The organism is Methanoregula sp. (assembly GCF_049686655.1).
Lineage (GTDB): Archaea > Halobacteriota > Methanomicrobia > Methanomicrobiales > Methanospirillaceae > Methanoregula.
In genome coordinates, this window is the sequence record NZ_JBAVIG010000024.1 from 1 (window position 1) to 57,057 (window position 57,057).

General features: G+C 56.8%; 54 protein-coding genes and 3 tRNA genes. 31 read left to right on the top strand and 26 right to left on the bottom strand.

The features are described from left to right. From katG to WBL42_RS03210, 5 genes are all read left to right on the top strand, one after another. The coding region (gene katG, locus WBL42_RS03190; RefSeq protein WP_424719823.1) for a catalase/peroxidase HPI at positions 1–2,013 on the top strand (2,013 nt) is incomplete at its 5' end. Between the two features lie 75 nt (positions 2,014–2,088). Next, entirely contained in the window at positions 2,089–3,162 is a 1,074-nt protein-coding gene (locus tag WBL42_RS03195; RefSeq protein ID WP_424719824.1) for a radical SAM protein, read from the top strand. Positions 3,163–3,182: 20 nt separating this feature from the next. Further along, positions 3,183–3,692, top strand: coding sequence for an AsnC family transcriptional regulator (locus WBL42_RS03200; RefSeq protein WP_424719825.1), 510 nt, complete (start codon positions 3,183–3,185; stop codon positions 3,690–3,692). Further along, complete coding sequence (locus WBL42_RS03205; RefSeq protein ID WP_424719826.1) at positions 3,673–4,167, top strand: Lrp/AsnC family transcriptional regulator; 495 nt, start codon at positions 3,673–3,675, stop codon at positions 4,165–4,167. Before WBL42_RS03200 ends, WBL42_RS03205 begins: the two co-directional genes overlap by 20 nt. Next, on the top strand, positions 4,164–5,366 hold the full coding sequence (locus WBL42_RS03210) for a radical SAM protein (RefSeq protein WP_424719827.1): 1,203 nt from the start codon (positions 4,164–4,166) through the stop codon (positions 5,364–5,366). The genes WBL42_RS03205 and WBL42_RS03210 overlap by 4 nt, the downstream gene beginning before the upstream one ends. Positions 5,367–5,578: 212 nt before the next feature. Here WBL42_RS03210 and glnA read toward each other — a convergent pair whose 3' ends face one another. After that, positions 5,579–7,027, bottom strand: a complete 1,449-nt coding sequence (gene glnA / locus WBL42_RS03215) for a type I glutamate--ammonia ligase (RefSeq protein ID WP_424719891.1) — start codon at positions 7,025–7,027, stop codon at positions 5,579–5,581. 473 nt (positions 7,028–7,500) lie between these two features. On the opposite strand from glnA, the gene WBL42_RS03220 reads away from it, so the two are divergent. Together WBL42_RS03220 and WBL42_RS03225 are read left to right on the top strand one after the other, a co-directional pair. Next, positions 7,501–7,677 (top strand): 4Fe-4S binding protein, encoded by a 177-nt coding sequence (locus WBL42_RS03220; RefSeq protein WP_424719828.1) that lies wholly within the window; start codon positions 7,501–7,503, stop codon positions 7,675–7,677. Then, positions 7,667–8,863 (top strand): NAD(P)/FAD-dependent oxidoreductase, encoded by a 1,197-nt coding sequence (locus WBL42_RS03225; protein ID WP_424719829.1) that lies wholly within the window; start codon positions 7,667–7,669, stop codon positions 8,861–8,863. Before WBL42_RS03220 ends, WBL42_RS03225 begins: the two co-directional genes overlap by 11 nt. Here WBL42_RS03225 and WBL42_RS03230 read toward each other — a convergent pair. After that, a complete protein-coding gene (locus WBL42_RS03230) occupies positions 8,852–9,520 on the bottom strand; it encodes a potassium channel family protein (RefSeq protein ID WP_424719830.1) in 669 nt (222 codons plus the stop codon). The genes WBL42_RS03225 and WBL42_RS03230 overlap by 12 nt on opposite strands. Positions 9,521–9,575: 55 nt before the next feature. Between WBL42_RS03230 and rnhB the strand changes: the two genes are divergently transcribed. Next, a complete protein-coding gene (rnhB, locus tag WBL42_RS03235) occupies positions 9,576–10,214 on the top strand; it encodes a ribonuclease HII (RefSeq protein ID WP_424719831.1) in 639 nt (212 codons plus the stop codon). Positions 10,215–10,287: 73 nt separating this feature from the next. After that, positions 10,288–11,598: a site-2 protease family protein gene (locus WBL42_RS03240; RefSeq protein ID WP_424719832.1), complete on the top strand. Its 1,311-nt coding sequence runs from the start codon at positions 10,288–10,290 to the stop codon at positions 11,596–11,598. A gap of 134 nt (positions 11,599–11,732) precedes the next feature. Here the strand turns inward: WBL42_RS03240 and WBL42_RS03245 are convergent, their stop codons facing one another. From WBL42_RS03245 to WBL42_RS03280, 8 genes are all read right to left on the bottom strand, one after another. Continuing rightward, the gene (locus WBL42_RS03245; RefSeq protein ID WP_424719833.1) at positions 11,733–12,488 is read right to left on the bottom strand and encodes a glucose-6-phosphate isomerase family protein; all 756 of its coding nucleotides are present in this window, start codon (positions 12,486–12,488) and stop codon (positions 11,733–11,735) included. Then, positions 12,485–13,525 carry a 6-phosphofructokinase gene (locus WBL42_RS03250; RefSeq protein ID WP_424719834.1) on the bottom strand — a complete coding sequence of 347 codons (1,041 nt, stop codon included), beginning with the start codon at positions 13,523–13,525 and terminating at the stop codon, positions 12,485–12,487. Before WBL42_RS03250 ends, WBL42_RS03245 begins: the two co-directional genes overlap by 4 nt. 82 nt (positions 13,526–13,607) lie before the next feature. Beyond that, positions 13,608–14,570, bottom strand: coding sequence for a phosphoribulokinase (locus WBL42_RS03255; RefSeq protein WP_424719835.1), 963 nt, complete (start codon positions 14,568–14,570; stop codon positions 13,608–13,610). A gap of 24 nt (positions 14,571–14,594) precedes the next feature. Next, positions 14,595–16,286 (bottom strand): amylo-alpha-1,6-glucosidase, encoded by a 1,692-nt coding sequence (locus tag WBL42_RS03260; RefSeq protein ID WP_424719836.1) that lies wholly within the window; start codon positions 16,284–16,286, stop codon positions 14,595–14,597. Continuing rightward, on the bottom strand, positions 16,283–17,551 hold the full coding sequence (locus tag WBL42_RS03265; RefSeq protein WP_424719837.1) for a glycosyltransferase family 4 protein: 1,269 nt from the start codon (positions 17,549–17,551) through the stop codon (positions 16,283–16,285). Before WBL42_RS03265 ends, WBL42_RS03260 begins: the two co-directional genes overlap by 4 nt. Further along, positions 17,548–18,690, bottom strand: a complete 1,143-nt coding sequence (locus WBL42_RS03270; RefSeq protein WP_424719838.1) for a glycosyltransferase family 4 protein — start codon at positions 18,688–18,690, stop codon at positions 17,548–17,550. Before WBL42_RS03270 ends, WBL42_RS03265 begins: the two co-directional genes overlap by 4 nt. Next, the gene (locus WBL42_RS03275; protein WP_424719839.1) at positions 18,672–20,126 is read right to left on the bottom strand and encodes a glycoside hydrolase family 57 protein; all 1,455 of its coding nucleotides are present in this window, start codon (positions 20,124–20,126) and stop codon (positions 18,672–18,674) included. Before WBL42_RS03275 ends, WBL42_RS03270 begins: the two co-directional genes overlap by 19 nt. Before the next feature lie 334 nt (positions 20,127–20,460). After that, positions 20,461–21,702, bottom strand: a complete 1,242-nt coding sequence (locus tag WBL42_RS03280; protein WP_424719840.1) for an ADP-dependent glucokinase/phosphofructokinase — start codon at positions 21,700–21,702, stop codon at positions 20,461–20,463. 134 nt (positions 21,703–21,836) lie between these two features. On the opposite strand from WBL42_RS03280, the gene glgP reads away from it, so the two are divergent. Continuing rightward, a complete protein-coding gene (glgP, locus tag WBL42_RS03285) occupies positions 21,837–24,008 on the top strand; it encodes an alpha-glucan family phosphorylase (RefSeq protein ID WP_424719841.1) in 2,172 nt (723 codons plus the stop codon). A 117-nt stretch (positions 24,009–24,125) separates the two neighbouring features. Here glgP and WBL42_RS03290 read toward each other — a convergent pair whose 3' ends face one another. The 4 genes from WBL42_RS03290 to minD all read right to left on the bottom strand — a co-directional run bounded on the left by WBL42_RS03290 (position 24,126) and on the right by minD (position 26,365). Continuing rightward, positions 24,126–24,980 (bottom strand): damage-control phosphatase ARMT1 family protein, encoded by an 855-nt coding sequence (locus tag WBL42_RS03290; protein WP_424719842.1) that lies wholly within the window; start codon positions 24,978–24,980, stop codon positions 24,126–24,128. 40 nt (positions 24,981–25,020) lie between these two features. Beyond that, positions 25,021–25,094, bottom strand: a tRNA-Pro gene (locus WBL42_RS03295). Positions 25,095–25,368: 274 nt separating this feature from the next. Further along, positions 25,369–25,566, bottom strand: coding sequence for a hypothetical protein (locus WBL42_RS03300; protein WP_424719843.1), 198 nt, complete (start codon positions 25,564–25,566; stop codon positions 25,369–25,371). Between the two features lie 19 nt (positions 25,567–25,585). Further along, positions 25,586–26,365, bottom strand: a complete 780-nt coding sequence (minD, locus tag WBL42_RS03305; protein ID WP_424719844.1) for a cell division ATPase MinD — start codon at positions 26,363–26,365, stop codon at positions 25,586–25,588. A gap of 418 nt (positions 26,366–26,783) precedes the next feature. Between minD and WBL42_RS03310 the strand changes: the two genes are divergently transcribed. The 11 genes from WBL42_RS03310 (at position 26,784) to WBL42_RS03360 (ending at position 37,078) form a co-directional block, all read left to right on the top strand. Further along, positions 26,784–27,143, top strand: a complete 360-nt coding sequence (locus tag WBL42_RS03310; protein WP_424719845.1) for a roadblock/LC7 domain-containing protein — start codon at positions 26,784–26,786, stop codon at positions 27,141–27,143. Continuing rightward, positions 27,143–27,778, top strand: a complete 636-nt coding sequence (locus WBL42_RS03315) for a response regulator (protein WP_424719846.1) — start codon at positions 27,143–27,145, stop codon at positions 27,776–27,778. The genes WBL42_RS03310 and WBL42_RS03315 overlap by 1 nt, the downstream gene beginning before the upstream one ends. Before the next feature lie 134 nt (positions 27,779–27,912). Then, positions 27,913–28,542 (top strand): response regulator, encoded by a 630-nt coding sequence (locus WBL42_RS03320; RefSeq protein ID WP_424719847.1) that lies wholly within the window; start codon positions 27,913–27,915, stop codon positions 28,540–28,542. A 114-nt stretch (positions 28,543–28,656) separates the two neighbouring features. Further along, positions 28,657–28,730, top strand: a tRNA-Lys gene (locus WBL42_RS03325). A gap of 76 nt (positions 28,731–28,806) precedes the next feature. Continuing rightward, the gene (locus WBL42_RS03330; protein WP_424719848.1) at positions 28,807–29,058 is read left to right on the top strand and encodes a DNA-directed RNA polymerase subunit H; all 252 of its coding nucleotides are present in this window, start codon (positions 28,807–28,809) and stop codon (positions 29,056–29,058) included. A gap of 8 nt (positions 29,059–29,066) precedes the next feature. Then, positions 29,067–30,632 carry a DNA-directed RNA polymerase subunit B'' gene (locus tag WBL42_RS03335; protein WP_424719849.1) on the top strand — a complete coding sequence of 522 codons (1,566 nt, stop codon included), beginning with the start codon at positions 29,067–29,069 and terminating at the stop codon, positions 30,630–30,632. Beyond that, entirely contained in the window at positions 30,629–32,446 is a 1,818-nt protein-coding gene (rpoB, locus tag WBL42_RS03340; RefSeq protein ID WP_424719850.1) for a DNA-directed RNA polymerase subunit B, read from the top strand. Before WBL42_RS03335 ends, rpoB begins: the two co-directional genes overlap by 4 nt. A 1-nt stretch (position 32,447) precedes the next feature. Beyond that, a complete protein-coding gene (locus WBL42_RS03345) occupies positions 32,448–35,087 on the top strand; it encodes a DNA-directed RNA polymerase subunit A' (protein WP_424719851.1) in 2,640 nt (879 codons plus the stop codon). A 1-nt stretch (position 35,088) separates the two neighbouring features. Next, positions 35,089–36,264 carry a DNA-directed RNA polymerase subunit A'' gene (gene rpoA2, locus WBL42_RS03350; protein ID WP_424719852.1) on the top strand — a complete coding sequence of 392 codons (1,176 nt, stop codon included), beginning with the start codon at positions 35,089–35,091 and terminating at the stop codon, positions 36,262–36,264. Between the two features lie 31 nt (positions 36,265–36,295). After that, a complete protein-coding gene (locus WBL42_RS03355) occupies positions 36,296–36,586 on the top strand; it encodes a 50S ribosomal protein L30e (protein WP_424028760.1) in 291 nt (96 codons plus the stop codon). 15 nt (positions 36,587–36,601) lie between these two features. Next, positions 36,602–37,078 (top strand): NusA-like transcription termination signal-binding factor, encoded by a 477-nt coding sequence (locus tag WBL42_RS03360; RefSeq protein WP_424719853.1) that lies wholly within the window; start codon positions 36,602–36,604, stop codon positions 37,076–37,078. 165 nt (positions 37,079–37,243) lie between these two features. Here WBL42_RS03360 and WBL42_RS03365 read toward each other — a convergent pair. Next, a tRNA-Arg gene (locus tag WBL42_RS03365) sits at positions 37,244–37,318 on the bottom strand. 84 nt (positions 37,319–37,402) lie between these two features. Continuing rightward, the gene (locus WBL42_RS03370) at positions 37,403–38,041 is read right to left on the bottom strand and encodes a hypothetical protein (RefSeq protein ID WP_424719854.1); all 639 of its coding nucleotides are present in this window, start codon (positions 38,039–38,041) and stop codon (positions 37,403–37,405) included. Positions 38,042–38,115: 74 nt separating this feature from the next. On the opposite strand from WBL42_RS03370, the gene WBL42_RS03375 reads away from it, so the two are divergent. After that, entirely contained in the window at positions 38,116–39,750 is a 1,635-nt protein-coding gene (locus tag WBL42_RS03375) for a PEGA domain-containing protein (RefSeq protein ID WP_424719855.1), read from the top strand. Positions 39,751–39,778: 28 nt separating this feature from the next. Here the strand turns inward: WBL42_RS03375 and WBL42_RS03380 are convergent, their stop codons facing one another. After that, positions 39,779–40,177 (bottom strand): DUF473 domain-containing protein, encoded by a 399-nt coding sequence (locus WBL42_RS03380; protein ID WP_424719856.1) that lies wholly within the window; start codon positions 40,175–40,177, stop codon positions 39,779–39,781. Between the two features lie 5 nt (positions 40,178–40,182). After that, entirely contained in the window at positions 40,183–40,938 is a 756-nt protein-coding gene (locus WBL42_RS03385; protein WP_424719892.1) for a proteasome assembly chaperone family protein, read from the bottom strand. 85 nt (positions 40,939–41,023) lie between these two features. Here WBL42_RS03385 and WBL42_RS03390 point away from each other — a divergent pair, with 85 nt between their 5' ends. After that, positions 41,024–41,341, top strand: coding sequence for a DUF5611 family protein (locus WBL42_RS03390; RefSeq protein WP_424719857.1), 318 nt, complete (start codon positions 41,024–41,026; stop codon positions 41,339–41,341). A 315-nt stretch (positions 41,342–41,656) separates the two neighbouring features. Here WBL42_RS03390 and WBL42_RS03395 read toward each other — a convergent pair whose 3' ends face one another. The 4 genes from WBL42_RS03395 to WBL42_RS03410 form a co-directional block, all read right to left on the bottom strand. After that, entirely contained in the window at positions 41,657–42,928 is a 1,272-nt protein-coding gene (locus WBL42_RS03395; RefSeq protein WP_424719858.1) for a WD40 repeat domain-containing protein, read from the bottom strand. A 112-nt stretch (positions 42,929–43,040) separates the two neighbouring features. Continuing rightward, entirely contained in the window at positions 43,041–45,821 is a 2,781-nt protein-coding gene (gene leuS / locus WBL42_RS03400; RefSeq protein ID WP_424719859.1) for a leucine--tRNA ligase, read from the bottom strand. Between the two features lie 25 nt (positions 45,822–45,846). After that, on the bottom strand, positions 45,847–47,832 hold the full coding sequence (locus WBL42_RS03405) for a PINc/VapC family ATPase (RefSeq protein WP_424719860.1): 1,986 nt from the start codon (positions 47,830–47,832) through the stop codon (positions 45,847–45,849). Between the two features lie 440 nt (positions 47,833–48,272). After that, positions 48,273–48,875 (bottom strand): hypothetical protein, encoded by a 603-nt coding sequence (locus WBL42_RS03410; RefSeq protein WP_424719861.1) that lies wholly within the window; start codon positions 48,873–48,875, stop codon positions 48,273–48,275. A 529-nt stretch (positions 48,876–49,404) separates the two neighbouring features. Between WBL42_RS03410 and WBL42_RS03415 the strand changes: the two genes are divergently transcribed. Together WBL42_RS03415 and WBL42_RS03420 are read left to right on the top strand one after the other, a co-directional pair. Beyond that, positions 49,405–49,656 (top strand): hypothetical protein, encoded by a 252-nt coding sequence (locus WBL42_RS03415; protein WP_424719862.1) that lies wholly within the window; start codon positions 49,405–49,407, stop codon positions 49,654–49,656. Between the two features lie 99 nt (positions 49,657–49,755). Continuing rightward, positions 49,756–49,950, top strand: coding sequence for a hypothetical protein (locus WBL42_RS03420; RefSeq protein WP_424719863.1), 195 nt, complete (start codon positions 49,756–49,758; stop codon positions 49,948–49,950). A 12-nt stretch (positions 49,951–49,962) separates the two neighbouring features. Here the strand turns inward: WBL42_RS03420 and WBL42_RS03425 are convergent, their stop codons facing one another. Genes WBL42_RS03425 through WBL42_RS03435 form a run of 3 tightly spaced genes read right to left on the bottom strand, consistent with a single transcriptional unit; the run spans position 49,963 to position 50,920 of the window. Further along, the gene (locus WBL42_RS03425; RefSeq protein ID WP_424719864.1) at positions 49,963–50,175 is read right to left on the bottom strand and encodes a type II toxin-antitoxin system HicB family antitoxin; all 213 of its coding nucleotides are present in this window, start codon (positions 50,173–50,175) and stop codon (positions 49,963–49,965) included. Positions 50,176–50,200: 25 nt separating this feature from the next. After that, positions 50,201–50,419 carry a type II toxin-antitoxin system HicA family toxin gene (locus WBL42_RS03430; protein ID WP_424719865.1) on the bottom strand — a complete coding sequence of 73 codons (219 nt, stop codon included), beginning with the start codon at positions 50,417–50,419 and terminating at the stop codon, positions 50,201–50,203. 3 nt (positions 50,420–50,422) lie between these two features. Further along, entirely contained in the window at positions 50,423–50,920 is a 498-nt protein-coding gene (locus WBL42_RS03435; protein ID WP_424719866.1) for a hypothetical protein, read from the bottom strand. 414 nt (positions 50,921–51,334) lie between these two features. Between WBL42_RS03435 and WBL42_RS03440 the strand changes: the two genes are divergently transcribed. Continuing rightward, on the top strand, positions 51,335–51,571 hold the full coding sequence (locus WBL42_RS03440) for a hypothetical protein (protein WP_424719867.1): 237 nt from the start codon (positions 51,335–51,337) through the stop codon (positions 51,569–51,571). A 255-nt stretch (positions 51,572–51,826) separates the two neighbouring features. Here the strand turns inward: WBL42_RS03440 and WBL42_RS03445 are convergent, their stop codons facing one another. Further along, entirely contained in the window at positions 51,827–52,240 is a 414-nt protein-coding gene (locus tag WBL42_RS03445; RefSeq protein ID WP_424719868.1) for a pyridoxamine 5'-phosphate oxidase family protein, read from the bottom strand. A 135-nt stretch (positions 52,241–52,375) separates the two neighbouring features. On the opposite strand from WBL42_RS03445, the gene WBL42_RS03450 reads away from it, so the two are divergent. From WBL42_RS03450 to WBL42_RS03470, 5 genes are all read left to right on the top strand, one after another. After that, positions 52,376–52,663 (top strand): DUF2769 domain-containing protein, encoded by a 288-nt coding sequence (locus WBL42_RS03450; RefSeq protein ID WP_424719869.1) that lies wholly within the window; start codon positions 52,376–52,378, stop codon positions 52,661–52,663. 201 nt (positions 52,664–52,864) lie between these two features. Next, entirely contained in the window at positions 52,865–54,445 is a 1,581-nt protein-coding gene (locus tag WBL42_RS03455; RefSeq protein ID WP_424719870.1) for a PKD domain-containing protein, read from the top strand. Positions 54,446–54,635: 190 nt separating this feature from the next. Further along, positions 54,636–55,295: a DUF4013 domain-containing protein gene (locus tag WBL42_RS03460; protein ID WP_424719871.1), complete on the top strand. Its 660-nt coding sequence runs from the start codon at positions 54,636–54,638 to the stop codon at positions 55,293–55,295. Positions 55,296–55,528: 233 nt separating this feature from the next. Further along, positions 55,529–56,536 carry a hypothetical protein gene (locus WBL42_RS03465; protein ID WP_424719872.1) on the top strand — a complete coding sequence of 336 codons (1,008 nt, stop codon included), beginning with the start codon at positions 55,529–55,531 and terminating at the stop codon, positions 56,534–56,536. 79 nt (positions 56,537–56,615) lie between these two features. Next, positions 56,616–56,888: a hypothetical protein gene (locus WBL42_RS03470; RefSeq protein WP_424719873.1), complete on the top strand. Its 273-nt coding sequence runs from the start codon at positions 56,616–56,618 to the stop codon at positions 56,886–56,888. The last annotated feature ends 169 nt before the right edge of the window (positions 56,889–57,057 follow it).

Here is a 57,057-nt window from a genome sequence, read left to right on the forward strand (position 1 = left end):
AAGAAGGATCTGCAGGCGCTGATGACCGGCTCGCAGGACTGGTGGCCGGCGGATTTCGGCCACTACGGGCCCTTGTTCATCCGCATGGCATGGCACAGCGCCGGCACGTACCGCACCGGTGACGGTCGCGGCGGCGCCGGTGCCGGCCAGCAGCGCTTCCCGCCCCTCAATAGCTGGCCCGACAACGTGAACCTCGACAAGGCGCGCCGGCTGCTCTGGCCGATCAAGCAGAAGTATGGCAGGAAAATTTCATGGGGCGACCTCATGATTCTTGCCGGCAACGTCGCCCTGGAGTCGATGGGATTTAGGACCTTCGGCTTCGCTGGCGGTCGTGAAGATGTCTGGGAGCCCGAAGAAGCGGTCTACTGGGGTTCTGAGAACACGTGGCTGGATGACAAACGCTACACCGGCGACCGGAACCTCGAAAATCCGCTCGCTGCCGTGCAGATGGGGCTGATCTACGTCAATCCGGAAGGCCCGAACGGCAACCCGGATCCGATCGCGGCGGCCAGGGATATCCGCGAGACGTTCGCCCGCATGGCCATGAACGACGAAGAGACGGTTGCGCTCATTGCCGGTGGTCACTCATTCGGCAAGACCCACGGCGCCGGCCCTGCGTCCCACGTGGGGCCTGAACCTGAAGCGGCGGGCATTGAGGAGCAGGGTCTCGGCTGGAAAAGCAGCTTCGGCACCGGCAAAGGCGGTGACACGATCGGCAGCGGCCTGGAGGTGACCTGGACCAACACGCCAACGAAGTGGAGCAGCAACTTCTTCCGGATCCTGTTCGGTTCCGAATGGGAACTGACGAAGAGCCCGGCCGGTGCACACCAGTGGAAGCCGAAGGGCGGCGCAGGCGCAGGAACCGTGCCGGATGCGCACGACCCGTCAAAGCGTCATGCGCCATCCATGCTGACCACGGACCTCTCCCTGCGGTTCGACCCTGCCTATGAAAAGATTTCACGGCGCTTCTACGAGCACCCGGACCAGTTCGCGGACGCGTTCGCCCGGGCGTGGTTCAAACTGACGCACCGCGACATGGGTCCGCGCTCACGCTATCTCGGCCCGGAGGTTCCGGCCGAAGAGCTCATCTGGCAGGACCCCATCCCTGTCGTCAATCACAAACTGATTGATGCGGAGGACATCGCCTCCCTCAAGGGCAGGATCCTGGCTTCCGGCCTGTCTGTGCCAGAGCTGGTCTCGACCGCCTGGGCATCGGCATCCACTTTCCGTGGCTCCGACAAGCGCGGTGGTGCCAACGGTGCCCGCATCCGCCTTGCGCCGCAGAAGGATTGGGAAGTCAACCAGCCTGCCCGACTGGCCAGGATCCTTGAGACGCTGGAGGACATCCGGAACGCCTTCAACAGCGCCACCTCTGGCGGCAGGAATGTATCGCTGGCTGACCTGATTGTCCTGGCCGGCTGCGCGGGCGTAGAGCAGGCTGCGAAGAAGGCTAGTCACGAGGTGACGGTTCCCTTCACGCCGGGACGCATGGACGCCTCGCAGGAGCAGACCGATGTGGCCTCCTTCGCCGTGCTCGAGCCAAAGGCGGACGGCTTCCGCAACTACCAGAAGACCCGCTATGCCGTATCGGCCGAGGAATTGCTCATTGACAAGGCGCAATTGCTGACCCTGACCGCACCCGAAATGACGGTGCTCGTTGGCGGGATGCGGGTGCTGGACACCAACTTCGGCGGATCACAGCACGGCGTCTTCACCGAACGCCCGGGAGCGCTCACGAGCGACTTTTTCACAAACCTGCTCGAAATGGGCACGGAGTGGAAGCCGGTATCGGACGCCAGGGAGATATTCGAAGGGCGCAACCGCAGGACCGGTGAAGCCAGGTGGACCGGCACGCGTGTCGATCTTATCTTCGGTTCGAACTCCCAGCTCCGGGCTCTGGCCGAGGTCTACGGGAGCGCAGACGGGCAGTTGAAGTTTGTCCAGGACTTCGTGGCAGCATGGGCCAGAGTGATGAACCTTGATCGCTTCGATCTCGCCGGATCGCAAGCATAAACGTCTTTGTATGGCGGAGAACCTCATGAAAGCGGACACGGAACCCGGCAAACGCGTATCAAAAGAGCTGAATCTTTGAAGGGTGCACCCGGTGCGCCGCGTATCATCTCGTGGAACATCACGCTCAGGTGTCCCCTGAAGTGTTCCCACTGCTACGTAGACGCAGGAGACCGGGAAGCTGACGGTGTCCTCTCCACGCAGGAGGCATTTTCCGTCATCGACCAGATCCGGGCTACCGGCAGGCCGGTCGTTGTGCTGAGCGGCGGCGAACCGCTCCTCCGGGAGGATATCTATGCCATCGCACGATATGGCACGGAGCAGGGACTCCGGATGGTCATGGGCACCAGCGGGTACCTTATCGACCACGACACTGCGGTAAATCTCCGGGAAGCGGGGATCCGGGCTGTGGCCATCAGCCTGGATTCGGACGACCCTGTTACTCACGACGCATTCCGTGGCCTTGACGGCGTATGGGAGAAGGCCATCCGGGCGATCGGGCACTGCCGCGATGCAGGGATCGCCGTCCAGGTCAACATGTCGGTGATGCGGTCTGATATCCGCGATGTAGAAGAGGTGATCAGGCTGGGGACTTCCCTTGGTGTCCGTGATTACCAGCTCTTCTTCCCGATCCCCACCGGAAGGGCACGGCAGATCGAGCCACGCAGCCCGGAGGAGTACGAGGAGCTGATCCGGCAGGTCCTCATCCGTTACCGGGACGCCGATCTCAACATTCGCCCGACCTGCGCCCCGCAGTTCCGCAGGATTGCGGACGGTCTTGGCATTGCCAATCCCACGTGGGGACGCGGCTGCCTCGCCGGTATTACGTATTGCCGGATCTTTGCGAACGGTGACGTGACCCCCTGCCCGTACCTGCCGGTGAGCGCCGGCAACGTGCGGACTACCCCGTTTGCAGATATCTGGAATACATCCCCGCTGTTTACTGTACTCCGTGATCCTGGCCGTCTCACGGGGAAGTGCGGGCGGTGCAGTTTCAAAACGAGCTGTGGCGGGTGCAGGGCCCGGGCCTACCGGCGGGAGGATGCCGCCTCCCCGCTCTGGTGCGACGGCCTTGCAACACCGGATACGCTCAACGGGGAGTGCTGCGGTGAAGACCCGTGGTGCCCTTATAAACCCGAGGAGGTGGTATAATTCCCGGAAGAATGCCTCCAATGCCTCCTGATGCAAACTATGACAGGACCGACCTGGAACTTCTCAATGTGCTCCAGGATGATATCCCTTTCATTCCCCGTCCGTGGAAAGCGATCGCGGACCGGCTGGGTATTGCCGAGCCCGAAGTACTCCTCCGGATGGAGCGTCTCCAGGCAGCCGGTATCCTGCGGGGCGTGTCCCCGGTACTGGAATCCCGGCGGCTGGGGATCACTGCAGGAACGCTCGTTGCCCTTTGTGTACCTGAACCACAGGTCGCTGAGGTAGTCCGGATCATCAACGGGTATCCGGAAGTCTCGCACAATTACCGGCGGGATCACAAATACGCGATCTGGTTTACGCTTGCTGCGGCAACGGACGAGCGGATTTGCCAGGTACTCGATGAAATCCTCAGGAGGACCGGAATTCCGGAGACGGATATGCTCAACCTGCCCACCCTCCAGCATTATAAGATCGATGTGAGATTCTCCTGTTGCCCGGATGAGGAGGCGGATGCCCACGGATCTGACTGACCGTTCCCTGCTGAAGGAACTGGAAGACGGGCTCCCGCTCGTCAGCGAACCATTTGAGGAACTGGGAGAGCGTCTCCACATCAGCGGTACGGATGTACTGCAGCGTCTCCGGCAGCTCAAAGAGGAAGGGATCATCAGGAAATTCCGGGTACGGATCAACCAGCGGCGGATAGGGATCACGGCAAATGCCGTTGTGGCCTGGGAAGTGCCGGAGGCGGTATGCCCGGACCTTCATTCACGGTTTGCATCCTTCCCCGGTGTCTCCCACTGTTACCTGCGGCAGCCGGTCCCCGGCCGGTGGGACTATACGCTTTACACGGTCCATCATGGGCGCAGCCGCACGGGTGTGCATGAACAGGTCAAAAGGCTTGCAGAGACAACGGGGATCACCAACTATGTCGTGCTCTTCAGTACGGAAGAATTCAAACGCGTGCCGAATGTGCGGATGGGAGAAAATGGGGGCGGCCTGATATGAACCGAATTACCCAGTGCCTGCACGGGCGGGGTACGGTCAGCGGTCTGATGCGCCACCGTCATAAGCCGCAGGCAGATATGCCCAGCACGTATCTTGCATTCTCGGGCATGTACCGGCCGGTGGTCTTCTGGAACATCACGGACCTCTGCAACCTGAGCTGCACCCACTGCTATAACCGGTCAGGACCCGGTCGGGAGACGGCGGGGGAACTCACCACAGAAGAAGCGATGCATGTCATCGACGACCTTGCAGACATGGGTGTCCCGCTCATCCTTTTCTCCGGCGGGGAACCTCTTATGCGTGAGGATATCCGGGAGCTGGCATGCCATGCCAGAAGCCGTGGCCTCAAGATGGCGCTCAGTACCAACGGGACGCTAATCACACTTGACATCGCCAGGATGATCAAAGGATGTGGGATCGAGTACGCCGGGATCTCGCTGGACGGCGCTACTGCTGAGACCCATGACCGGTTCCGGAACTCTCCGGGTGCATTTGAGCAGACCCTCTCAGCATTTGCCGCCTGCAAAGAGGCCGGGCTCCGGTGCGGGGTGAGGGTTACGCTCACAAAGGAAAACTGCCGGGAACTCGGAGCGCTGGTCGACATCTCCCTTGCGCTTGGCGCATCCCGTTTCTGCCTGTACTGGCTCGTGCCCACGGGACGGGGGATCGATTCCTATAGCCGGTTGCAGCTGGACAGAAACGAAGTGACCGAAGCCCTCAGTCTTCTCTACCAAAAAGCGAAGCAAACAGACTCTGCATCCATGGAGTTCCTTACGGTAGATGCCCCGCAGGATTGTATCCACCTGCTTGCATCCATGGAAAAGGACAAGTCAGCGGATCTTGACGATGCCCGCAGGCTGCTTGCATCATTAAAGGGTGGGTGCAGCGCCGGCACCCGGGTGGCAAATATCGATGCCCGGGGAAACGTATATCCCTGCCAGTTCGCCCGCTCACCGGAGTTTCTCGTCGGGAACATCCGTGATATGCCGTTCAGCGGGCTCTGGGGGAATGATGACGACCCCGTACTCGCCCGGTTCCGCGACAAACAGGCCCAGTTCGGGGGCCGGTGCGGTTTGTGCAGCCACCGCGAAATCTGCGGCGGCGGGTGCAGGGTGCGTGCGTATTCCGCATCCGGGGACTTCCTCGCTGAAGATCCGTTCTGCTACGTCCCTGAGCGGGATCCAGACACCCTGAAGTAGTCTATTCTTGTCCAGTACGCCTCTCCCGGGCAGCACATGTTCATCGACTGACCGGGTGCAGGTACGATTAAATTCCTGTTCAACGGAACGACGGGCCTGTTCCATAGCGACGGGAAATAGAGCGCGTTCACGCGCATCCGGATTCGTGCAGGCAGGGATTCATCGGATTCCGCTGGCAGGGTATAACGGTTGTGAAAAAAAGAGGATGTTAGTTACATATCGAAGTACAAGTGGAACTCCCACGGGTGGGGCCGGAGCCTGACACCGTCGATCTCGGAGCGTTTGTACTCGATCCAGACATCGATGACGTCCTGCGTGAAGACGTCCCCCTCGAGTAGGAACTTGTGGTCCGCCTCGAGTGCATCGATCGCCTGTTCCAGCGATGAGGGGACGGTGGGGAGCTTCTTGGCTGCCTTTCCTTCGAGTTCGTAGGTGTTGCCCTCGAACGGCTGGCCGGGGTCGATCTTCTTCTTGATACCGTCGATACCTGCCATCAGCAGCGCCGAGAAGGAGAGATACGGGTTGCACATCGGATCCGGCGGGCGGAACTCGATCCGTTTGGACTTGGGATTCTCGGAGTACATCGGGATCCTGACAGCAGCGGAGCGGTTACGGAGCGAGTACACGAGGTTGACCGGCGCTTCGTATCCCGGCACGAGCCGCTTGTAGGAGTTGGTGGATGGTGCACAGAATGCCATGAGCGCGTTTGCATGCTTCAGGAGACCGCCGATATAATATTTTGCGGTCTGGCTGATCATACCGTATCCTTTCGGGTCGAAGAAGAGGTTCTTCCCGTCCTTCCAGAGTGACTGGTGGGTGTGCATGCCCGATCCATTGTCGCCAAAGAGCGGTTTGGGCATGAAGGTTGCGACCATGCCAAAGTCCCGGGCCATGTTCTTGACAATGTATTTGTACATCATGCAGTAGTCTGCCATCTTGACGAGGGAACTGTACCGCATATCGATCTCGTTCTGTCCTGCTGTCGCCACCTCGTGGTGGTGCACTTCGACGGGGATGCCGGTCTCGATCATCTTGAGGATCATCTGGCTCCGGACATCCTGGAGCGAGTCATGGGGAGGCACCGGAAAGTATCCTTCCTTGTAGCGCGGCTTGTACCCGAGGTTGGGCTGCTCGTCGCGGCCGGAGTTCCAGCTGCCCTCGACAGAGTCCACCGAATAGAATCCCTGGTTGACCGTCTGCGAGTACCTGACATCATCGAACAGGAAGAACTCGTACTCGGGTCCCCAGTAACTCTCATCGGCAATCCCGGTTGACTTGAGGTACTCCTCTGCCTTCTGGGCGATAAAACGCGGGTCGCGTGAATATGCTTTTTTGCTCAGGGGATCGTAGACGTCACAAATGATCGAGAGCGTGGGCACGTCACAGACCGGGTCAACGACCGCGGTGGAGGTGTCCAGGTACAGGAGCATATCGGATTCCTGGATCTTCTGGAACCCCCGGATGGAGGAGCCGTCAAAGCCGATCCCTTCCGACCAGATTCCTGACTTGGGGTCCGTGGAGCCGTTCAGTTCCGAAGCAGGGATTGAGAAATGCTGCCAGAGGCCCGGCAGGTCGTTGAATTTCAAATCAACGATCTGGATATTCTTCTTTTTGATCAGGGAATGAACTCCGCTGATCTGCTCTTTTGTCACTTCAGTCATTTTTTTTGGTTTATTCGCTTGTGCCATTCTAACACCATCCAACCTACGAGCGCACTGAAACGGTGCTCAACGCATGTGCAAAATAAACTGGCATTCTGATCATGCCGGGTCTGCACTAGGAAGTATCTTTCTATGTAACTATATTTAAAAATTGTTGATAAAGATGTGTGCGCAGATCATCCTGCCGCAAAACGAAAAAACTGAACATGTGCAATTTTCATAACGAAGAGCAGCATCTGATTCCGGGGAGTCCAGTGATGAATAATCAGCAGACGCGGGACTCCCAATAGAAGCATCCTTCTGTTGATCATATAAATATGTTCCCCATACCTATTCCGGAACCGGATTCTCACCAGAGACCCGGGAGAACGAATCGCCCCGTCCCGGCAGGATTTTTTGAGTGCGTTATAATCAGAACCGGATGACCGTGTTCCGTAAATATTAATGAAACAAGACGCCAATATGATCTCTCAATGCTCAAAGTACATCGGGATATTTGTGGATATTGCGGATGCTGTGTCTCTGTCTGTTCGGAGGGTGCTCTCGAACTGATCGATGCGTACCTTTCCGTGGAGAAGAACTGCACGAGCTGCGGCATCTGTGCAAAAGTCTGCCCCCTTGGTGCCCTGGAGGTAGTCCATGAAAAATAAGTACGACGTGCTGGTCATCGGCGGTGGCCCTGCGGGAGCGCTTGCAGCAAAGACCGCGGTCGAGAAAGGCCTCTCTGCATGCATAGTGGAGAAGCGCCCGGCGATTGGCGCCCCGGTCCGCTGTGCAGAAGGGATCGGCAAGGAAGCCCTCCTGGAGTTCATCGAGCCCGATCCCCGCTGGATCTCGGCTGAGATGACCGGTGCAGGGATCGTAGCCCCCGACGGCTTTTTCATGAAACTGGAATCAGCCATGGCAGGCAGCAAGGTTGGCTATGTCCTTGACCGGAAGTTCTTTGACCGGGAACTGGTCTGGAAGGCGGCGGAGGCAGGTGCTGATGTTGCGGTGAAGTCGCGGGCTGCCGCCCCCATCATGGAGAACGGTTTTGTGAAAGGCGCGAAGATCAGTGCCGGCGGTAAGGTTACGGATGTCAAAGCCGAAGTGGTCATTGCAGCTGACGGTGTGGAATCGAAATTCTCGAAATGGTGCGGCATCGATACCACCGTCCCGGTCCGTGAGATCATGAGTTCGGTCCAGTACGTGATGACCGATATCGACATCGATCCCCATTCAACAATCTTCTACCTTGGCAACGAAGTGGCGCCGGAAGGGTACCTCTGGATCTTCCCCAAGGGCAACCGGACGGCAAATGTCGGGATCGGCATCTCCGGGAAGAAGAGCGGGGAAGGCCACCGGGCAAAGGATTACCTCGACAGGTTTGTGAAAAAGACATTTCCTGACGGGAAGACGATCGAATATATCCCCGGCGGGGTCTCGGTCTGCCGGCCGCTGGACTGCACAGTTGCAGACGGCTTCCTTATCACAGGCGATGCAGCCCGTGTCGTCGACCCCCTCACCGGTGGCGGCATCTACAACGCGATGTTCACAGGCCGGCTAGCTGCTGAAGTGGCAGCAGACTGTATCGGGAAAGGCGATGTCTCGAAGAAGTGTCTCATGGTCTATGACAAGGCATGGCGGGCATCCAAGATGGGTAAGGCGATCGAGCGCAACTACCACATCAAGGAATACCTGATCAAACAGCCCGATACCAAACTCAACGAAATCATTCACTCGGTCTCGAACCTGAACCTTAAGGAATTCTCCACCATCAACCTGATAAAAGAGATTATCCGGGTAAACCCGAAGCTGGTACTTGAGCTCGGTGCCCTTGCGGCATCAATCCGATGATTTTTTGAGCTGCTTGTTGAGGAGCCGGAGGCAGTCGTCCTCGGCCTCTTTTTTCGTGAAGACCGTGAAGATATCCCCACCCTGGATCCGCACGCTGCCGCTCGGGATGATCAGTTCCCCGTTCTGCCTGCGGAGCGCGATGAAGACGAAGTCCTTCACCTTGAGCTCACGGATCTCGTGGTTCACGATAGGGGCACCGTTCTCGGCTACGATCTCGAAGATCGTACCGCCGGGAATGGAGGCGAGCTGCTGGAGCTGCGGGTTCTGGGTCCAGTAATAGAGCCGGGATGCAACGAGCTCATCCGGGTTCTCGCTGATCCTGACTCCCACCTCCTTGAAAAAGTCTGAATGTGAAGGCTGGTTGACGATTGCGACTACGTTTGGGACCCGGAACTTCTTTGCCAGCCAGCAGGTCATCAGGTTGACCGAGTCATCGCTCGTCGTGGCGATCATCGCGTCGGCCCGGTCTACCCCCGCCTCCTCGAGAATCGTCTTGTCGGTTGCATTGCCGGTTACGGCCAGCACATCGTAGTGCTCGAGGACTTCGCTGCACCGGGCCTCGTCCTGGTCGATTACCACAACGGTATGGGCATGTTCCACTGCCATCTTCGCGAGATTTCTCCCGATACCGCCGAGTCCTACGATGATGATGTACATGCTTACCGGTTACCTTCACCGGCATTTAAAATAATTTGCGCGTCAAGCTCTGGGTGTGATATGCGGGGTCGATGAGGCGGGAAAGGGCTCGGTACTGGGCCCGCTCGTTGTGGCGGCAGTGGCAGTGCCCTCCGAAAACGCGCTCGACGGGCTCAGAGTCAGGGACTCAAAAGCTGTCTCCCCAAAGGAACGCGAACGTCTCTACCCTCTCATACGGAAGCGGTGCAGGGTTGCAACGATCAGGCTCGACGCGCAGGATATCGACGCGATCCGGACCGAGATGACTCTTAATGCAGCGATGGCCCGGACCCATGCCCGGGCAATTGACAAACTCTCACCATCCTGTGCTTACGTGGACGCCTGTGATGTCAACTCCTTCCGGTACGCGGAAATGGTCAAAGGCAATCTCGTGAGAGAGTGCGAGATCATCTCCGAGCACCACGCGGACGTGAAGTTCCCGGTGGTTTCGGCTGCAAGCATCATCGCCAAGGTGACCCGCGACCGGGTGATAGCGACCCTTGCAAAAAAATACGGGGACATCGGCAGCGGTTATCCTGCAGACCCGGTTACGATCCGGTTCCTGGAGACGTGGATCGGGGAGCACGGGTCACCCCCGCCCATAGCCCGGAGAAGCTGGAAGACCATCAGCGCGATGCTGGCAAAAAGGACCCAGCGCTCCCTCATGGATTTCTAATCCTGCCCTGGGATTCGCATCGACAGGCATTTTCTGGATAGGTCTTATCTTTATTAAAATGCCATAATTATTGATGGACTGGCTTCTCTTCGCGCTGGGAATTGTTCTTATCTACGCAGTTCTGGCGTACTATATCCATGCACGGAAACTGTGGGAGAACCATATCACCTTCTATGGTCCGATCATGGCGATCAAGACCGACAGGGTCGGTTTTTTTGACTGGTTTGCCCGCTACCGGACCTTCTTCCGGATCTATGGTACCATCGGTGTCGTCATGGTCGTTGTCGTATCGGTACTGATGACGCTCCTCCTTGTCAGTGCACTCCAGACCACCATCGTCCAGAAGCCGGCCCCTACTGCAGTAAATAACCTGAACAATATCTTTGCTGTCCCCGGCCTGAACGATTTCATCCCCTTAACCATTGCGGTGATTGTGGGCCTGATCATTACGATGGTGGTCCACGAGTTCGGCCACGCGATCCTCTGTCGGGTCGAAGGCATCCGGGTGAAATCGATGGGTATCCTCGTTCCGGTCATCCCCATCGGCGCCTTCGTTGAGCCTGACGAGGAAGACCAGGAGCGGTCAAAGGGATTGCCGAAGATGCGGATGTTTGGGGCCGGCATTACCAATAACATCCTTGTCGGTGTGATCTGTTTTGGCCTGATGCTCTTCCTCCTCGGGTTTGCCGTGCCTCTTTCCGTTCCTTTTGTCAACGGGGTCTACGTTGACTCCCCGGCGTATGTTGCCGGAGTGCCGCCTGATTCCATAATAAAGGAGATAAACGGGGTCAGCGTCCCGACCACGGATGACGTGGCCCGGGTGCTGGACAAGACGAAACCCGGGGATACCCTCATACTTGCCGTCGATAACGGGGGAACCCCTGAGTCGCGTACCCTGACGCTTGCTGCATGGCCTGCCGGGATGAGCAACAAGACGAGCGGGTTCATGGGCGTTTCCTATTATGATACCGGGTATATGAAACAGGTATTCAATAACATGGCAAGCCCGCTCGGATTTCTTATCCTTCTTGCCGTTCCTATCTATGTGATCCTTGACCCCGCCGGATGGGGATCATTCATGATCCTTATAAATGATACAGCAGCTTCCGCGATGTGGAGCGTCCCGTTCCCCCACTTCTGGCTCGTGATCCAGCTCCTCTTCTGGTGTGGCTGGTGGAACCTCGTGGTCGGCACCTTCAATGCCCTGCCTTTGATCCCGCTCGATGGCGGGTATATTATGAAGGAAGGAGTGGACCGGCTCCTTGACCGGAAAGGCCTGATCAAGTACTCGGGCTACGTGGTGGCAGCGGTCAGCTACATCATGGTGGCCGTGATTATTGCAATATTCATCCTGCCAAAGCTCTTCCAGATGGGAATGGTCTAGAAAATTCCTCATCCCGATAAACATTTTACTTTAGGGTTAATGCGGGCTGTCCCGGCAATCTTTCTTTCCGGGTCTTGTGCTGCGACTATTCCCTGTGCCCGGTTCCTGTGGATTTCACCCGGACTTCGGTACACTTACAGATAGATCCTTGAGAAGAGTGCCCGGTATTTCTCAGGATGGTTGAGGAAACCGAGGACCGGAGCCTGCTGTTCGACAAGATCATAGAGGGGATCGTTTACTGTGTCCGTCACACCGGCAATGTGGCCTGCCCTGACGATTCTCAACCGGGGCCGCCCGGGGTAGAGCGGGTTTTTCACAAACGTCCCGGATGTCATCTCGTAAAAGACCGCTCCGCGGAGATTCTCATAGGGCAGGTAGTTGCTCTCGAACGCCGAGGAGACGAGGTTTGCCATCTGGAGAACGGCCGTGCGGGAAGGATTGATCGTGACGTGGCCATATCCCGGGGGAACAACAACAATATCCCCGGTTGTAGCTGCGATCATCACTACGTCAGAACAGTCCCTGGTCTGGATCAGGTAGTGCGCCTCGCCTTCCAGCACCTCGTATATTTCCGGGTAACCGGTACCGGACCGGCTCTCCGGGTGGTAATGCCCTTTGGTCTTCATCCATTCCCCGCAAAGATCCCGTGGGGGAATGATCGTGATATCGAATCGGATATCCTGTTCGTGAAGCCACTGGTGGTCTGCCGGTGATCGCGCCACGTCCCGGTACATGTAATATACCGGGCCGGTGCAGGTACAGTGCGGGTCGGCGAGCACGCCTGCGAGTTCACCGGCCTCCCGTATCGATGGTACAGGCAGGCGGCCTTTCCAGCGGACAGGGCCCGTATACCCTGCCTTTTCCCGGTATGCGTTTTGTCCGGCCATCATTTCCTGCCGCCGATCACCAGCTTAGCCAGCTCGTAAAACCCGGCATCGACGGTCTTCTGGCGCGAGACCGCGTCCCTGAGCGGGACGCTGCGGATGCGGTACCCGTCAAGGGCTACCATTGTCCCGAACTTCCCCTCTTGTATGAGCTGCACTGCTGCCACGCCAAAGCGGGTTGCGAGCACCCGGTCATAGGGAGTGGGTGAACCGCCCCGCTGGACATGCCCGAGGATCGTCACCCGGGTCTCCACCCCCATCCTGCGCTCGATCTCTTTCCCGAGCAGGTTGCCTACGCCCACGAACTTCTCGTGCCCGCACTCGTCCCGGATATGGTCGGGTACCGGTGGCAGCCCGATATCCTCCCGGTGCGCACCTTCGGCAATGACCACGATAGAGAATTTCTTGCCGGCCTCGTACCTGGCCATGAGGTTTTTACAGACCTCCTCCATAGTGAAGTGAACTTCCGGGATAAGGATCTCGTCAGCTCCTCCGGCTATGCCTGCCATGATGGCGATCCAGCCTACGTCTCTCCCCATAACCTCGACAACGATGATCCGGTGGTGCGATTCTGCCGTAGTGTGCAGCCTGTCTATCGCTTCTGTCACGGTCGTCACGGCCGTATCGAAGCCGATGGATGCATCAGTTCCCACGATATCGTTGTCGATCGTCTTTGGGATCCCAATGATCGGGATCCCTTTCTCCGCCACGTCCCGCGCCGCCGCAAGGGTCCCGTCCCCGCCTACGACAACGATGGCATGGAGCCCGAATTTTTTCATGTTCTGCTGGATCTTCTGGAAATCCCTGACCTCTTTTAAGGGATTGGTACGGGACGTCCCGAGGATGGTTCCCCCTTTTGGCAGGATTCCCGAGACGGAAAAATCGGTGAGCGGCTCGACATCCCCGTCGATGAGGCCCTGCCAGCCATTCCTGATTCCCAGTGTCTCACAATCCTTGCGGATACCTGCCCGGACCACTGCACGGATTGCCGCGTTGAGTCCGGGGCAGTCGCCCCCGCCAGTCAGTACCCCAATGGTTTTCATCGAAATCTCCTTACCATCCCTTTCCACTCACAGGTAATACCTTTTCCGGCGCCCTGTCCTGCTTCCCGTTCAAACAGCATATTCACCGGCTCGTCTCCATGAATATTCTCCGGTGGATGATCCGCCAGCAGAGGATCAGCTGGGCAAGGTCGCCAGCAGTTACATACTGCCGGTGCTTGAAGATGGAGATAGGTGAGACCCGGGTCTGGCGTTCGATGTTCTGCTCCAGTTTCCGCACCACATGTTCGCTCAATTCCCCGTCCATGATCATCTTCCCCATCCGCTGTCCGCCTTTCTCACCGGTCTCGAACTCAAGGGCGAAGTTCCTTTCCGAGAGGGAGAGGATGGAGTAGAGGTCGAGGGAGAGATCGATATTCCCGAGGCTCTGCTGCAGCCGTTTCTGGACGAGTGTGACCCGGTATACATTCCATTTCCTGCCAGCGTCCCGGCCGTACCGGGAGTGTCCGATCCCGATCACCGCATCGGCAAACTCCCGCTGGGGCATAATGTACCGTTCATATTCCGGTTCCCTTTCCGTGATCTCCCGCATCACCTGCTCCCGGGTATAGCCACGCTTGTTCATGTCCCGTCGGATCTTCCAGTCGTACTTCACTTCCCGGTCAGGGTCAACGAAGAGGGTAAAGTCGAGGTACTTGCGAAGGGTCTCCGTGTACAGCGTATGGAGCCCTTCGAGGATCAGGATCTTCTTTGGCCGGAAGATTGCCGGGGGATCAAAGGTGCCGGTGGCATGGTTGTAGGATGGCTTCTCGACCGGCACTCCCCGCTTGAGCCGGATCAGGTCCTGTTCGAGCTGTTCAATCCGGTTCGCACGCGGGTCGAGCGGGGTGATACCGGCGGCAAACCTGCCGGCCCGGTCAAGGCCGTGGTAATCATCAAGTGTAATGGTGGAGACGAGGTCGTCCCCGAAGATGTTCCGCACTCCCCGGGTGAACGTGGTCTTGCCTGAACCGCTGTCGCCCGTCACGCCGATTGTGAAAATATACGGCGATGCAGCGATCGTGTCCTTGAAGTTCGGGTGGTGCATGGTTCATATCCCCTCCCGTTTTTTTCAGGGAAAGACCATACGGCAGGCCCGCGAGATCTCTGCTACACTCCAGGCCTGTGCAATGCAGCCCCGGGGCAGGAATGGTGGTTCCCCATCGAAGATCTCGGATATGTACCCCGCGCCGGCCTCCCGGATATGGGAGAGAATGGGGAGGAGCAGGGGGGCGATCGTATCCCGGTCCCGGCCGTTCCTGATGAGTGCTTCTACATACCATCCCGTGAGCCATGGCCAGACGCAGCCGTTGTGGTAACTCGGGTCACCATTGAATTTCCCGCGGTACGCCGGGTCCCGGGGCGAGAGTGTGCGCAGGCCGTACGGTGTCAGGAGTTCCCGGGTTACGGTCTCCAGCGTAGCTGTAGCCTGTTCCGGTTCCATGAGGCCAAGGGCCACCGCGATCACCTGGTTCGGGCGGACTGACGGATCGACCGGGTCGATGCAGTCGTACAGGCAGTGTGCCTCCCCGTTCCAGAACGCTTTGAATGCGTCCGTTGCCGATTCCACTGAGACCGGGGGGATGATTCCCATGGATTCTGCTTCGTCAAGCGCATGGATCCAGAGGGCATTGATCTCTACCGGTTTGCCCTCCCGGGGAGTAAAGGCCGTATCCATCCACGTGCTCCGCGGGACTACGCGGATCAGATCGTGATCGAGAGTCGCCACTCCTGACGAGGGATATTGTTCAAGAATTTCGGCAACCACCGGGCGCATGCCGGCGATGAACCGGTCATCACCCCAGCGGCGGCGGTACCTGCCGAGGGCATGGATGAACCAGAGGGAGGCATCGCTTGAATGGTAGTTGTCCGGGAAACGGTTTGGGATCACCCCGGCATCGATCTTCTGGGCGAGACGCCTGAGCACTGCCTGGGAAGTATCCTTCCTGTCCCTTTCGATAAGGAGACCGGTGATACTGATTGCTGAATCCCTGCCCCAGGACTCCCGGAACCAGTGGTATCCGGCAGATATCTCGTCATGGTGGCAGAAGGTATCAGCAGCATGGTCGAGCCATTCGCGGGGGGATGACGGGGAAGGTTGTGCAGCAGTTTTCCCCGGCACCTGGTTGCTCAGGAAACACCGCAGCGAGACCGATCCGTCCCGGACCGTGCCGGCGAAATATCCCGGAGAGAATAGGTCCTCCACCGGGTCATAGCCCCGTTCCTGCTCCTTTTCGTACCAGACATTCCAGTAGGTGACAGGGTCCTGCCTGAACGGCAGATCCCCTTCGAGCTTGACCTCGTTCCAGCGGATCCCCCCGGCGTCTGCCTCAAAGTCCGGGCGGGGGTCCCGCACTACCATGTCGACCGACCTGTCCGTGATAAGCGGACGGATGGTGAGGAATGCCTCCCCCGTGACCGCGTACGTGATGGTTACACCCTGGTTAAATGAGATCGTCTTCCGGACGAGCACATCCCCGACCATGAAAGTCCAGCAGGGTGGATAGAGTGAGAGGGAAAAGAGGTACGGTAGCCCGGCAGCACCTGTGGTTCCCTGGTATTGCTGCGCCGAAATCCGTACGCCATTGACCTGCTCGTCGAGGGCGGCCAGGTACACCCTGCCCCGGTGGACAAGGAGCCCGTGATACTTCCGGGTATTTCCACCCGCTGAAGAGGAGCAGTATGTATGCTCCCCGGCCATGAGGTACTCAAGACCCCGGGCTGTTTCTCCTGCCTGCATCTCCCGCCCGTAGAGGAGGGTCATTCACCGGACTCCGTATAAGCGGCGTGCTGGTCCACGACCTCCTGGTAAACGCGGAGCGTCTCATCGGCAATATGGTCCCATGTGAAATGATCGAGGACGCGCTGCCGCCCGTTCTTTCCCATCTTTGCTGCAAGCTCAGGATCTTTGAGGATGCTGACGATATATTTGGCAATATCGGACGGGTTGTACGGGTCTATATGATAACCGCAGATATTGTCCCCCGAGGGGATTACCTGTTCGCGAAACCCGCTCGTGCCCCGTGCCCCGACTACTACCGGTTTTGCCATGGACATCGCCTCGGTGCAGACGATACCGAACGGTTCGTATTTCGAGGGGAATACACAGACGTCGCTTGCCGCGTAATAGACGAGGCGTTCCGCTTCCGGCACCATCTTGAAGTGCAGGATCACGTTCTTCCCAAGATGCAGGTCGCGGACCATCTGGCTCAGCAGCTGCTCCTGGTCTCCCACCCCGAGGAGGACGAGTTTCACATCCGGGATTTCCCTGATGATCTCGGGCATGGCGAGGATGAGGGGATCGGCCCCTTTCACCCACGTGAGCCTCCCGATAAAGAAGATCATGGGCGAGGTGCCGACACCGATCCGTTCGCGGAATGCATCTGCCTGGCGTTTTGGGATCTTCGCCGGATCGTACTTCTCTGCATCTACCCCGTTATGGAGCACCCGGATCTTCGCCTCCGGGTACCCGAAACTCACCAGCTCGTCCCGCATCGCATAGGATACCGTCACGATACGGTCAGCCGTCATAGCGGAAAGCCGCTCGATATCCTTGATAGTGAGCGACCCGGTGGGGTTCCTTCCCTGCTCCGTGGAATGGAAATGGAAGATGAGCGGGATATTGAGATTTCGCTTGCAGATGATGCCGGCCAGGGCCGCGATCCAGTCGTGCGCCACGATCAGGTCGTAGCGGCGATGTTCGTTTATCACCAGCTGGTTCACGAGTTTTGAAGCCGAGAGGACATTGTACAGTACGGTCTCGGCAAAAAAATTCTGGCCGTTGTGGTCCCAGTTCTTGACCTCCTCCGGGTTTACGATGGAGAATATGTCAGGAAACGTCATCAGGCGGGGCCGGTGCACTTCGACACCGGCCCAGGTGTCGGAAGTCGGATCGTTTCCGGTGTTCCGGGAAAAAACCGTAATGCTGTGCCCCTTGGCAATGAACTGCCTCGTGATCTCCATAGCATACGTCCCAAGGCCGCCCCGGAAGAACGGGGGGAACTCATCGACGAAGTACGCGATCTTCATGTTACGACCCGGGCATACGTGTCCGTCAGCCGCTGGACGATCGGGCCCCAGAGGAAGAGCCGGTTCACTTTTGCCCGCCCCCTTTTCCCGAGAGCGCCGGCATTCCACGGTTCGTCCACCATGGTATTGATCCCCCATGCCAGTGATTCGGAGTCCACTCCCACCTTGATCCCGTTAACGAACCCGTCGATATTCTCTGAGAGTCCCCCGACATTGGATGCCACCACGCACTTCTCCGCGCTCCATGCCTCGAGGAGGACGAGGCCGAACGGCTCGTTGCGGCTGGGTATAACAACAATATCCGCCGCGTTCAACAGCCGTATGTATTCAGAGTCCGGGATATACCCGACAAAGTTGACCGGCAGGTCGCGTGCCCGCTCCTGCAGGTACTGCTTCATCCCCCCGTCGCCGGCAACCACGACTTGTGCATCCCAGCGGTGCTGGCAGACCGTGCGTATTGCCTCAATGAGCAGGTCAGGGCCTTTCTGGTACACGAGCCGTCCGATAAAGAGGATCATAGGGGCATAGGGATGGATCCCATAGGCAGCTTTCACCTCGCCGGGATCGATCTCTGCCCGGAACTCTTTGGGAACGACGCCATTTGGGATCACCTCGCATTTGCTATCCGGTATGTTGTAGAGTGTCATCACTTCGTTTTTCAGGGTGGCGGAGACAGCAGTCACGCGCTTTGCGACAAGGCCGCCGTACCATTCCTTGCCGGAGATCTCGCGGAACTCCCACCAGTCCCCAAACTGGTTGCCGTTCCGCCCGTATTCCGTTGAATGGAAGGTGAGGATCGTGTCCCGTTCCTGCAGGTAATGGAGCGCCTGAACGGGGTGCCAGTCATGAAAATGAAGGAAATCGAATTTCCCTGTTCGATCTTCCTTCCGGAACTGCTCCACCATCCTCCTGCTCATGTTGTCGCAGTACTCGACGATATTTCCCCCCTGCGGGTTACAGTAGTGGTACTGCACTCCGTTTATGGCCTGGTCCGGTACCGTGCCCCGGGTGAAATAATGGACCTCGTGGTTCTGCTTTACGAGCGTCTCGGCAAGGTGCGTAGCGGCGTTGGCGAGTCCCCCGACCCGCTCCCCGTACATCGACTCCCAGCAGAAGTACGCTACTTTAAATGACTCCATAGCAACTCTCTCCTCTCTTTCACGGCAGTTGTCAGTTCGTGCCGCTCCCGGAGTCCCCGGATACTCTCCGCGAGTTTCTGGTCCTCCAGCACGTCATTGATCCAATGGTAGAAGTCCTCCCGCTCCTGGTGGTATGAGATCGAATCAATGGGTACAATATAGAGTTGCTCTTCGAACTGGTCCAGATTATAAGCAGCATGCCCAATGAACCCGGAGGGACCTGCAAAATGGAATGCCAGTTCCGGGGGCAGGGTCCGCAGGGTCTTGGCCGACTTCCTGTTCTTCATCACCCGGACGTTGCGGGACTCGTAGTCTGCCAGTACCCTCATGTAGGTTTTGAACGCGTCCTCAGCATCGTGGTGGCTGAAGTAGGTATGTACTTCACCGCAGGTTCCGTATTTCGAGGCCATGTAGTAGAAGTGATCGCTCGTCTGCAGGTACCGCCAGATCGGCTTGTCGATTGCGTAAGTCTTTGCATTCTGGATCGCATGGAAGGCGGTCCGCTGGCGCTCGTTTCCCATCCATGCCGATGTATCTTTCTCCAGGTCTGCCCAGGAGATGGTCTCCTGTACATCGATCTCCCCCACTGGCGTATTACGGGCTACCACTTGCGACGGCAGCACGGGCTCGACGCCGCGCTGTGCAAGTTCGTATGGCAGGCTTCGCAGGAAGTCGAAGATGCCCGTCTCCTGCCAGAAATGCTCGCCAAACGTTTCGTAATCGAGGAAGATATTGATCACATCGCCGGGTGAGGACGCGATCCACTGGGCATAGGTATCTGCCGTCAGCGGGTACATGTCCCATGTCCGGTTGGCAAACCGGAATGCGATGTCGTCAGACAAGGTAGTGTTGCGCAGCATCACCGGGATTCCCTGGCACTCGTACACATAGTTCGGGCTGCGCCACCCGAGGATGCGGTCCACGCCCTCCGTGAAGATACCGGCAAAATCCATATCCTTTACCGTGGCAGCGACATCATTGTTGAAAGTAAATTCGGTATTTTCAAAGATGGTCGGGCGGACACGGAAATGATCGAACATCAGGTCGGAATGCAGTTTTACCTGCTCCCGGAACTCGGTCTTGTCAGAAAAACAACTGGCAATGCTGTGGTAATACGTCTGGGAGATCAGTTCCGTATTCCTGTGTTGGGCAACGGCCTCGAAGAGCGAGAGGGTATCGGGGCTCCACTTCTCCAGCTGCTCGATAAGAGTGCCGGACAACGAGAACGAACAGGCAAATCCCTCGTCAAGCTTTTCGAGAATGATCTTTGTGGCGGGATCATAACATTTTTCGGCAACCCGCAGGAGGATCTCCTTGTTGAGGCCGTCAAAATACTGGTCGAACAGATCTTTCTTTTTCAGTTTCGGGGCTGGGGCAAACAACCGGTTAAGACGATATGGCTGATGGACCTCAAACCCAACACATATTTGTGGCATAGCAGACACTTCCCACTGGACAAAGGGAACGATCCGCCAGGTATAAGGGATTCCGGTGATATTGACCGGTATATGGTGTTACATGGATTGCCGGTGCGTGAATGGAGAGACTTCAGGCTCTGGTAATATCAGGTGTACCTGCGGATAGTTACTTGGCCTAGCACACTTACATCCCGTAACTATGATTTATATCTATCGGGAATTTTCAAAAATTACCTGATCTTTCCGGAGTATTTTATTTTTAAAATCTTCGTTATCCGGATTCCCTATTCAGAAATGCAGCAGATAATTCCGGGGATTACCGGTTGTTTTCCGTGTTTTTTAATGAACGGTATCAGAACGGGTCTGCTGCAAACGCGAGGGATGAGATCCTGTCACCCATACCGGCAGTCTTTGTGACTCCCTGAACGATCAGGGACGGTATAACGATCACGTGGTATTTTCCAGAATGGAATATGCCCGGTGACACGTCTCTGCCGAATGCAGCTGCAATATCTTCAAGCGCCTTTCGCCCCTCCGGGACCATACCGGGCTCTGCTCTTCCGGCGGACTGCGCAATGGTCCGGGAGGCAAAGAGCAGGGCGTCACGGGTTTTTTCCGGACAGGAATGGTCTTTACAGACTGCCATATAGTACCCGAACGTGTGAAGGTGCAGCCGCACGAGACCGGTCGACTGGCAGATCTCCCGTGCCTGCTGTGCAAGCGTGCCTGCCGAACCTGCTGCCTGCCCGTGATTTTGGGAGACCGCAGGGTTCATGCACTGGTAAACGAACCCGAGTTCCCGCTCATTCAGGCCAAGGCTGCTGGCGTGGGGGAGTATATACCTTACGAAGCGCCTCGTGATCTCATCATCCGCAACGGTTACCCACTCCGCATGGATTCTCAGGTGCGGGTTCTGCTTTTTTGCCACAAGGAGCTGGTCGGCAGCGATCGAAAATTCCCTGTCAGATGTAAGATACTGGTACCCGGAGAGGAACGCCCGGTCACAGGAGGCGGCGGCCTTCCGGAACTCCCCGGTTATCTCCTCGTTGAGGAGGATGGTTGAGGGATCGTGGAGCGGTGAGACGATGAACCGGTTGTTCCGGGCGACTGCGCCGGGGGCCAGGGGGACAAGGCCGGGGGAATATTCGAGAACAAGATGGACCGTGTCAGGTTGTTCTGAGGAAACCCGTTCCGGACCGGGGATTGTGACACCGGCCTCCCGGAGAATCACCCGGGTAGTGACGCCCATGGAGGGAGTGATGCAGATCACTTCAGGAGCACCGGCAGATGCGAGCTGGACTGCGGCTATGCCGGCCTGCCCGCCAATGGTACTGTTCCCGCTGAAATGGTGGATAAACTCTCCGTACACCGTGGTATCCCGCACAAACAGTTCGTCGGCAGTGCAGGTCTGCATGGCGCGGTACAGCCTGTTCCGGAATACGGCAAGTTCCCCCTGCACCTGTGGCAGTGATGCTAGCAGGTCCGCCGTAACAGGGACGATCCGGTCAATGTTTACGTTGAACCCGACAACCGTCCTGCCGAGAGTTGGTGGTTCAAGGTCCCGGTAGAGGTCATACCATGTGCGATCCTCCATGAAACATCCCAGCCTCCTCTTGGACATTCGTCCTTTTCAACTATTGCATACACCTTATGGCTAAAAGAAATGCGGGGCAGGCAGCCACCAATCCAATACTATTAAAAACCCTATGCACTACTACACACATACTGATGAGTGTCGTGGCCGACAAGCTCCGTAATGATTTCCCGCACGTCCCGGAACGGATATCGGGACTCGTGGATCTCGCGTATAATCTCTGGTGGAGCTGGAACCCCGCTGCAAAGATGGTCTTCAAGCAGCTGAACCCCCAGGCCTGGGTAGAAAGCACCCATAACCCGGTCCGGATGCTCTCTGAACTTCCGGAAGAAACCCTTATCGCGGCATCGAAAAATCCCCTGTACCTCCGGCACTACGATATCGTGATGTCCCGGTTCCGGCAGGAACTTGCGAGCAGGAACAGCTGGTACACGGAACATTTTTCCCACAACCATGGCCATACGATTGCGTATTTCTCTGCCGAATACGGTCTCCACCACTCCCTCCCCTTCTATGCCGGCGGCCTCGGGTTTCTTGCCGGGGACCATCTCAAGGAGTCGAGCGATCTCGGCCTGCCTCTCGTCGCAGTCGGGTTCATGTACTCCGAGGGTTACCTCCACCAGCACATCGGGCCGGACGGCTGGCAGGAGAACATCAATGAGGTCCTGAACCGCGATGCATCGCCGATAAAAAGGGTGATGTATAATCATGATACCCAGCTGGTCGCCCGGGTACCGTTCATCGATCCCCCGATCTATGTCTCCGTCTGGCGGGTCGACATCGGGACGATCCCCCTCTATCTCCTTGATACCGATATAAAGGAGAATGATCCCGCGAACCGGATGATCTCCAGCCGCCTGTATACCGGCGACAACGAACAGCGCCTCCGGCAGGAGATTGTCCTTGGGATCGGCGGGAGTTATGTCCTCGATATCCTTGGCATCCGCCCCACGATCATCCACCTGAACGAGGGCCATCCCGCGTTTGCGCTGCTGGAGCGTATCCGGGAGAATGTGGCAGACAAGATGAGCTTTGACGAAGCCTATGCACACGTGCAGAACACCAGCATATTTACTACCCACACACCGGTTCCTGCCGGGCACGATGCCTTCCCGCATGCCCTGATAGACAAATATTTTGGCCGGTATTATTCCCTTCTCGGTACCTCCCGCGAGACCGTCCTTGGCCTGGGCCGGGCACCGCAGGATGCCGGGGGTCTCTTCAACATGACCGCGTTCGCCCTGAAGATGTGTGCCTTCCGGAACGGCGTGAGCAAAAGGCACGGCGAAGTGGCGCGGGATATGTGGAAGCGGCTCTTTGCAGAATCAGGCATAGGTATTCCCCCCATCGGCCACATAACGAACGGCGTCCATGTCCCGACATGGCTCGATCCACGGATGGAGCTGCTCTTCAACACCTATTTCTCGCCGTCGTGCCCGAGCTGGCTCTCCGAGCATGACAGCCCTCTCATCTGGGAGATGATCAACGAGATCCCCGATGAAGAACTCTGGGCCGTACACGTCCAGCTCAAGCGGAAGCTCGTCAACCGGATCCGGGAGCACAAGCGGCGGAAATGGGTGAGCGAGGGCACGGACCCCGTCAACGTCGTCTCCGGTGGGGCCCTTCTCGATCCAAACGCACTCACGATCGGGTTTGCGAGAAGATTCTCTACCTACAAACGGGCGGATCTCATCTTCCAGGATATGGAACGGCTCAAGCGGATCGTCAACAACCGGTGGCGGCCGGTGCAGATCATCTTTGCGGGAAAGGCCCACCCTGCCGATGACGAGGGAAAGCGGATCATCCAGAAAGTCTACCGGTATGCCCACCAGCAGGATTTCGGGGGAAGGATTGCGTTTGTCGAGGATTACGGGGAGCAGATGGCGCAGTACCTTGTCCATGGCGTGGACGTCTGGCTGAATAATCCCCTGCCTCCCAACGAAGCCTGCGGGACGAGTGGCATGAAGGCCTCACTCAATGGAGTCCTCCACATGAGCATCATGGACGGGTGGTGGATTGAAGGTTTCAACGGCACGAACGGCTGGGCGTTTGGTGACGCAGTATCCTCACAGAACCGGGACTGGAGCGACGCAGGCCAGCTCTACGATCTGCTGGAACGCGAGGTAGTACCTCTCTACTACACGGTTTCGAACGATGGTTTTCCGCATATGTGGGTGAAGAAGATGAAGGAGGCGATCCGGAGCACGGCCTCACACTTTTCGGCACGAAGGATGGTGAAGGAATACGTCCGCCAGGGATACGATCCTGCCCTTGCGTTTGCATCGGCCGGGAAAAAAACGGTATGAGATGGAACGGCAATGACCGCAACTGGAGAACGATTTGCTGATGAGCCATATCGTACTCCCAGGAAATTTGCAAGCAATTTCGAAATCCGGCCGGAGTGAGGGATGGAGATCACCGGTCTAAGTACGTAGCACGGCGATCTTCGATCCGCGGGGGATTCCTGTATCACCGGCAATCATCTCACACTTGACACACATGAGGTACGCGACCGGTGGGAGATTATCGTATTCGCTGAGCGACTCGTAGTTCGCCATGCCCTTCGATATGATAATGGTGCACTGGCTGATTGCCTCTGCGAGGTCAGCCGGCATCTTATCCGGATCAAGGCCGATCTCCGCACCCCCGCCCGTGGTGGTCAAAAGGTCTGCAACCCTGTCGAACCCGAAGGCAAGCGCATCATCCATTGTGGCGTCATTGAGGATCGGTGCGTCCCTGACTGCAACCGTCACGTGCGAGCCATGGGCCTTCAGGTACCCGACCAGCAGCCGGTCGAAGACGATCTCCCCGCAGTTGTCGGTGAGGTAGACGACCCGGGAACAGTTTCTGAAGATCTCGTCCGTATCGTCGCGATCCAGTCCTTTTGCAAATTCGTCGGCAAAAAACCGGGAAAAGTCGGAAGTTACCTCATGGCCCCGGACCGCATAATCGAACGTGTTTCCGATAACGCTGGCCAGTACGTGATCCCGGAAGTCATTGAGCTGGTGACGGACCTCGCGGCAGACCAGGAGCGCCTCTGCATTTCCTCTCTGTTTCAGTTCACGGAACGGGTCGGGGTCCCCGATCATCCTGCAGGCCTCACGGTGGACTGCACTGGCGATCTGCGGATGAAGGAAAGAAGTCCCCTTCATGGAATCCAGCAGATCCCTGCATGCCGTGACCGTTGCTTCCGTGAGTTTGGGATCGGCAGATGCGAGCCCGCACTCGAAAACCACGCGGGACATCAGGCAATCGATACAGGTATCGGTGAGTTTCATACTATGATCTACGGATTCGTGAAGTGATCAGAAAAAACAATGGGGCCACTGAGATTTGAACTCAGGTCAGAAGACCCCCAGTCTCCTAGGATGGCCAGGCTACCCTATGGCCCCGCTCTCATACTGTAGGATGAGATCACTTATGTATCTTGTCGTTCATGACCGGGATTTCCGGTATGGCTCATGAACCCCCCGGGCTATGACGGGCGTTTACATGACCGGCTATAAGGTACTGTCATGGAGTCACCAGGGCCCGGTTTTGCATGTCTGAACCTGTGGATGAGCGACCCGCGCGAATAAAAAAGTCACGGAGTTCCTCCCGGCATAATCCCCGAACCCGGGAGAATGAGTCGTGCACAGGAAACTATCTGGTGCTTAAAGCAGGATCTCAGATATTCCCGCGCTTGAATTCCTCGACCCGCGAAATGAGGTTTTCGAGTTCAGTATCCGTAATTTTGATCTTTCCTTCAATGGAGTCGACCTCGTTAAGAAGCTGGCGTATCCGCACGTACATCAGATAGATGATGAACTGCTGGACAACGATAACGCCGCCAAAGAGGACCAGCATGTATCCTTCGTATGCCATTATCTCACCTGTAATGCAATCACCTGAATACTGCACGGGCCAGGCGGTCGACGAAACTTTCCTGACTGGCATCCTCAGCAGCTTCGTTGTATTCTGCACCTGCCATCTGGGCAGCAATACGCTTGAACGCCCGGGTGGCAGGTGTATGGGGGTATTTCAGCACACATGGTGACTTGTACGCAGCTGCACGACGCACGCTGGCGTCTTCCGGAACCACATCTATCACCCGGACCCCCAGCACATCCTCAACGCTCTGGGACCGGAGCTCGGTGTGTTCGAGTCCCGCCCGGTTCAGTATCGCCCCGTAGACCCGCCCTCCCATCACTTCGCAGAGGATCTTGGTCTTGAGGGCATCAGCCATCGAAGCAAGTTCCGGGTTGACTACAAGGATCACCTGATCTGCTACGGAAAGCGGAACTACGCCCTCCTTGGAGATCCCGCTCGGTGCGTCGATAAGGAGGAACTCGCACCGGTCCACCAGCTTATGCATCACGTCCCGGAGTTTCTCCGGGTCTGCCTGCTGGAACCCCTGCAGGGAGATCCCGCTCGGCACCACTTTTACACCTGCGGGGCCTTCATAGATGGCATCCTCGATATCTGCCTTCCCGGCAAGTACTTCGTGAAGGGTGACCGGAACGTCATCCATCCCGAGGATCAGGGCCATATTTGCCATGCCGATATCGGCGTCGAGGATATAAGTTTCCCGCTCCAGCATGGCAAGGGAAATCCCCAGATTTACCGTAAGCGTGGTCTTCCCGACACCGCCTTTTCCGGATGTGATGGTGTATGCCCTGAGCATCAGAATTCTTAACAAACTGGTTGGGGAATAGGGTATTTATACGTATTGAAAGGCGCCCCGCCCTCGAAACAGCCAATTGTCACAAAATATACCCGCAAGCGTACAGGATCCCGGCGGAGGTGGGGAGGAACCCGGGACCCGTCCTGCGCTTTACCGGGAAATTAAACCCGGGTATATAATATCGTATCAATCCGGCAGGCCCGTATCAGGAATCTTTATATTTCCAGACATCGACGAAGCCATGCCACAACTAACTGAGACGTGCTGCCCGGACTCCTGGCAGAAGGATATACGACAGGACATCTTTGTTGTAAATTTCAATGGAATTCTCGTATCGTCCAAAGGTGAAAAACAATATGTATATATGTTCCCATCAGGTATTATCAATTACACAGGGTAGTGCAGCAGGAGACGCAGCATGTTAAAAGAGAAGATCTCTGCATTTATTGAACTGATTCGATCTATTGACGGGGTTGCAGCATGTGCCCTTGTATCCCGGGATGGGATAATCGCCGGTAAAAGTTTTGACCGTGAACTCAATGAGCCCTGGTTCGGGGCGCTCTCCGCAACAATACTTGCCTCAGCGGAATCGGTAGGCAGTATCATAAAGATGAAATCCATGATGTCCGTCACCATACGGGCCCAGGACTCCTCTATTCTCGTCATGGGCGCCGGTGAAAATTTCCTTATCACCGCAATCATTACGGACAAGGCAGATTTCGGGAAAGTGCATACTGAAATGCTCCAGGTTGCCAAAAAGATTGGGGAGGCGATGTAATGTATACCATCCTTGTGGTTGACGACAGCCCGTTCATCGTCGATGTTTTTGTTACCATGCTCGAACGTGGCGGATACCGGACTGTTGCCGCGTACGGGGGCGAGGAATGCCTTGAGATCCTCAAGACCGTGACCCCTGACCTGATCCTCCTCGATATCATGATGGAACCTGTGGACGGCTGGGAGACCCTCGAACGGATTAAGGAGAACCCTGATACCAAGGAGATCCCGGTGCTGATGCTCACCGCAAAACAGCTGACTCCCGCCGAAGCACAGGAATATGGTATCTATATAGAAGACTACGTGCTCAAGCCGATCACCCACCGCGAACTCTATGATGCGATCGAGCACGTCCTCACCCGGCGCCAGTCTATAAAATCCGATATGGACATGGCAAAACAGTCGGGATTCGATGGCGAGATCATCACCGAATACGCCCGACTGAGTAAAAGCATCGATGTGAACAAACGTCTTATGAAGATCCTTGAGACCACCTACAACTTCAACGACTCCAAGGTAAGGGTCAGCGATGAGATCTCGCGGGCGATCAAGAGCATGGAGATGAACATCAAGTTCCAGGAAAACCGTCTCCAGCAGATCAAAGGGGAGCTGTCCGGTTCCCCGGCCTCAAAATAAATTCCCCGTGTGCAGTTCCAGTGCATGTTTGAATACTATGCAGGCATATATTGTCTGGCATCAGGAATGTAACGAATACCTGCCTGCCATGAGCCGGCTCACCGCCAGCCTGGCGTATATGGGGGAAAGAATCCGTGGATGAAACGATCCTGATTGTTGATGATAGTCCGTATATAGTTGACGGTCTCGTCGCCCTGTTGAAACGGAAAGGGTTCAAACCCGTTGCCTCCCACGGCGGCGATGAAGCCCTCACTATCCTGGCCACCATTACCCCCGACCTGGTCCTGCTCGATATCATGATGGAGCCCATGGACGGCTGGGAGACCCTGGACCGGTTCAAGGCAAATCCTGCGACAAGGGATATCCCGGTGCTTATGTTCTCCGCCAAGAAAATCACCCCCGAAGAAGCGGAGCAGCACTGCCTGAATATCGAGGACTTTGTCTCAAAGCCGGTCAACCCGGCACAACTGCTGGAAGCGATACAACGGGTATTTACCCGGCGGAGCAATGTGAAGATAGAGGCGCTCGTTGCAAAAGACGCGGGCTTTGATCCAGCGACGATCGAGGAATATTCCGCCCTCCGGAAGAGCATCGAGGTTGACCAGAACCTCCTCTGCGTACTGAGAAGATCCACGGGCATGCATCTGGCGGGAAATGCAGCCAATTCTGATGATGTGGCAGCCGTCCGGAAACTGGAAACAAAGATCCAGGCGGATGAAAAACGCCTCAAAGAGATCAACGAGAAATTCACAAAAGCCGTATAATCGTTTCCTGCCGGTGTTGTCCGATTCACCCCATGGATGGGTATAGAAGTAATATTTATATAGTTTTTGGGCATTGTTATAATGCTGTACATCTTGGTCTGTGTAGCAGAGATTGGGTTCGTAGCTCAGTTCGGTAGAGCGCCTGGCTTTTAACCAGGTGGTCGGGGGTTCAAATCCCTCCGGGCCCGTTGCCACGAGCAATCGTGGGTTTTTTGCGGTGATGCATCTGAGAGGAAATTTGTTCATCTGTGAGGGGGTTTTTCATTGAGCACCAAACTTAATGTGTTGGAGCACGCGATGGTGCCGGATCATAAAATCATGAGCGAAGAGGAAGTATCGGAACTTCTCTCGCGCTACAACATTACTACCGAACAATTACCGAAAATCTACCATGACGATCCAGCCGTCAGGGAGATCGGCGCAAATGCCGATGATGTGATACGAATTATCCGGGCGAGTCATACCGCCGGCAGGGCCGAGGCATTCCGTCTCGTGGTCAAGAGACCAAAGAAGTAATTCCGGGGTTGGTCAGTCTGATTGACAGAAGCATCTTATCGAGGGCATATTTTTCACGGGAGCATGTTGCGCGCCACCAGCTTGACTCTTTCAATTATTTCCTGAAGCATAATCTCCAGAAAGTGGTCAACGAACAGCGGGTTATCGAGACCGACATCGAGAACCGGGGCAAGAACAACGATCCGGTCTGGGTTGAACTGGGCACGATCGAAGTGAAAAAACCGCTCGTGCGGGAAGCGGACGGCTCGCAGGGAGAACTGTATCCCTGCGAAGCCCGGCTCCGCAACCTCACGTACGCGGCCCCGATCCAGCTCGGGCTGACGCTCGTGCACGGCGATGACCGGCAGGAACCAATTGTTACGACCATCGGGCAGCTCCCGATCATGGTCGGGTCGCTTGCCTGCAACCTCTATGGCATGGATGACGCCCAGCGTGTCTCCCATGGTGAGGATGCATTTGACGCAGGCGGTTACTTCATCGTGAACGGTACAGAGCGCGTGCTCATGACCTTAGAAGACCTCGCGTCCAACAAGATCATGACCGAGTTTACCGAGCGGTACAACGAGCGGATCTATGTTGCAAAGGTGTTCTCGCAGTTCCGCGGGTACCGTGCACTTGTGGTTGTCGAGCGGAACAAGAAGAACCTGCTCGAGGTCTCGTTCCCGTCCGTTGCAGGCCACCTGAAGTTCGCTGACCTGATGCGGGCACTGGGCATGACGAACGACCAGGAAGTCGTGAACGCCGTATCCACGGACGAGGACATCCTTACGTTCATGATGCAGAACCTGGAAGAGAGCGAGTGCGATTCCGTCGAGGGCGGTATCATGTACGTGGGCAAGAAGCTCGCGCCGAACCAGACGCGGGACTACCAGCGCAAGCGCGCAGAGTTCGTGCTGGACAACTACCTCCTGCCGCATCTCAACTACTCGATGCCGGCAAGCCTCAAGGAAGGAGACGAGGGTTACCAGGAAGCAGTCCTCTCGGTCCGGCTCGCGAAGGCCCACTTCCTCGGCCGCATGGCAGAGGCCTGTTTCGATCTTGTCCTGAACAAGCGCAGGATCGACGACAAGGACCATTACTCGAACAAGCGGCTGAAACTCGCCGGCGACCTGATGGAGGACCTCTTCCGTATCTCCCTCAACCGGCTCACCCGTGATATCAAGTACCAGCTCGAACGCGCCAGCATGCGCCACCGCGATCTCTCGATTGCGACCGCCGTGCGCGCAGACGTGCTCACGGAACGCCTGCTCCACCCGCTTGCCACCGGTAACTGGGTGGGAGGAAGGACCGGTGTCTCGCAGCTGCTCGACCGGGTAGACCACATGGCCGTGCTCTCGCACCTCCGCCGCGTGATTTCCCCGCTCTCCCGCTCGCAGCCGCACTTCGAGGCCCGTGACCTGCACCCGACCCAGTGGGGCCGGATATGCCCGAGCGAGACTCCCGAAGGCCCGAATTGTGGCCTCGTGAAGAACTTCGCCCAGATGGTGGAGATCAGCAAGGGTGTCGATAACGAAGAAGAAATTATGAAGATCCTGCACAATCTTGGCGTAGAACACATACGGGGTGAATCATGAGCAAGAAGTCCCGCGTGTTCGTGGACGGTGCCCTCATCGGCCTTGTCGATGACCCGAAGGCACTCGTGGCAAATATCCGCAGCATGCGGCGGCAGGGTGCTCTCTCGCCGGAAGTGAATGTCTCCCACAAGGAGTACAACGGCGATGTCGTGATCCTGACCGATCGCGGCCGTGCCCGCCGCCCGCTCATCGTCTTAAAGAACGGCGAACCGCTCATCACGGACGATGATCTCCGGAAGCTCGAACGAAAGGAAATCGACATAAACTGGTTTGTCCAGCGCGGCATGATCGAGTTCATTGATGCAGAAGAGGAAGAAGACCTTTTCATCGCCATGGACTTCTCGAAACTGACGCCCGAGCACACCCACCTTGAGATCGACCCCTCCCTGATCCTTGGTATTGGTGCGGCCCACGTCCCGTTCCCCGAGCACAATGCAAGTCCCCGTGTCACGATGGGTGCCGGAATGGTCAAGCAGGCGCTCGGTTTTGGTGCGGCCAACATGAAGCTGCGCCCGGATACCCGTGGCCACCTGCTCCACTATGTGCAGAAACCGCTCACCCATACCCAGACCTCGGAACTGATCGGCTCCGATGACCGGCCCGCAGGCCAGAACTTCGTGGTCGCGATCCTCAGTTACGAGGGCTACAATATTGAAGATGCGCTCATCTTCAACAAGGCCTCGATCGAGCGCGGCCTTGGCCGCTCCCACTTCTTCAGGACCTATGAAGGCGAAGAGCGCCGGTATCCCGGCGGCCAGATCGATCGCATAGAAGTCCCCGACGAGGATGTGGCCGGTGCCCATGGTGCCGACGCCTACAAGAACCTGGACGAGGATGGTGTAATCAACCCTGAGACGGTTGTTGCAGAGAAAGATGCGCTGATCGGCAAGACTTCCCCACCGCGTTTCCTCGAGGAACCCTCAGGAGAACTCATTGCTGTTGAAAAGCGCCGCGACACCTCCGTCACGATGCGCAGCAACGAGCACGGTATTGTCGATACCGTCATCATCACTGAAGGCGAGAACAGCTCCCGGCTCGTGAAAGTCCGGACCCGCGACCTGCGTGTCCCGGAAGTCGGCGACAAGTTCGCGTCCCGGCACGGGCAGAAGGGTGTCGTGGGTCTTATCGCCCACCAGGAAGACATGCCCTTCACCGAGAGCGGCCTCATGCCGGATCTTGTCATCAACCCGCACGCGATCCCGAGCCGTATGACCATCGGGCACATGCTCGAGATGATAGGCGGCAAGGTCGGATCGCTCGAAGGCCGGCGTATTAACGGCACGGCATTCGGTGGCGAGAGTGAATCCAATATCCGGGCCTCGTTAAAGAAACTCGGCTTCTCCCACAACGGCCGGGAGATCATGTATGACGGTATCACCGGGAAACAGTTCAAGGCCGATGTCTACATCGGCGTGATCTACTACCAGAAACTCTACCACATGGTATCGTCCAAGATGCATGCCCGGTCCCGTGGGCCGGTGCAGGTGCTCACCCGCCAGCCTACCGAAGGACGTGCCCGTGAAGGCGGTCTCCGGTTCGGTGAGATGGAGCGGGATGTCATGATCGGCCACGGCGCCGCCATGGCACTCAAGGAACGCCTGCTCGACGAGTCGGACAAGGTGAACGAATATGTGTGCGCACACTGCGGCATGGTCGCCATGCTCGACCGTAAGCGCAACATGACCCGCTGCCTTGCCTGCGGCAACGAGACCGATATCTACTCGGTCGAGATGAGTTATGCGTTCAAGCTCCTGCTGGACGAGATGAAGAGTATGGGCATTGCCCCAAGACTGAAATTACAGGACGTGGTGTAACATGCCATCCCCAAAACGAATCGGACAGATTGAGTTCGGCCTGTTATCTCCCAAAGAGATCCGTGAGATGAGCGTCCGGAAGATCATCTGGGCAGACACCTATGATGACGACGGGTTCCCCTACCCCCAGGGCCTCATGGACTTAAACCTCGGTGTCATAGACCCCGGTCTCCGGTGCAAGACCTGCGACCAGAAGGCGAGCGAGTGCCCCGGGCACTTCGGCCATATCGAGCTCGCCAAGCCGGTCATCCATGTCGGGTACACAAGGCTCATCAGGAAACTCCTGCGTGTCACCTGCCGCGCCTGCGGCCGTGTGCTCCTGAGTCCTGAGGAAGTCGAGAAAGTCGTCGGTACGGAAGACGACCAGACCGGCGACCTGCTCTCAGAGAAGGACGTCAAGAAAGAGCGCGTCTGCCCTCACTGCGGTGAACAGCAGCTCAAGATCAACTTCGAGAAGCCGACCACGTTTTCCGAAGTCATGGTCGAGGACGGCAAGAAGGTGGAGCACAAGCTCACCCCCGCAGACATCCGCGCCCGGATGGAGAAGATCCCAAACGAGGACCTGATTCCGCTCGGCATCAACCCGGACGTCGCCCGCCCCGAATGGACGATCCTTACCGTGCTCCCGGTCCCGCCGGTCACGATGCGCCCGTCCATCATCCTCGAGAACGGCCAGCGCTCGGAAGACGACCTGACCCACAAGCTTGTGGATATCATCCGCATCAACCAGCGGTTCAAGGAGAACCAGGATGCAGGCGCCCCCCAGCTGATCATCGAGGATCTCTGGGAACTCCTGCAGTACCACGTCACCACCTATCTCGACAATGAAGTAGCAGGCTGCCCGCCCGCACGCCACCGCAGCGGCCGGCCCTTAAAGACGCTCTCGCAGCGCCTGAAAGGTAAGGACGGGCGGTTCCGTGGCTCACTCTCGGGTAAGCGTGTGAACTTCTCGTCCCGTACCGTGATCTCGCCCGACCCGAACCTCTCGGTCGCGCAGGTCGGTGTCCCGCGTGCCGTGGCAAACGAGATGACGATCCCTGTCCGGGTCACCACCTACAATATCGAGGAACTCCGGCAGATTGTCAGGACCGGCCCGGCACGCCCGGATGTCAACTCCCCGTGTGGTGCAAATTATGTGATCCGCCCTGACAACCGCAGGCTCCGGCTTGCGGATGGCAACCTCGACACGGTCGCCGACATGATCGAACCCGGCTACACGGTCGAACGCCAGCTCCGCGATAACGATGTCGTGCTCTTCAATCGTCAGCCCTCGCTGCACCGGATGAGCATCATGGCCCACCGCGTCAAGGTGATGGAAGGCAGGACGTTCCGGCTCAACCCGGCAGTCTGCCCCCCCTACAACGCCGACTTCGATGGCGATGAGATGAACATGCATGTACCGCAGACCGAAGAGGCACGGGCCGAGGCAACCATCCTCATCGCTGTGCAGGAGAACATCCTCTCCCCGCGTTTCGGCGGCCCGATCATCGGAGGTATCCACGACCACGTCTCGGGTATCTTCATGCTGACGCACGACCTGCGCTGGTTCACGAAGGAAGAGGCCCTCTATCTCATGCGGTACACCGGCATCGAGCGGATGCCCGCGCCCGGCAAGGTTGAGAACGGCAGGGAGTACTGGAGCAACAAGCAGGTCTTTTCCCAGGTCCTTCCCGAGCACCTCAACATGGTCTTCAAGGCCAGCTCCTGCCAGAACTGCGATGTCTGCAAGAAAGAGGTCTGCGAACGGGATGCATACGTGCGCATTATCGACGGCAAGCTCGAAGTCGGGACCATCGACAAGAAGGCGATCGGCGCATTCGACGGCCAGATCGTCAACCGCATCATCCGCCAGCAGGGTATGAAGCGGGCGACAAAGTTCATCGATGACTCGACCAAGCTCTCGATCCGTGCGATCATGTTCGACGGCTTCTCGTTCGGTATCGATGACGAAGACCTCTCCAAGACCGAGTACGGCCAGATCGATGAAGTGCTGAATACAGCAGCACTCGATGTCACACGCCGTATCAAGATCTACGAGGACGGCCAGCTCGAACCGATGCCCGGGCGAACGGTCGAGGAGACCCTTGAGATGCAGATCATGCAGGTGCTGGGGAAAGCCCGGGACCAGACCGGTCAGATTGCAGGCCGGCACCTCGGTCTCGGGAACAGTGCTGTCGTGATGGCAGTCTCCGGTGCCCGTGGTTCCATGCTGAACCTGACCCAGATGGCCGGTTGTATCGGCCAGCAGTCCGTCCGTGGTGAGCGTATCGTCCGTGGTTATGACGACCGGACCCTCCCGCACTTCAAGAAGGGTGACCGGGGCTCGGATGCCCACGGGTTCATCCAGCACAGCTACAAAGGCGGCCTCAACCCGACCGAGTTCTTCTTCCACGCAATCGGTGGCCGTGAAGGTCTCGTCGACACTGCAGTTCGTACATCCCAGAGCGGGTACCTCCAGCGCCGTATGATCAATGCGCTGCAGGACCTCAAGGTCGCGTACGACGGCACAGTCCGTTCTACCGGCGGCAGGATCATCCAGTTCGAGTACGGCGAAGACGGCACCGACCCGACCAAGAGTGCGTTCGGTGACCCTGTGGATGTCAAGGGTATTGTCGAGAGTATCCTCAAGGAGGAGTGCTGAAATGCCGCTCGCAGATAAGTACGATAAGAAGATCGAGGCTGCAGCCCTTCCCCCTAAAACAAAAGAGCAGCTCCGGAAGTTCCTTGACACCAAGGAGATCACCGATACCCAGTTCAAGCAGATCCTCGAACGGGTCCTCGCCGAGTACCAGAGCACCCGGATCGAAGCCTGTGAAGCGGTGGGTATCATCGCGGCGCAGTCCATCGGTGAGCCCGGCACACAGATGACGATGCGTACGTTCCACTATGCGGGTGTCGCCGAGATCAACGTTACTCTCGGTCTCCCGCGGCTCATCGAGATCATGGACGCGAGGAAAGAGCCGAGCACCCCGACGATGACCGTGTACCTCGAGCCCGAGTTCGGTATCGACCGGGACAAGGCCCGGGAAGTCAGCTGGCAGATCGAGGCCGCCCCGCTCCACGAGTTCGGCGACATCACCACGGACATGGAGAACATGCACGTGGTCGTGCACCTGAACACCAAGGTCTGCGACAAGCGCAAGATCTCGCCCATGGAGATCATGGAAGCGGCTCCCAAGAAGATCCGCGACCGCAGGCACTACCGGGACTTTGAGCACGAGATCGATGAGGAAAACGCAACCATCATCTTCTCCCCCAAGGACAAGGAGAGTTACCAGAACCTCTTCCAGCTCGCTGAACACGTCAGGAACGTGATCGTGCAGGGCATTGACGACATCCTCCGGGTGGTCGTCAGGAAGGAAACCGGGGAGTATATACTTTATACTGAAGGGTCCAATCTTAAGGACGTATTTGATGTAGTTGGCGTTGACACCACCAGGACCCGCACCAACAACATCAGTGAGATTGCGCAGGTCCTCGGTATCGAGGCAGCGAGAAATGCCGTCATCCACGAAGCGGTCTCCACGCTCAATGAGCAGGGTATCCTCGTTGATGTCCGGCACCTCATGCTCGTCTCGGACATGATGTGCATGGAAGGCGAAGTCAAGCAGATCGGCCGCCACGGCATTGCCGGCGAGAAGGAGAGCGTCCTCTCGCGGGCAGCGTTCGAAGTGACTGTCAACCACCTGCTCGATGCGGCCGTCGCAAATGAAGTTGATGAACTGAGCGGCGTGACCGAGAACGTCATCGTCGGCCAGCCGATCCAGCTCGGCACCGGCGATGTGAAACTGATCGCAGTCAGACAACACGACAATTAGACACTTTGGAAAAACTTACGAGGAATTGTACATGGATTTTAATGCTTCACTCAGACGGGCAATCAAGACCGGTAATGTAATTCTTGGCCAGAACAACACGGAAAAGTGCATAAAAGAGGGCAAGGCCCAGATCGTCGTCGTGGCAGGTAACTGCCCGTCGGCCTTCACTGCAAAACTTACCGCTTACGAGAACCTCTTCATCCACACCTTCGAAGGCTCGAGCGTGGCGCTCGGCAAGGCTTGCGGTAAGCCATTCATGGTCAGCACGCTTGCCATTGTCAGCCCGGGCGAGTCAGATATTCTCTCCCTAAAGAGGGCCTGAACCGAGGGCATCTTTATGGTAGAAGTGAAACTGACCGAAGACTGCATGCGCCTCATCTCCCAGTTCGAGAGCCTGACCGGCGCGGGGAGCCGCGACTGTGTCGTGGACGATCGCAACGGCAGACTCATCTTCGTGATCAACCCTGGTGACATGGGACTTGCAATCGGCAAGAAAGGCGCCTCGATTAAGAAGGCATCAGAAGTGATGGGCAAGAAGATCGAGGTCGTGGAATACAACAGCAATGCAGAACAGTTCCTTAAGAACTGCTTCCTCCCGGCCCAGGTCACCTCCATCCTGTTCGAAGGCGAACCGGATGCGCAGACCGCGACCGTAGAAGTCCGGGACGAGGACCGCGGCATCGCGATAGGCAAGGATGGCAAGAACATCTTCAAGGCAAAGAAGCTCGCACTGCGCCAGCACAACATCGCAGATGTCCAGATCCTGCAAAAGCCCATGGACGGGCAGCCGGAAGATGAGCAGGGCCACCTGTAACCTTTTTTAGTAGATCGTAAAAGCCCGGCTGATTAACAGGAGTTGTTTTTTTGACGCCCTTTACCCCGTGGGGGGAATATGGCCCTCATGTGCAGGACCGGCTGACTGTATCCGGGGAATAACCGGGATACCTGTATACAATACCTTCACGAAAAACCGGGAAAACGGGCCTGGGGGGATTCGAACCCCCGACATCCGGGTTAGAAGCCCGGCGCTATGTCCAGGCTAAGCCACAGACCCATGTGTGCCAGTAACATTCGCTCTCGCGGATAATTAATCTGCTTCCTTTCGGGCTGGTACGAAAAAACAGATTGCTGATGACGGTTATTTCTGCTCGATCCGTTCGATGATCCGGTCGAGCCGTTTCGCGATACTCTCGAGTTTCTCCTCAGTTGACTGGATTTCAGCATGGGAGAGACCGAACCAGATCGCCGTGCACCCCACACCGAACATCGCGATGGAGAACATGAACAGGCCGGGTTCATGGTTGACGGTCATCATGTAGACGCTGTAGATGATCAGGTATCCGCCTGCTGCGCAGATCAGGATCATGAAGACGACCTGTGCCCAGTCTTTGATCCCGTATGCCCTTACCTGTTCCAGAAGACCGTTTCCGCCCATGATATCAGTACAGTCAGATTCACCCCCGGGGGATATAAAAAGTGTTGGTGGTTCCGGCCCGGATCCCTGTCCGTTCAGGCACAGGGCTGTTCCCGGATAAAGATCAGCCTGACACGATCGAACGATGCAGTCCCGGTGGTGCGGTTGTGGAGAGGGAAATCCGCATCCACGCTCAGGTTCTCTACGTTCTTTCGCCTTCACTACTGACCAGTCCATACCCCGCGGGAGCAGGTACTCCCGCTCATCCTCGTTGATGTAGAGTGCGTGGTCGCCCGGCTGGCGTGAAAGAACGAGCACGTTCAACGCGATGGGGAGTTTGGAGATATATCGAATAAATTTCAAAAAATATATCTGATATGGATTTCAATTTTCTATATTCTGTTTGAATAAATGAGTAATATTATCCGGTGTATCTCATGACGAAACAAAATTTTATTCTTCTGGTAACAGCACTTATCCTCTCTGCGGTGCTTCTGGTTGTCCCGGTGGCGGCGGACATGTATGTAGTGACTTCGAGTTCTTACTCTCCTGTAGCAGGGACAGGCGTGACCATATCAGCGCAACTGAGTTCAGATACCGGCGTGGCGAATACGACCGGAGGAAATGTCGTTATCTGGTCAAATACAGGTACTGGGGGCAGTTTTTCGCTGGCGAGCAGCTCCACTAATTCAAATGGTATAGCTACGGTGATATTTACACCAACGGTGGCTGGCACGGCGTATACGGTTACAGGAACTGATGCAGGTGCAACAACAGGAACCAGCGGAGCCATCACGCCCGTGGCGGGACCTGTAAACCAGATCGTAGTGAACGCTGGAAATAGTCAATCAGCCACTGTGGGAACCGCGGTTGCCATTTCGCCAAAAGTCCTTGTGCAGGATGCATATAATAACCCGGTTAGTGGTGCAATTGTCAGTTTCGTCGTAACTTCCGGTGGAGGTTCTGTAACAGCTTCTTCGGTAACAACCGGTTCGAATGGGATAGCTTCCGTTGGCTGGACACTGGGCACAGTTGCCGGAAACAACAACGCAATGACAGCAACAACCGGATCGCTGACTCCGGTTACATTTACAGCGACCGGCACCGCATCAACACCAGCCATTTCCAGTATATCCCCGGCAAGCGCGACAAACAGCGGGTCGCAGACCATTGTTATTGCCGGGACTGGTTTTAGTGGACCCGCCGTTACCCTGGCAAAAACCGGGCAGTCGGCCGTTACTGGTTCAGTTATCGGCACGGATACTGCCACTACCCTGAACAGGAATTTTAACCTGAACGGGATCACTCCCGGTTCGTGGAATCTCGTGATCCTGAACCCGGACGGGGGTACCGTGACCGGTACGTTTACGGTAAGTAATACGACCGGAGCGACCGTCGTTTCGATCTCTCCCGCCAGCGGGACAGTCAATACCACGGTATCAACAACAATAGCAGGGACCGGTTTTGTTGTAAATGCTGCAAAAATCCGGATTTACAGGAGTGGCAATTACATTGCCGGTGCAGTAACAGGGACGACTTCAACCCAGATCACAGGGACGTTCAACCTGAACCAGGCGATCCTGGGGAGCTATAACGTGTGTGTCCTGCCCGATGGGACTGAAGCAAGTATCATATGCAGCCCTACGTTCACCATCAACTCCCTTTCATCGGCAGTAAATGGCAGCATCTATTTACAGTCCAGCCCGTCCGGTGCCAGCGTGTACCTGAACAATACTCTCGTAGGGACCACTACATTCACCTTGTACAACGTGACCCCGGGAGGTTACCAGGTCCTCATGGAGAAGAGCGGGTACCATCCCTATACCGGCACGGTGACTGTTACTGCGGGCAACCAGACCCCGGTCTATGGAAACCTGGCTGTGTTAGCCACGGCAACAACCGCCACAGCGATACCGACCCCCACAACCTACACTCCGGTCCCGACCGTGAAGAGGACCCTGAAACCCACGCCCACGCCCTGGCCAAGCGCCACGCCGACACCTGCCTCGCCGGTGGGGCCGCTGGCGATCATCGGGGCTGTCGGGATTGCGATCCTCGCGATGAGAAAATAACCCGGCAGACCCGGGGAGAAAACTGTTTTTATCCTGCGTGATAGCAGGAGGATTTTAAGACTTCCACTTCGGTAGGCTTTGTCAGGCCTTCGAAGAATACTTCCTTGACGGTAGATGTAGCACAGTACCTGACTTGGACCCGGGCAGACATCCGTTCCCGCTCCTCGTAATACATCCCGCGGGAGAACTCCACGATCCGTTTCATCGAGAGGCTTGTGGAGACGAGGTAGACGCAGATCCCGGGATCGCCTGCCGAGAGGTCTTCAATATCAACGGAGGTCATGAAGATGTGGGTGTCAGGACCCGGTTCGATCGAGGCGATAGTGACGATATTGTGGGTGCTCTGGAGCTCGATCGTCCGTGGCCTGCCGGACTTCAGGTCTTTGATCAGTTCCGGGGAGATACCGGTTAACGCGGCGCATCTCATTAAAGTCACCCGTACATAGGCAGGTCTTTCTTCGGGCTCGTATCTGCCGACTGCTGGACTTCCTCCGCCAGCTTGCCCATGGTCTGTTCGATCTCTACTGCCTGTTCGATCAGCGGCTGGATGTCAAGCGCAAGGTTGTACATCTTGTTGAGCACCTCGATCGTTGCCGCCGAGGACCGGGGGTCCGGGGCGTTGATCGTCTCGCCGAGAAGACCGTACGCGGGGATGTTACGCGACTTGCACTCCGTAAGGATGCTCGAGGCGATGCCCGAGATGCTGCCTATCGGCAGGACGAGCGTGTGGTCCTGGATCCGGATAAGTGCGTCAGGAGTGGTTGCCACACCGAAGACCCGTTTCTCGGACTCGTTAGTGACGATGCCGGCGATTGTCAGGACTTCCTTTGGCCTGAACTGCTCAAGCCAGCCGATCAAGGCGTTCGAGATCTCGTAACAGATCGGGGGGGCGATAGGGATGTCGGCCACAACCGCCGCGATATTCATCCCGCTGATGTCCTTTGCATAGATACGCACGGGATCGTTGATGAGTCCCTTGTTCATCATTGCGAGGGGCGGGAAGTACCGGGAGGTCATCGACCCGATCTGTTCGAACCCGAGCTGGTCTACCATGTACTGGAGCGCGATGGTACCGACAAGGCCGCTGCCCGGGAAGCCCATGAGGACTGCACCGTTTGCGGGAAGTGGTTTAGAAAAGATATTGAGGTCCCTGTTCGGCTGGATTCTCGTGAGGTCCTCATGGACCATATCCAGCCGGGCGAGGATCTGATCATATCGTTCCGGAGTATCTGCCGTCATTAGATTAACATACACCCACTACTAAAAAAGTATTATGCAAGAGTATCCTATCAAACGCGGGCTGACCAAGGACCTCGATACACGGGCCGCAGCAGAACTGAAAAACCATTTCGGCAGGGAGCCGGAGAAGACGGCAAAGGGCTACCGGATCGCATTCGGGGCTATCAAGCGGCTGGATGTCCATCCTGCTGCGGACGGGAAGAGCGTCATCATCGATACCGAATCTGATTTGACTGCCGCCGATGATGTGATCATCGACACCAATAAGCGGTTCCGGAAGTTCCTCGACGCCATCACCGGCTTCTCCACAAAGGAGAGGGTGAAGCGGGCAAAGAGCACTCCCGGGGAATAAGCCCCTGCCTCCGCGGTACCGTATCCGGCTGGAACAGGCAGCAGACGTGGCTTCGTTCCACGATCCCCGGCACTTTTTTTTAACCAAATCCCTATCAGCGCTTCCGGTTTTGTACTCCCGATACACTGCTTCTTCCTCGTTTCATGCAATCGCGGGAAAACGTGGAGAGCGTGCTGATGATCGCGGACTGCCCGGCTGATGAAGAGGTCTGTGAGGTCATCGGGGTACACGCTGATGACAGGGTCATCAGATGATGTATGTCCCGGCAGGACGCTGTTTTTCCCCTCATTTGCCGTGGACGGGCCGGGAACGTATTCAGCGTTTCCCCGCCAGCCAGAGGGCTGCCGCTGCGGCGGGGACGACGAGCCAGGGTTCGGCAGGTGATTTACGGGTGGTCGCCGGTGCCGGCACGGTTGTCGTCTGTGGTCCTGCATTGGGACCCTCTGCAGGTGTGGTCACCGTTGCTGAGGGCGATGGCGGGGCGGTCGTTTTGACCGGGTTCAGCCCGGCCTCGATATAGGTGGTATCCGATCCGCTGCTACCGGGTGAATTCCCAAGCAGCGTATACCCGTACAGGTTGTACTGGTCGGCAGCCGCAATCCGTGAGCCGTCCCTGCTGACGGCGAGCGACCGTGGCTGGATGGCGGTGCCCGAACTCCGCTTGGTCAGCAGGTCGCCACCATGGTCGAGTACGAAGATTGTCCCGTCATTGGAGCCGACCCCGATTACCGAACCGTCGCGGGAGGCACTGACCGCGTTCGCCCACTGCCCGGTGTCGAAGGTCCAGTGCACCGTGCCGTACCGGTCGACGGCCCGGACGCTGTTGTCCTTGCTCGCGACGAGGATGATCGAGCAGTCGTCATTTGCGGCAATATCCGTGATCGCGTCTTTTGCCACGTTCACCTGCCAGTTGAGTACACCGGTGTTCGTGTGGGACGAGAGCCGGGTGCCGCCAGCCGTGATGATCGTGGAGCCGTCCGATGAGATGACGATAAAATCATCGAGGCTGCCGGAACGGCTGTCGGTCCAGACCGGGTCGAGGGCGGGCGTATAGAACTGCAGGCCACTGTCCGTTGTCGCGACAACCAGGTCACCGGTCGGTGCGATGGCGATCCTCTTTGCCGGGGAAGTGATATTCCGTCCCCAGAACTCCCCGTCCGCCGACCAGGAGACCATGTTCCCCTGTTCGTCGGCCGAGACCACGAAGGACCCGTTGGAAGAGATGGCAACTGCTGTGCAGGATGCCCCCATGCTCCGGGTCCAGTCCACCACCCCGGTATTGTCGAGCAGGACAATACTGTTACCGAGCGTGGAGACCACGTGGCCCCCGTCTGCGCTCATCGCTGCCACAAAGCCGGACCTGCCTCCCCAGTTGCTGCTCCCGTCCCAGTTCCGCACGAGCATCTGGTTACCCCCGCCGTAGACGGTATTGCCGTCAGAAGAGATCGCGACACCGGCAAACGGGCTGGTGGTTGGCGGGGCCTGTTTCCAGTCCACGCCCAAGCTGATCCCGGCCACGGTACCGATAAGAAATGTGGCAAGGAGCAGGGCCGATGCGAAGAGATGTATCCGGGAACCTGTGTGCATGTAGTATCCGGAAAAGCATATCATGGCCCGGCATATCTTGTTTGTGGATAAACCACCCGGGCCGGGTCCAGGCCGGGATTTTGGGATGCCGGTGTCATTCCCCCCGAAAAAGTTATTCGATAATGATCGCCGGCTTGAACGGCAGGGCAGTCAGTGCCTTCACGTGGCCGCTCGACTCCGCCTCGGCGATGTGGACCGGCACGCCGAACTCCTGTTCGAGGAAGGCCCGGGCCGATTCGAAGACATCCTGCTCGTTGATCGGGTTGTGGACCAGCGGGTCGACCACGTACGGGGGCAGGCGGTGGATGAGGGTGGTGCACTGCTTCGCCGCATCGGTTGCGTCCTTGCCGCGTTTACGCATGTTCTCGTCCTTCATGATCTCCTTGATCACCGTGTTCCTGTCCTCTGCATGGGCAATGGTGCGGAAGATCTCGTGCTTCCACTCGGGGGCAAGGGCAATCGTGATCGACTTGGGCGTCAGCGAGATCAGTTTCCGGATCGACTCGATGTCCTCGACCGTGCGGGCGAGGAGTTCCTCGGCGAGCTCGGCCTTCTCGTTGACCAGCTGGTCGTCTGCCACCGGCCAGGGGGCGAATGAGACGAGTCCTTCGCCCGCAAGTTCCTTCCAGAGGTGTTCGCCCGTGAACGGGATGAACGGCGAGAGGAGACGGACCCAGGAAGAGCAGAGTTCGTGCAGTTCCCTGCTGCCATCGCAGTCTTTCGGCAGGCGCCGGCGGTACCACTTCAGGTCGTTCTCGATCCCGAAGTAGGCCTCCTGCAGGGCCTGACGGGTCTGGAAGTTGTCCAGCGCCTCGGTGGTCTTGGCGATATGCGACTGGAGCCGGCTCGCAAGCCAGCGGTCGATATCGTGCGGCTCGCCTGTCGCGTCCTTGATCTCCATGACCGTGTTGTAAAACCGCTCGATCTGTTTCTTTGTCGAGAGGACGAGTTCGTTCCGCCAGTCAAAGTCCTGCCACGGCTCTGCACTTCCCATCAGGAACATCCTGACGGTGTCGGCCCCGAACTCCTGCACGGCATCCTCGAGGAGGAAGACATTGCCTTTAGAGGAGGACATCTTTGCCCCGTTCAGGAGGCCCATGCCGAAGACGACCATCCCCTTTGGGAGTTTGTCCTTTTGGAATATGGTCACATGGTGGAAGAGCTGGAAGGTCAGGTGGTTGGAGATCAGGTCCTTTGCCGAGAACCGGAAGTCGTACGGGTACCAGTAGAGGAACTCCTCCCGCATTGCATCGAGCTTCTTCTTCTCGGGGAGGTCGGGCGACTTCTTCCCGAGGAAAACATAATCGAAGACTTCGGGAGTGAGGAGCTTTGAGTCGATCTCCCGGATCCTGTGGGCGATCGTGTAGTACGCCATGTAGACGGTCGAGTCCGAGAGGGGCTCGATCAGCTGGGTGGTATCCCAGGGGAACTTCGTGCCAAGGCCGACACGCCGGGTGCAGGCCCAGTCCTTGAGCCAGTCGACCGTGCGGTCGAACTCGAGCCGGACCTCGGGGGGTACGAGGGCCATGTCCTTGAGGTGGTCGGAGACCTGCTGCTTCCACGCGGGGTCGCTGTACTTCAGGAACCACTGGTCGTGGAGGATCTTGACTTTGACCTTGTTGCCGCAGCGGCAGACCACGGGGCGGAGGTCGAACTCGTACATGATCGCCGAGTCGTACTTCTGCACCATCAGTTCCGCCACTTCCTCGCGGGCTACCCTTACCGGCTTGCCGCCGTACTTCCCGAAGAGCTTGCCTTTGGAGAACTCCGCGGAGTAGATCTCCTGCGTGAGGGCATCCATCCGGCTGTCCATCTGGTTTGCGATGCCGGCCTTCTCGACCGCGGACTGGGCCGGGACCTCGCCGTATCCTTCCACCTTGATGAGCGGGATCGGCTTGATCTCTGTGTACTTCCCGGCCTGCTGGAGGTCGCGGAGTGCGATGTAGTCGAACGGGGCGTGGGCGGGGACGCTCATCACCATGCCGGTCGCCATGTCGGGGTCCACGAACTCTGCCGGCAGGATCGTGATCTCGCCGCAGAGCGGGTGGCTGACTTTCTTATCGACGAGGTCGCTTCCCCTGATCTCTTCTTTGGTTTCGACCGTGTGGTCCTGGAGGGCGAGCTTCTCGGCTGCCTCCTTCGAGATGATCCAGGCCTTGCCGTCCACGAGGGCCTTCACGTAGGTGACGGCCGGGTTTGCCCAGAGGTTCGTGACCCCGTGGATCGTCTCGGGCCGGAGGGTGGCAGTCGGGATGAATGCATCGCCGTACCGGAACATGACGAGCGTGAACTTGATCACTTCTGCCTTGTCGCCCTCGAGCAGGTCGTGGTCGCCGACGGGGTTGTCGTCCACCGTGCAGTACCGCACCGGGTGGACGCCCTTGATCACGTGCCCTGCCTCGTAGAGGTGCTTCCACTGCCACTCGATGAACTTCGAGTAGGTCGGGTCTACGGTGATGAACCGCCGGCGCCAGTCAATGGAGAGGCCGCAGGCGGTCATGACCCGCTGGTACTCTGCGGCGAAGTGCCGGACGATCGTGAGCGGGTCGACAAACTCGTCGAGCACGTTCTGCGGGACCTTATACAGGTCGCGGTAGAGGTGGATCGTCTTCGGGTCCTTGTTTGCGATCCTCTTCGAGATGCCGACCACGGGGGCGCCCGTGACATGGAATGCCATCGGGAAGAGCACCTGCTTCCCCTTCATCCGCCAGAACCGTGCAATCACGTCCGGCACGATATAAGTCCTGCCGTGCCCCACGTGCATGGCGCCGCTCGGGTACGGGAAGGCTACGTTGATGTAGAACTTTTCCAGGCGGGAAGGATTGGACTCAAAGGTATGGGCCCACTTCTCGTGCGCTTCTTCTTCAAACGCTGGTAGATCGAACTGACTCACGTGAATGCACCATCCGGAAAAAGGGTTATACCGGCCTCAGCTTGATGACCTCGTTGTTCGTGTAACGCTTGATCATCTCCTGGGCAATGCTCGAGTTCTTGGCAAGGTGGATCTCGCCGGTCTCGTTCACGGTAGCGGTGAAGAGGTACTCTTTCCCGGCAAAGACATCTACGATCCTGCCGGTCTCACCCGGGGCAACGATGGTGAGTTGTTTCTTGTCGGTCAGGATCTTGATCCCGCCGCCAAGGTTGTACTCCTCATCGGCCTTTTGCGGGGGCTGCTGCCGGTCGAACTCCGAACGGGGTTTGATGTCGATCCCGATACCGAGCTTGTTGACGATCGCGGAGATGTTCTTGCCGCCCTTGCCGATCGCGGCGGGGACGTCCTTGTCGTCGATATAGACCACGGCCTTTGTGTCACTGAGCATCTGGACGTCGACAAAGCCTTCGGTGTACCGCCCGATCTCGCGCTGGATCTCCTTCTCGGTGAGCTTCCACCCGGGGCGCTCGTTGCCCTCCTTCTCCTTGAAGCAGACAGGTTCAGGGGAGGCTGCCGGTGCCCGCATGGGCTCGCGGGCTGCAGTAACCGGCTGGCCCACGTTCTGCACCTGGGGCGAGGACCGGGCCTGCGGGACTGCTGCGGGGGCCGGTGCCGTGGCGGTGATGCCCATGACCGGCATCACGATGGTCTGGCCGTCGTACCGGAAGATGTCGAGCACGAGCTCGCCGGTCTCGTGGTCGGTGACGGTGGTGACGGGCCGGAGGTGGACTTCGGCTCCCATTCCCTCGGGGACCTTGATGGTGAACCCGACGTCGTAGACTTTCGTGATGACGCCCTGTTTTAAGAAGATGATCGTGTTGACTACCTGCGAAAGGACCGAGAAGTCTACCCGGTCACTGAACCGCTGGACCGCGTCCTGCACGCCGTTTGCGTGGATGACGCCGACCATACCGAGGCCTGCGAGGCGCATATCGGCAAAGACGGAGAAGTCCTCAGCCTTCCGGAGTTCGTCGAAGATGACGAAGTCGGGCCGGACGAGCAGGAGGACGTCGGCGGTGTTGGCCATGCTGCCATCGAGCATCGTGTACTGCGTGATCTGGTCCGGGACCTGGAGCTCGCGGGGAGACTCCATGGTCTTGACCACGTAGCCGCTCTCGGAGAGGAAGGTGGCGAGACTCTGGGCGAGGGTGGTCTTGCCGCCGCCGGGGGCGCCGATGATGAGCATGCCCCGCTTGTCGCTCGTGATCCTCTTGGTGATGATATCGGACTTGGTGTAGTCCTTTAAGGTCACGTCCACGATCGGGCGGACTGCGGTGATTTCCATGCCGTCCGAGAATGGCCTGCGGGCGATCGCGATCCGCATGGACCCGATCTGCACGACCGTGATCCCGCGCTTCTCGACTTCGATGAAGCCGTCGGGGTCGCGCTTCGCCCGTTCGAGGATCTCCTGGGCCATCATCCGGAGCTCGTACTCGCTCGTGGGTGCGTCGCGGATCTTCACGAGTTTCATGTCGCTGATGGAGCCTTTCTTTGCCATCGGCGAGATCCGCTCTTTTAAGTGCACCGCAATCGTGTGCTCGTCGAAGAACTGGTCGATGGCGAGCGGGACAAAATCGGTGATCTGTGGTTTTAAGTAGATGACATCGAGCCCCTTTGCCCGTGCCACTTCTGCCTGCACGTTGTCGCTCGTGATGAAGCGTGCAGAGTTCTCTATTGCGATACTTCGGATCATCGCATCGATCTCGCCGCCGCTCGCGAGCTTGACCTGCTCGAGCGAGGGCCTGATGCCGGAGAACTTGAGTTCTATTGTCTTTTCCTCGGCCATCTTGCAGAGCTGCTGGAGCTCGTTGAGCCCCGAGAACCCGATCTCCCGCCCGTTATTCGCCTGGGCCTCGAGTTCTGCGATCACTGCTTCCGGGACGATTATTGTCGCACCTTTATATTCACCGGCCTTTATCATCGAGGTTATGCGCCCGTCAATAAGGACGCTCGTATCTGGTACCAGTATCATAAAATATTCCTCCCTTATTCCGTCGTGCTTATGGTATGCTATGCTATACTATTTTCTTCTCGGGGATAGCTACTCCCGCGCATGTGCCGGACCGTGTATTCGGCGAATGGCACATATTGTTCAACGATGCACAGTCGTTGATGGGTAGATATTATGCGCGGGGGTTAATAAGCGTGAGGGCGGGGGATTTTCAGGATTGCTGGCTGAGCGTGAGAAGAACCCTGAAGGCGGACTTCGAGTTGTGTGTGGGGGCGTGAACTCGGATTTTATATTTTATTGTTTTTTGACGTTAAGAAATCAAAAACGAAGATAAAAAAATACAAAATCTTAATACAGTATAATTTTCTACTATTGAATTATGGATAATTCTGATAAAAAAGAAAAAGCAGAATTTAAAGAAATAATACAAAAAATATCTGTTTCAGGTTTTAAATCCTATTTCAATGAACAATCAATCGATTTGTCGTACCCCATGTCTTCCATTGTTGACCAGAAGGCCTTCCACTATCGTACGTGTATACGATATATTGACTTGAACTGAAATTGAACCGGGCAACACCTACTTCGACCCAGTTGCCACTATTGCCGATATGACTCGTGAAATAATGAGCTTCAGTCCCGGTATTTGAAACCTCTAAATTCCCGGGATTCATATACCCGTTAATGCCGTGATAATCATATTCGTTGATAGCCATCCTGCCATCTTTTTGAACTTCCTGATACATCGGGCTTATGCTTTGCATTCCTGTTTCAGGAAATTGTTTAAAATATTCCTGAACCTTTTTATCATCAGCATCTGTCCATCCCGGTTGGCGTGCTATTGGCATTTTCAGAAGATATTGTGCAATTTCATTTTCCGTTAATCCTTTGGATCTCATATCCTGGACCTGTAAGGGAGTTCTTGCAGCAAGAGTAAAATTATCAACAATGCCCTTGTCGGGTCGCAGATAGTTCGCCTGTTCTGTCGCACTCACCATAGGTACCATCGCCATCCCTGCCAACAGCAGTGCCAGCAGGACGACGCCAATTTTGCGTAGTTTCATACTTTTTCCTCCGTTTTCGATACGCTACGCTCGAAAGACACGGGAAAATCTTCATAACCATGAAAGATAAAACTCACATGCCTGCGGGCGGGACCGGGTTCAACGAAGTTTTGTCGCTTGGTGAACCCGTCCTTTCTTTTGGGACAACCCCCGGCTGTCCACAATTAGCATTTATAAATCTGGTATTTATGCTTTCTAGCGCATTCATCTACCGGTCAGGGTACTAGGAAAAATGCGAAAGGTACTGAACGAGAACACGTAAATAGAATCACCGCCCGAGACCCGGAGAATATATTTTTCCGGCGTAGGAGAAACACACGCGCGGGAATTTTTTTAATGCTTTCACAATCGTGTTTTCATCCTGACAGGGGGTCTGTTCCAGGCAAAGGGGGGAGGGGTATGCCGGATACCTCCCCCCCCATGCTGGTAGGGGGGGCTGGCGCGGTTTGAAAATACCATGGAGGAGGGGTTGCCTGCATACCCCCTGTACCACAATGCCTATGGGAATCAGGCATCAATAATTGGAATAATGAGAGGTAATGCAAAATCCCCGGGCAAACCCGGAAAGAAAAACCCGGCCTGCAAAACCTCACTGCATACCGTATCGGATTATTCCCTGTCAGGTTTTCTCAACGAAGAACCAGATATCTACTCAGATGCAGATCTTAAAATCAGCAGCCCTGCGACTCTCGTTGCTATCAAAAAGAGTGATCGCGACATCAGACTTGGCCGGGTGAAAACGATCAGATCCATCGATGACCTGCTCGGCGAGAACCCTTGATGTGTTCGCGACATCATATTGTCGATCACCCTGTCAGGAAACCTGATAATCTTCCTTGGATAATGGACTGAGTAGACAAACCCTATGGGGTACGTGTCAATGGAAGTCGAAGAGCAGATCATCAGGGAACTTCACCAAGTGCCACGCTGGCACCATCGTGAGATCCTTGATTTTATCCGGGCAAAGAAAGAGAAAGCCGGTAACCTGATGAACGACACGGTACGTGCCAGTGAAATCTCCCTGAAGAAGGACTGGCTGCGTCATGAGGAAGATGAGGCATGGGCGGATTTGTAAAAATAGATTCTATTACACTGCGACAGTCTCAATCCGCACGCGGCTTATGATGAACTCATTATCTGCCGGGATCTCTTCCCCGTCTTCCCGCAGACAGGAGATATGGAGTTCGATTGCCTCCTTGGTGTTCGCAATCGTCTCCTCAATCGTCTCTCCCTGCGAGAAACACCCCGAAAGAGCCGGTACTTCAGCCCAGAACCCGCCTTCTTCAGCTTTGTGAATCAATATCGTGTATTCCATCATCTTCCCCTCATAACAGTTTTTCAAATTCCTCATCGGTCAGACCCGCTTTTTTGATTGCAGCTTTCAGGAGGTCGATTTTCACTTCTCCGGAAACCGGGATCGTGATCAGTTGTCCGCCAGGCATTTTGATATTTACATGATCACCTTTTCCCGGGCGGATTTTTCCACCGGAATTGGCAAAGGCCCTGACCGCATCTTTTCCCTTACTGTTGTGGAGAGAGGTCACCGGTCACAATCCTTTGCTGATTGTTAGTGCCGGTAATTCATCATCTTTTTGCTGGAAAAGAAACCACTGAACTGCTATCTTCACAACCGGGTTCCTCCTCTCTGGTTTAGATTCACAACGGCCCGGGGCAACGCCTTCCCCCACACCTGCTCTACAATCCCCCTCGCGATTAAAAGTGCCGGTAGTCCGCCATTTTTCCAGTTTTCCAGAGAAGGGAGAACGTAAAATCCGTGCAATCTTCTGGAAGCCTGAAATAGTGATGCGGGTGAACACTATGCGAGGCGGATGCATGGCGGGAAAACCCGAAACACAACCGGCTAAGTCAGCAAAACCGGTATCTCCCTGTGGGAGCAGCTGCCAGTATTTTGTGGAAAAAACCTGTCCCGGTGACGATACCCGGTGTGCGTTATACTGGCGTTTTTCAGAAGGTCTTGAATAATAAAAACAGGATTCGCGGACCGGGCCGGCAGCTGTCCCCATCCTGCTGAGCCGGGTGATCATGGCGACGAATGAATTATCCGAAATCCCTAGGACCCGACGGTCCCTCCCTCAGCAGCTTGGCAGATGAATTATCCGATATTACTTCGCCTGAACCGGTTCAGCCCAGGGGTTCGGGAAGGACCGGTTGCATTTCCTGCAGTGCAGCATCGGGATAGTTTCTGCGGTTCGCCACCTGAGCCCGCAATACGGGCAGGTAACCGCATGATCCCTGCCATAATCGTCTGACATGATTGCCCTGTATGCTCAGATGAGCCCATAGGATTTTCGATTGGGGAACTTCACCCCCGGCCGGTAATCCTCCGGCAGGTGCATGCACTGAATAGTCCACCCTCTCCATGCGGAGACCCGGGCGTTCTTGTCACAACGTGAAACCTTATCACGTGATGTAACGTATAACGTACAATGCCACCGTATATGATGTATCATACACATTCGTTCGTCGGGCCCATCCTGATGTTCGCCGTCTGGATAGTACAAGTGCTGATCGCTTACCTGATCTGGAAGGACGCAAAAGAACAGAAGATGCTTGCGCCGGTCTGGGCCATCCTTGGGATCGTGCCCATGTTCGGGTATCTTGTTGACGTGCTTTACCTGATCATCCGGGAAGTCAGGTCACCACGGAAGACGGAAATTCCCCCTGCGTCTTTATAACCGGCCCGGCCTGCAGCCATCCGGAAAACAAGTGCAGTCAACAGGACTGCATAAAAATACTCGATCTTTTTTGGGATTTTTAGTTGCTGCACTATCCCGGTAATCCGGTTTGCCGGTGTCAGAAAACCAATCCCCCTCTCATCCGGCAACCCGTATACATACCTCCCGGTGTCCCGGCGGGCCAGGTTGCCCGCATCACTGTCACGGGAAATAAAACCCTCTTCACCGGTTCCGGAATGTTCTTGTGAAAGCGCTTTAGCGTTTCCAGACTTCCATGCTCGACATGTTCTTGCCGTGGTACGTGATCTCTGCTGCCGTGAACACGATCACGACAAAATCGGGGTTCTCGGGCGTCTTGAAATACTGCTCGAACATCGGGTTCCAGTACTTCTTCTTGGTCGCCACGTCCTCGTGGACTTTTCCCTTCGCTTTGATCTCCACGTACGGGTCGGAAAACTCCTTGCCCGACCAGATGGAAAGTGCCGTGTCAGGATTTTTCTTCAGCTGTTCGACTTTCTTTGAGGACTTCATCGTTGCCCCGACAAGGGTCATGTCGGGAAAGCCGGCAAGCACCATGAACCGTACCGCCGGCAGCTTCCCGTCAAGCGTGGCTACGGCGGTGGGATGGGGCCCCCCGATCACTTCCATGATCTGCTCTTTGAGTGCCATGCGGGACATTCAGCTCATCATAGGTATAAACGTACGGATTGGGGAAGCTGGCGCAGCCAGACATTGGCACCAAACAAAGATTTTTATTGATCGTTTGCAGATAACCCGCATATTCCCGGCAGGGAAGGGATGAACATGGACAAGTTTTCAGAAATGATGCAAAAGATGATGGCGATGAGCGAAGCGGACCGCACTGCGATGATCGAAAAGAACAAGGCGATCTGCATCTGCGGGCGGTGCCCCAGTTATGATAACTGTGCAAAGGGAAAGAAAGAATTACTGTTCTGTGCTACCGGGAAGAGTGCCTGCAGGCTCACCAAAAATACCTGTATCTGCCCCTACTGTCCGGTAACACCGATGATTGGGCTGACCCACGAGTACTATTGCATCATTGGCTCCGAAAGCGAACAGCGGGAGATGTAAATTCTTTTTTTACCGCGTAGCGATAAGCTCTGCCGGCAGGTTCTGTTATTCACCAGAACCCGGTGTTCACTCGTTATGTGTACAAGTGCATCCGGCACATGAACGGGTTCAATGGGTAAAACAGCCCCTGCACCGGTACGGACCGGTGCAGCACACTTTAATATCCGGGTGAATACCATGAATTAATATCCAGATGAGACCATGAAACGCAACACCCTGTGGTTCCTTATTACCCTGGCCGCCTCGCTTGTATTCCTGACGGCCGCAGCCGGTGCGACCACGCCGGCAGCCTCGTTCACTGCAAATATAACCAACGGGTCCGCCCCGTTGGCCGTGCAGTTCATCGACACATCCGCAAACAACCCGACCTCATGGACCTGGTTGTTCGGCGATGGCGGGAGTTCGAATGGCGAGACCCCGGTCCACCAGTACACCGTAGCCGGTACCTACACGGTCACCCTGACTGCTACGAATGCCGATGGCAGCAATACCGATACCCAGACCGGGTATATTGTTGTCAGCAAGGTGGCGGCAATGCCGGTGACCGGGTTCGTTTCGAGCGTGACAAGCGGGAGCCAGCCCCTTGGCGTCCAGTTTGTCGATTCCTCGACAAACTCCCCCACGTCCTGGGCATGGTCATTCGGTGACGGGGGAACCTCCACAACGGAGAATCCTTCCCACACCTACACGACAACCGGTATATTCACGGTGACACTGACGTCAACGAATTCAGCAGGCAGCAACACGATCTCAAAAGCCGCTTATATCACGGTCAGCCCGGCATCCACGACACCGGTGGCATCCTTCTCTGCAATCAAGACTTCCGGCACGACACCATTTTCCGTCCAGTTCATCGATACCTCCACGAACAGCCCGAGTTCATGGGTCTGGTCCTTTGGTGACGGGTACACCAACCTGCAGCAGAACCCCGTGCACACGTATACCACCGCGGGAACGTACACGGTCACCCTGACGGCCTCGAACAGTGCAGGCAGTTCCACGTATACGCAATCCGGTTACATCACCACTACTCTCGCCACACCCATCGCGTCCTTCACGTCAAATATCACCTCCGGCACAGAACCCCTGTATGTCCAGTTCAATGATACCTCGTTAAATGCCCCGGTGAGCTGGTACTGGGCCTTTGGTGACGGCGACACGTCGACCATACAGAATCCTCTCTACGAATATACCAGTGCCGGGTCCTATACCGTAGTCATGACCGCCACCAATTCAGCCGGGTCCAATTCCACGAACATTGCGAGGTACATCAATGTCTCGGCGATCGCCACTCCTGTTGTCTCGTTCACGTCCGATACGACGGCGGGGATCGTCCCCCTGACGGTCCGGTTCAACGACACCTCGACGAACTTCCCCACGTCCTGGGTATGGGATTTCGGGGACGGCAGCACCTCAACAGCACAGGACCCGTCGCATGTCTATACCCGTGCCGGCAGCTTCACGGTCGCCCTGAAGGCGACCAACAGCGGGGGGAGCGGGACGGTCACGGCGAGCAACTACGTTCTTGTCACGACCGGCGTAACGAACACCCTTACTACCATCCCGACAACGCGACCGGTAACCCTGAGCGCGACCGTTTCTTCCACACCCGTCCCGGAGACCACCGGGACTACTGCCGTACCTGCCGGGTCGGGCGACGGATCCGGTCTCCTCCCGGTAATCCTGGTCCTGCTTGTTGCAGTTGGTATCGTCGCTATCGTGTATATCCTGAGACGGAGGCCACCCCAGGGGCCGCACCGGTCCCATGGCAGGGAACTCTGATCCCTTCATTCCTTTTCCCGGGCTTTTTTATCCATCCGGAACCATAGCATTTAATCAGGCAATGTGGATGCCGGCATACCGGGCAGGACCCGCCATCTCCTGTTTCCCACCCCGCAACCAATCCCGCGGGATTTTTATAATATCCTGTACAAATACCCCGTAATATAACAGTATTTCACAGGTGAAAAGAATGGATTACGGAAACATGCTTGGTGACTCCTTTGGCTATGCCAGGGATGCAGTGATCGGAAAGTGGAAAGAGTGGCTGTTGCTGATCCTCGCAACCATCCTCATTTGTATTCCTCTCCTCGGGTACACCCTGCGTGTGCTCCGTGGCGAGAAGCCGGCGCCGGAAGTAACCGGCTGGGGCACGCTCATTATAGACGGGATCAAGTACTTCATCGTCTCAATCATCTGGGCGATTCCCTGCCTGATCGTCCTGTTCCTTGCAATGGGCTCATTTCTCGCTGCTATTGCAAGCGGGGACACTTCGGCAGCACTGGCGTTCGCAGGGGGTGCACTTGCCGGGCTCCTTGTTTTTGTCATCGTAGCGATCATCACCGGCCTGCTTGCCACGATCGGTATTGTCCGGTTCGCACGGACCGGCAGCATGGGCGAGGCCTTCAACATCGGTGAGATCCTTGCCACCATCGGGAAGATCGGCTGGGGCAGTTACATCATCGCCATGGTCGTCCTGGCAGTTGTGCAGTGTATCATTGCCCTTGTCCTGTCCATCTTTTGGCTCATCCCGGTACTTGGCATCATCGTGGAGCTCATCTTCCTTGCACCGGTCTCGATCTTCGAGGCCCGGTACATCTGCCAGCTGTACGATGCCGCCGGCACTGCCTGAAATACCTTTTTTTTATTAAACATACTGCCGGCAGAGATCTCCGGCCCGGTGTAACCGAAGCACAATACCCTCCGGCATCCAGCCCTTCCGGGGATAGGTCCCTGCTCTTCCTGTGCGTTCCTGTTGGAAATCCCGGCACCCCCGGCGGCATTTATTCAATCCGTATCCCCTCAAGCCCGCAAGCCCGGGACAAAAAAGTGCCTTTTTATATCATTTTCTTCCACATTACCATTGTGTCAGCAACAAACGGTGCCGTCATTTTTACACTCGTGGTATTGGCGCTCCTCCTTGCCGGGTGCCTGGCTCCCGGTGACAATGCATCTCCGGCAGTACCGACGGCCGTGCAGACGTCTTCGGTAACGGTAATTGATGTAACAACGCCCCCCACACCTGCACCTGGTGCCGTTGCAACCTCCCTGCCTGCCGCCCCTATCACACCCAACGTGACGCTCCCTTCAGCATCTGTCCTGGAGACCGGGGCGATAAAACAGGCATACCCCTATGCGATCCGGACAATGTCGCAGTCTCTCTATTTCACTACGTATAATGGGGTGGTAACCTATCTCCAGGGCCAGTACCCCGACCGGCCCACGGATTTTTACAACCCGTCCACCCTCGAATCGTACTACCAGCAGTACGTCAGCGATCCCGTACAGCAGAAATACCTTGCGGACTTTATCCAGAATATCCATGACCGGAGCGAGCTGCCCGAAGAACGGGCCCGGATCGCAGTGAGCCTGATCCAGCACATCCCCTATGCCCCGACTCCCCGGACATTCTACCCCTACGAGGTGCTCCATTACGACATGGGAAAATGCGAGGACAAGTCGATCCTGATGGCATACGTCCTCTCCCGGATGGGCTACGGGACCGCCCTGTTTCTCTATTACCCCGAGCACCACATGGCGCTTGGCCTCCGTTGCCCGGCACAGTACAGCTACAACAGATCCGGCTACTGTTTTGTCGAGACCACCGAACCGGCGATCATGACCTACAGCAACGGTACGTACGTGGATGTCGGGAAACTGACGTCGACGCCCGAGATCATCAGGATCTCCGATGGCGCGTCTTTCGACCAGATCAGCGAGGAATACACGGATGCCCGGTCCTACGATGCCGTGATCAACAGCGTGGTCTGGAACGGCACTACGATGACCCTCGACCAGATCGACTACAACCAGCTCGGCTACCTCCGGCAGAAATACGGCCTCTGGGACATCGACACCCGGAAGATCCCGTAAATCTTCAGGTCCCGTCACTTTCACCCCCCGCCAGCCCGATCTTCATCCCCCGGCCGGTGCCACGGTGTCCGGTGATGCAATGCGAAAGAAGGACCTCGACCCGCTCATCTTCCGCTGGAAGAAGACCACCCGGGCACTGAAGATCCATGACCAGCACTATGGGAAGCGGATTACGGATATCCTGGAGCAGTGCACGGATACGGACCTGGTGCTCTTTTCGGATCCGGTGGAAGCAGCTGCATTCTTCTGCCTCCTCGACCTGGCCGGGAAGACCCCGGGTGAACCGTGCCCTGCCCGTCATCCCGCCGGGGCAGGGCAGGCCCCGCTCCTGCCGGAATATTGCCCGCTATAATGCCCCGGAAATCCTGCTACCGGCCCGCCTCTGCCGCACGTCCCCCATGGAAACACCCCGTATTTGCAGAATAGTACCTTGCGGGTCGTAAACCGGGATCATCCGCTGTCACGCGCGGCGGGTGATGTGCGGCCGGGCGCAGAAAAACAGTACGGGACGGGAAACCCGG

Excerpts from the sequence above, each read along its gene's own strand:
- WBL42_RS03200 (WP_424719825.1), top strand. The coding sequence starts at position 3,183 with ATGCCTCCTGATGCAAACTATGACAGGACCGACCTGGAACTTCTCAAT.
- WBL42_RS03205 (WP_424719826.1), top strand. The coding sequence starts at position 3,673 with ATGCCCACGGATCTGACTGACCGTTCCCTGCTGAAGGAACTGGAAGAC.
- WBL42_RS03210 (WP_424719827.1), top strand. The coding sequence starts at position 4,164 with ATGAACCGAATTACCCAGTGCCTGCACGGGCGGGGTACGGTCAGCGGT.
- glnA (WP_424719891.1), bottom strand. The coding sequence starts at position 7,027 with ATGACTGAAGTGACAAAAGAGCAGATCAGCGGAGTTCATTCCCTGATC.
- WBL42_RS03220 (WP_424719828.1), top strand. The coding sequence starts at position 7,501 with ATGCTCAAAGTACATCGGGATATTTGTGGATATTGCGGATGCTGTGTC.
- WBL42_RS03225 (WP_424719829.1), top strand. The coding sequence starts at position 7,667 with ATGAAAAATAAGTACGACGTGCTGGTCATCGGCGGTGGCCCTGCGGGA.
- WBL42_RS03230 (WP_424719830.1), bottom strand. The coding sequence starts at position 9,520 with ATGTACATCATCATCGTAGGACTCGGCGGTATCGGGAGAAATCTCGCG.
- WBL42_RS03240 (WP_424719832.1), top strand. The coding sequence starts at position 10,288 with ATGGACTGGCTTCTCTTCGCGCTGGGAATTGTTCTTATCTACGCAGTT.
- WBL42_RS03245 (WP_424719833.1), bottom strand. The coding sequence starts at position 12,488 with ATGATGGCCGGACAAAACGCATACCGGGAAAAGGCAGGGTATACGGGC.
- WBL42_RS03250 (WP_424719834.1), bottom strand. The coding sequence starts at position 13,525 with ATGAAAACCATTGGGGTACTGACTGGCGGGGGCGACTGCCCCGGACTC.
- WBL42_RS03255 (WP_424719835.1), bottom strand. The coding sequence starts at position 14,570 with ATGCACCACCCGAACTTCAAGGACACGATCGCTGCATCGCCGTATATT.
- WBL42_RS03260 (WP_424719836.1), bottom strand. The coding sequence starts at position 16,286 with ATGACCCTCCTCTACGGGCGGGAGATGCAGGCAGGAGAAACAGCCCGG.
- WBL42_RS03265 (WP_424719837.1), bottom strand. The coding sequence starts at position 17,551 with ATGAAGATCGCGTACTTCGTCGATGAGTTCCCCCCGTTCTTCCGGGGC.
- WBL42_RS03270 (WP_424719838.1), bottom strand. The coding sequence starts at position 18,690 with ATGGAGTCATTTAAAGTAGCGTACTTCTGCTGGGAGTCGATGTACGGG.
- WBL42_RS03275 (WP_424719839.1), bottom strand. The coding sequence starts at position 20,126 with ATGCCACAAATATGTGTTGGGTTTGAGGTCCATCAGCCATATCGTCTT.
- WBL42_RS03280 (WP_424719840.1), bottom strand. The coding sequence starts at position 21,702 with ATGGAGGATCGCACATGGTATGACCTCTACCGGGACCTTGAACCACCA.
- glgP (WP_424719841.1), top strand. The coding sequence starts at position 21,837 with ATGAGTGTCGTGGCCGACAAGCTCCGTAATGATTTCCCGCACGTCCCG.
- WBL42_RS03290 (WP_424719842.1), bottom strand. The coding sequence starts at position 24,980 with ATGAAACTCACCGATACCTGTATCGATTGCCTGATGTCCCGCGTGGTT.
- WBL42_RS03300 (WP_424719843.1), bottom strand. The coding sequence starts at position 25,566 with ATGGCATACGAAGGATACATGCTGGTCCTCTTTGGCGGCGTTATCGTT.
- minD (WP_424719844.1), bottom strand. The coding sequence starts at position 26,365 with ATGCTCAGGGCATACACCATCACATCCGGAAAAGGCGGTGTCGGGAAG.
- WBL42_RS03310 (WP_424719845.1), top strand. The coding sequence starts at position 26,784 with ATGTTAAAAGAGAAGATCTCTGCATTTATTGAACTGATTCGATCTATT.
- WBL42_RS03315 (WP_424719846.1), top strand. The coding sequence starts at position 27,143 with ATGTATACCATCCTTGTGGTTGACGACAGCCCGTTCATCGTCGATGTT.
- rpoB (WP_424719850.1), top strand. The coding sequence starts at position 30,629 with ATGAGCAAGAAGTCCCGCGTGTTCGTGGACGGTGCCCTCATCGGCCTT.
- WBL42_RS03345 (WP_424719851.1), top strand. The coding sequence starts at position 32,448 with ATGCCATCCCCAAAACGAATCGGACAGATTGAGTTCGGCCTGTTATCT.
- rpoA2 (WP_424719852.1), top strand. The coding sequence starts at position 35,089 with ATGCCGCTCGCAGATAAGTACGATAAGAAGATCGAGGCTGCAGCCCTT.
- WBL42_RS03355 (WP_424028760.1), top strand. The coding sequence starts at position 36,296 with ATGGATTTTAATGCTTCACTCAGACGGGCAATCAAGACCGGTAATGTA.
- WBL42_RS03360 (WP_424719853.1), top strand. The coding sequence starts at position 36,602 with ATGGTAGAAGTGAAACTGACCGAAGACTGCATGCGCCTCATCTCCCAG.
- WBL42_RS03375 (WP_424719855.1), top strand. The coding sequence starts at position 38,116 with ATGACGAAACAAAATTTTATTCTTCTGGTAACAGCACTTATCCTCTCT.
- WBL42_RS03380 (WP_424719856.1), bottom strand. The coding sequence starts at position 40,177 with ATGAGATGCGCCGCGTTAACCGGTATCTCCCCGGAACTGATCAAAGAC.
- WBL42_RS03385 (WP_424719892.1), bottom strand. The coding sequence starts at position 40,938 with ATGGTCCATGAGGACCTCACGAGAATCCAGCCGAACAGGGACCTCAAT.
- WBL42_RS03390 (WP_424719857.1), top strand. The coding sequence starts at position 41,024 with ATGCAAGAGTATCCTATCAAACGCGGGCTGACCAAGGACCTCGATACA.
- WBL42_RS03395 (WP_424719858.1), bottom strand. The coding sequence starts at position 42,928 with ATGCACACAGGTTCCCGGATACATCTCTTCGCATCGGCCCTGCTCCTT.
- WBL42_RS03405 (WP_424719860.1), bottom strand. The coding sequence starts at position 47,832 with ATGATACTGGTACCAGATACGAGCGTCCTTATTGACGGGCGCATAACC.
- WBL42_RS03410 (WP_424719861.1), bottom strand. The coding sequence starts at position 48,875 with ATGAAACTACGCAAAATTGGCGTCGTCCTGCTGGCACTGCTGTTGGCA.
- WBL42_RS03415 (WP_424719862.1), top strand. The coding sequence starts at position 49,405 with ATGAGAGGTAATGCAAAATCCCCGGGCAAACCCGGAAAGAAAAACCCG.
- WBL42_RS03420 (WP_424719863.1), top strand. The coding sequence starts at position 49,756 with ATGGAAGTCGAAGAGCAGATCATCAGGGAACTTCACCAAGTGCCACGC.
- WBL42_RS03435 (WP_424719866.1), bottom strand. The coding sequence starts at position 50,920 with ATGATCACCCGGCTCAGCAGGATGGGGACAGCTGCCGGCCCGGTCCGC.
- WBL42_RS03440 (WP_424719867.1), top strand. The coding sequence starts at position 51,335 with ATGATGTATCATACACATTCGTTCGTCGGGCCCATCCTGATGTTCGCC.
- WBL42_RS03445 (WP_424719868.1), bottom strand. The coding sequence starts at position 52,240 with ATGGCACTCAAAGAGCAGATCATGGAAGTGATCGGGGGGCCCCATCCC.
- WBL42_RS03450 (WP_424719869.1), top strand. The coding sequence starts at position 52,376 with ATGGACAAGTTTTCAGAAATGATGCAAAAGATGATGGCGATGAGCGAA.
- WBL42_RS03455 (WP_424719870.1), top strand. The coding sequence starts at position 52,865 with ATGAAACGCAACACCCTGTGGTTCCTTATTACCCTGGCCGCCTCGCTT.
- WBL42_RS03460 (WP_424719871.1), top strand. The coding sequence starts at position 54,636 with ATGGATTACGGAAACATGCTTGGTGACTCCTTTGGCTATGCCAGGGAT.
- WBL42_RS03470 (WP_424719873.1), top strand. The coding sequence starts at position 56,616 with ATGCGAAAGAAGGACCTCGACCCGCTCATCTTCCGCTGGAAGAAGACC.